Genomic DNA, 57,671 nt, shown 5'->3' with positions numbered 1-57,671 from the left:
TCATTCTGCTGGACCTGGGTTTACCAGACTATGACGGCCTTGACCTTCTGGCCGAAACCAAAGGCCTGGAGCATGACCCGGCGGTGATTGTGCTGACCGCCCGCGGTTCTCTGGAAGACCGGATCAGGGGGCTGGGCTTAGGCGCCGACGATTACCTGCCCAAGCCCTTCTCCCTGCTGGAACTGCAGGCCCGCATGCAGGCGGTAGTGCGCCGTAAATTTAAGATGAAGTCGTCTACCATGCAGTTTCACGGGTTTGAGCTGGACAGCAGCACCAGACGGGTGCACCACCACGGCAGCGAGATTCTGCTCACGAAAAAAGAATTTGACCTGCTGCACTACCTCCTCCTGCACAAGAACCGCATCCTGACCCGGCTACAGTTAACAGAGCATATCTGGGGCAACATCCTGGAAGAGGACTATGACTCCAACTACATTGATGTGCACATGAAGAACCTGCGAAAGAAGCTGTCTGTTTATGAGCCCACTGATTTTCTGGAAACCGTGCGCGGGGTAGGCTACCGGCTCACCACCTAACCACGTCACAAAAGCCTGAAGTGGGGAGATCTGCCGGAAAGGTGCGTTGGAAGAAAGAGGGCGCATTTCTCCCCATTTCTGTTTTCGGGCTGTTTTCTGAAAAACAGCCCGAAAACAGATTTTCAATTTAGATTCTATATCTTTCACGACTCCCTGCTCGCCTATTCTAATTGATCCATGCGGTTACAAGCCAAACTGACTGTTTTCAGCGCGGTCTCCAAAATCATTATCCTGCTGGTGCTCATTCTGGTGCTGCCTACTTTGGTCAACCAGGTGGCGCTGCACAACGCAGATGTACGCCTGCAGGACAAAGAGGCCCGCATGTACCAGATTATTGAGGAACAAGGCATTGACTCTTTTATCACTGAAGAAACCGGTGATGCCTACGGCTCCTACAATCTCCTGAAGGAAGAGTTTATTTCTTTGGAGGAGATCTCTTCAGGCAGGGTGCACAACACCATTGAGAACAGCCTGCGAAAGGTAGAGAATGACATTGTGGAGTACCGCGTGCTTTCCTCCACCTTTGACCTGGGCGGAAAACGGTACCTGCTGGAAATTGGCCGGTCCCTGGCCACCATTGGCGACAACAGCCAGGCCCTGCAGCACTACGCGCTCTATTTTTTGCTCGCCGTGGTCCTGCTCACAGTGTTTGTAGACCTGGCCTTCTCCAAAATCCTGCTGCAGCCCCTCACCACCATCATCAAGCGGCTGCAGCGCATTGAACACCCCACCACCTTCACGCCTAAGAAACTGAAGACTTCTACAGACGACTTCCTGTACCTGAACAACACCATCAATGACATGATGGGGCAGATTCAGGAGGCGTTCCAGAAGGAGAAGGAATTTATTGGCAATGTGAGCCATGAGCTGCTTACCCCGGTTTCCATTCTACAGACCCGCTTAGAAAACCTGCTGGCAGACCCGGACACGCCTGAGCCCTTGCTGGTGAAACTGGTAGACAACCTGCGCACCCTGCACCGGCTAAAAAGCATCATACAGGCTTTGCTTTTGATCTCCCGCATTGAGAACGAGCAGTACCTGAAAAACGAACGGGTAGACGTGCCGCAGCTGGTAAATGAGGTGGCAGAGGAAATTCAGGAGCGCGCGGAGGCGAAGGATATTTCCCTTTCGGTACAACTCACCGGCGACTTTGTGTTCATCCCCGCCAACCACTCCCTTCTGTTCACCATGCTGTTCAACGTGGTCAACAACGCCATCAAATACAACAAACCCTCTGGCAACATTACTGTTGCCGGAAATGCCGTTGCCAAAGGTTACCAGCTATGCATTTCAGATACCGGTGTTGGCATTGCCCAGGACCAACTCCCCCACATCTTCAGCCGGTTCAAACGTTTCCATGCCCCAGACGGGGAAAGCCACGGCTTGGGCCTTCCCATTGTGCAGACCATTGCCCGTTTCCATGGGGTTGCTTTAACGGTACAGTCAGAATTAGACAAGGGCACCACCTTCTGCTTTACCTTTCCCCAGCGAACCTAAGCTGTTTTGGACCTGTTTTTGGAAAAACAGCCCGAAAACAGCTTTTGAACCAGACGCTCGCAGGTCCTCCGGACGCTACGTGGTCTTTTAAGAACTGCAGATGGTTAATGGCCAATTGTTAATTGCTAATGGTTGAAACAACGTACTGGCGCGAGACTCCTGTCTTGTGCCACGGGATGGGGCGAGTCTCCAGACTCGCCGGGAGCTGCAAGGAGATCAGCCATCTGTGGAACCCACCCCTACCCCTCCCGGGAGGGAGTTGTCTGGCATGCGCGGGGCAAGTGGCGGGTGACCGTACCTCTGCCATGCGAGTCCCTCGGCTGTCCGGGATGTGCAATCCGAGGCGCCTGCAGATCAAACGTGCCGCCGCGGGGATTGCAAATCCCCGTGTACCAGCTTCCGGATTGCAAATTTGGAAGAGCGCGATGCTAGGCAGGGCTCAACTATATGTGGCACCATGTGAACGCACATCAGGAATGCGTGTCCTCCTGTGTCAACATCCCCCTTCGCCCCCTTCAAAGGGGGAGTATCTGGTATGCGTGGGAGACAAGGCGGTGCCTGGTCTCTACCATTCTCCGAAACGCCTGAACCAGACAAACTGGCAAGCAGCAATGAACAATCAACCCTTCTGCCCTTGACTGATGTGCGCAGCACGGGCTCACCTCAGGCTAGCGGATCAGCAACGGTTACGTGCAGAGGCAGACATAACAGCACAAGCTATTATAGGAGAGGAACCCAAACCAGTCCTGGGGGTGAGCGCCTCTGTTAATACGGTGCCAAAGGCGTAGTTTTAACAGCAGTGCTCACCGCCAGGACGGGGCCCCGCGGCCGTGAGCGCTTAGCTGAAACCATGAAACAGAAAAGTGAGTGAGGCATTGAAACAAACGGGAGAGCCAGGGGAACAGCAGACTACGCATTCCTGCCACCGCCAAGGGAACAGCAAACTACACCTTCCCGCCGCAGCCAATGCCTCCTTCCTCCTCCTATCAAAACTTCCTCCTAACCCAGAAAGGACAGCCTTTACGCTTACTGCCACTTTTAGTTGTAAGAAAAACAGAAAAGCTTCGACAAATTTTAACAGAGAAGCACGCCATGTGAGGCAGAGGTTATATATTCCCCTGACACACAACAAATTCGCATTTATAAAAAACTTATACTTGCCGTCATGGCCAAGCAACCAAAGGCAAGGAAGACGCATCTTTCAAGGGGAACCGCAGCAGTAGGCGCTGCCCCATGATCGTTTATACACATATGATACAGCTCCAGGACATCCACAAATACTACGCGGTGGCGCACAACAAGCTTCACGTGCTCAAGGGCATTAACCTGCAAATTCAGGAGGGTGAACTGGTGTCCATCATGGGTTCCTCGGGCTCCGGCAAGTCTACGCTGCTCAACATTCTGGGTATTCTGGACGACTATGACAAGGGCCTTTATACCTTGGCCGGAACGCCCATCCACAACTTATCTCAGGCCAAGGCCGCCTACTACCGCAACAAGTTTCTGGGCTTCGTGTTCCAGAGCTTTAACCTGCTCACCTTCAAGAACGCCATGGAAAACGTGGCCTTGCCCCTGTACTACCAGAAAGTGGGCCGCAAAGAACGCAACAAACTGGCCATGGAATACCTGGACCGCGTGGGGCTGAAGGAATGGGCCGAGCATTCGCCCAATGAAATGTCAGGGGGGCAGCGGCAGCGGGTGGCCATTGCCCGCGCCTTGATCAGCAAACCCAAACTGATCCTAGCCGATGAACCCACCGGCGCCCTGGATACCAAAACCACGGCAGAGGTCATGGAGATCTTCAAGGAAGTGAACCGCGAAGGCATGACTGTGGTGATTGTAACCCATGAAAACGACATTGCCGAGCAGACCCAGCGCCTGATCAGGCTCAAAGACGGCGTGGTGGTAGATGACGGCCAAGGCAACAAAGTAGATGATTTTCTCACACCTGTAGCCTATTCTCAAATTTAACCCGCGCCGCTATGTTTGATGTAGACAAATGGCAGGAGATCCTGGGCACCATCCGGAAGAACAAGCTCCGCACCTTCCTGACCGCCTTTGGGGTGTTCTGGGGTATATTCATGCTGGTGCTGCTGCTGGGGGCCGGGCAAGGGCTGCAAAACGGGGTGTTCAACCGGTTTGGAGACGGCGCCAAGAACAGCATTTTCTTCTCTGGCGCTAAAACAGCGGTCGCCCACCAAGGCCTCGGCCCCGGCCGACAGATTCAGTTGACCAATGAAGACCTGGCCACCATTGCCCGCGAGGTGCCGCAGGTGCAGATCATCTCCCCGCGTAACCGCCTGTGGGGCGAATACACCATCAACTACAAGACAGAGAACGGCTCTTACCAGGTCTTCGGGACTACGCCAGACTTTCTGGAGATGAACGGCGAGAACGTGAAAACTGGTCGGCTCCTGAACGAGAAAGACATCACTGACAAACGCAAGGTGGTCATCATTGGCGAGGCTGTGCGCAAGGTACTGTTCAAAGACGCCCCCGGCATTGGCGAATATGTCAATATCAGAGGCATTCACTTCAAAGTGGTGGGGGTGTTCACCGTGAAAGGCAACAACAGCGGCCGCCGCGAAGAAAGAGCATACATTCCTTTCAATACGTTGCAGGTAGCCTACAACCAGCCCAACCAGGTCCAGCTCATGGGCATGGTGGCCAAGCCTGGCGTTAAAGCCGAAGTCATTGAGGAGAAAGTAAAGACTATTCTGGCGCAGCGCCACAAGTTCTCGCCAGAAGACGCCCAAGCGCTGGATATCAACAACAATGAGAAGGAATATGATCAGTTAATGGGGCTGTTCAACGGCATCAGCCTGTTTGTGTGGGTGGTGGGCATTGGCACCTTGATTGCCGGTATTGTGGGTGTCAGCAACATCATGCTCATCATTGTAAAGGAGCGCACCCGCGAAATCGGGGTCAGAAAAGCACTGGGCGCCACCCCCTTCTCCATCATCAGCCTCATCTTACAGGAATCCATTTTGATTACTGCTCTTTCAGGCTATTTAGGTCTGCTGACCGGGGTTGGGCTGCTGGACCTCATGCGGTATGGGTTGGAGGCTTCTGGCGCAGAGCTTCCGTTTTTTTCCAATCCCGAGGTGCATTTGGGGGTGGCGGTTTCGGCCACTGTTCTATTGGTATTGGCGGGGGCCATTGCCGGGTTGTTCCCCGCCATGAAAGCCGCCCGCATCAAACCCATTGAAGCCCTCAGGGCAGACTGATGTTAATTAGGAATGGGGAATTAGGAATTAAGAATTGGGTAAGAAAGGAAGAACAACCCTGGCTAAAGCCTAGAAAAACAGCTTCTGTTTTTGGCCTGTTTTTCAGCAATACTTCGGACAGTTTAGATGAGTAGAAAAAGTGCGTTTGTAGCGTTTGAGGGCATGTACAGGTTTAGCATCCAATGTTTTTTCTCCATTTTGGGAAATACCTAACTGCCATTTAATTACTTAAACCCCATTTATAGCCTCTAAAGCCTCTTTTTGGCTTTTAAAATTGTCCGAAGTATTGTCAGAAAACAAGCCAAAAACAGAATATCGGCCATGGCCGAAAAAAAGAAATAAGTGACTCAGGACTCTGGACTCAGAACTCAAGACTAACAATACATGATTGACATTGACAAATGGTCAGAGATTTACGCCACCGTGAAGAAGCACAAGCTGCGCACGGGCCTCACGGCGTTTGGCGTGTTCTGGGGCATCTTCATGCTGGTGCTCCTGCTGGGCGCGGGCAAAGGGCTGGAAAACGGCGTGATGAAGGATTTCAACGTGGCCAAGAACGCCATCTTCGTCTGGACGCAGCGTACCAGCGTGCCGTACATGGGCATGCAGCCTGGGCGCTACATTTACCTCACCAATGAAGACACAGAGGCCATCCGGAACCAGATTCCCGAGGTGGGCATCATCTCCCCCAGCAGCCAACTGTGGGGCACCTTCACGGTGAGCCGACTAGACAAAAACTCGTCTTTCACGGTGAACGGCGAATACCCCGAACTGCCCTACGTAGAGCCGCTCACCATTGCCAGAGGCCGTTTTCTGAACAAACTAGACATTGAGGAGAAACGCAAGATCTGCATCATCGGCCCAAGGGCGCAGGAGGTGCTATTCAAGAAAGACGAAGACCCGCTGGGCAAGTACATCAACATCAAAGGCAGCCATTTTCAGGTGGTGGGCATTTTTCAGCCGGTAGGCAAAGGCGAAGACATTGTGCAGAGCGCGCAGACTATTTACATTCCGCACTCCACGCTGCAGCAAACGTTCAACCAGCAGAACCGCGTGGGGCACTACAAATTGATTCCGGCGCCGGGCGTGGCCTCTGTGGTGGTGGAAGACAAAGTGAAAGCGCTGCTGGCGCAGCGGCACCAGGTGGCGCCCACTGATCTGAAAGCCTTCGGGTCTGCCAACGTGGAGAAGGAGTTTGAAGAGGTGCAGGGGCTGTTTGCGGGCATTGCGGGTTTCAGCTGGCTCGTGAGCATTGGCACCATCATAGCCGGGGTCATTGGCGTGGGCAACATCATGCTCATTGTGGTGAAAGAGCGCACCAAAGAGATTGGCATCAGAAAAGCGTTGGGCGCCACGCCTTGGTCGGTGATCAGCCTGATTCTGCAGGAGTCTGTGGTGATCACCGCACTGGCCGGGTATCTGGGTCTGCTGGCCGGCACGGGACTCATTGCCCTGATTGATTACCTCATGGTGAAGTTTAACGCCGAAGGTGCCATGTTCTCCAACCCCGAAGTAGACCCCAAAGTAGGTTTTATGGCCGTGGCCCTGCTGGTGGTGATGGGCGCAATTGCCGGCCTCATTCCCGCCACCAAAGCTGCCCGCGTGAACCCGGTGGTGGCCCTGAAGGACGAATAGAATTAAGCCTCAGGCGCTGGCCTCCTGTAAGGAACTGACTCTGCTTCAAGTTTGAGTGCAGCGGTAACTTGGAGCATTTATAAAGCAAGTTTTCACCTTGCTAAGGTTAGCAGAGGTACCACGCCAATTACAAACTGGCCTCATGTTAAGCCACAAGTTACGCTAGCGCTAAACTTGCGGCAGAAAAGGTTCAAACAAATAGAAAAGCTGTTTTCGGCCTATTTTCAGGAAAATAGGCCGAAAACGCAAAACATAAAAAGCAAAGTCAATATCACACCCATTCTGTCATGAAAAAAGTAATTCTTGGTTTGTTCATTGTCCTGTTCCTGGCCGGCAGCGTCTGGATTGGAAACTACTTCTACAAGAAATCTACCACTGACCCGGTGGTATACCAGACTGAAAAACCATTCGTCACCAATATTGTGAAGAAAACCGTGGCCACGGGTTCTATTGTGCCGCGCAAGGAGATTCAGATCAAGCCGCAGGTGTCGGGTATTGTGGAGGAACTGTATGTGGAGGCGGGCCAGACCGTGAAGGCGGGGCAGAAGATTGCCAAAATCAGGATTGCACCCAACATGGTGAGCGTGAACCAGGCTGAGACCGCCGTTCAGACGGCCAAAATCGCTTTTGAGCAGGCCAAGCGTGAAATGGAGCGCCAGCGGCAACTGTTTGAGCAGAAAGTGATCGCAGAGCAGGAATACAACCGCTTCGTGCTGGACTATAACCTGCGCAAAGAAGACCTGACCTCTGCTGAGAACAACCGCCAGCTGGTGAAGTCAGGCACCTCTAAGCGCACCGGCGGTTCTAACGTAATTTTCTCTACCGTAGACGGTATGATTCTGGACGTGCCTGTGAAAGTGGGCGCCTCGGTGATTGAACGCAACAACTTCAATGAGGGCACCACCATCGCGGCCGTGGCCGACATGAAGAGCCTGATCTTTGAAGGCAAGATTGACGAGTCTGAGGTGGGCAAACTGCGCGAAGGCATGGACTTGAACCTCACCATTGGCGCCATTGAGAACAAAGTCTTCAAGGCCAAGCTGGAGTACATCGCCCCGAAGGGCGTGCTGGAGGAAGGTGCCGTGAAGTTTCAGGTGAAGGCGCAGGTGCTCCTGCAACCGGGAGACTTCCTGCGGGCGGGCTACAGCGCCAACGCAGACATTGTGCTGGACCAGAAAGAGAACGTGCTGGCCATCAAGGAAGGGTTACTGCAGTTCGGGAAGAAGAGCAAAGACAGCGTGTATGTGGAGGTGGAAGTTGGTCCGCAGCAGTTCCAGAAACGCATGGTGAAAACCGGCTTGTCAGACGGTATCAACATTCAGGTGGTTGACGGCCTCAAGGCCGAAGACAAAGTGAAAGTGGTAGAAGCCGCAGCGCCTGACAAGCAGTCGTAAGTAAATAAAGTCCTTAGACAGCCCGACTTTGATTCCCCACTCTGTCCTCCTGAAAGGATCTCGGGGGCGAACGGTAGTAGCTCCTTCTAATTGCTATCTTACCTTGCCACCGGGATCTTTCCAAGATGACAAAATGTATTGTTTACTTTGTCTACTTACTATACTCAAGTGGCAGTTATAAAGTGAGATATATCGTGCGCAAAGTATTACCCACCCCTCCAAGGAGGGGAATTCTGCATTAGAGGAAAATTTCCCCTCCTTGGAAAGGTAGGGGTGGGTTCAAAAGCACTGGCAAATCCTACTTGGGTTCCTTGATGGCAGATTACGCCGTTTACATCAAACAGGAAAGGCAGCCGTTGGCTGCCTTTCCTGTTTTTGGCCTGTTTTCGGCAAAACAAGCCAAAAACGCGTATCTTCCTTCGGCGCGTGCGCCTAACCAAACCAGACTATGAAGAATTTATCTGCCCTCCTTGAACTGAGGTTCAACCCAGAACTAAGCACCAACGCAGACGGCAAACACGTACGAGACGGCCTCTCCACGGTACTGCGCACCGGCGATTATCTCTGGGTAAGCTGTGATGAGCGCACCACGCTGGAGCGCCTGAAAAAAACGGGTGAGCACACCTTTGCCGAACACGTGAGTTTTGACCTGACCCAGTACCTGGACCTGCCAGACGGGAACAACTCAGAGATTGATATTGAAGGGTTAGGTATGGCAGAAGGCTATCTTTGGCTGGTGGGCTCGCATAGCCTCAAGCGCAAGAAGCCCCGCAAGGAAGACCCTGTGGCCAAGCAGATCAAGCGGCTGGCCAAGGTCACCTCAGACCCCAACCGCTACCTGATTGCCCGCATCCCGCTGGTGCACCACCCTGAAACGGGCGAGTACAGCCTCTGCCGAGAGTGCCCTGACCCGCAGGACCCCTCCAAAACGTTGCGCGCCGCCCAGCTGCTTGGCTCAGACAAAAGCAACCAGCTGATGGATGCGATTGCCCATGATCTGCACTTAGCCCACTTTTTACCTATTCCGGGCAAAGACAACGGCTTTGACATTGAGGGGCTTGCCCTGCATGAGGACCGGATTTTCCTAGGGCTACGCGGTCCGGTATTGCGGGGCTGGGCCATGGTGCTGGAGATTAGGCTGCAAGAAACGGAAGACGGCACCGCGCTGCAATTGGCCCCCCTCACCCAAGACGGACTGCTCTACAAAAAGCATTTCCTGCACATGAACGGCATGGGGGTGCGGGAACTTCGCATCAACGGGAACGACCTCTACCTACTGGCCGGGCCTACTATGGATCTGGACGGGGTGATTTCGGTTTTCAGGTGGCGGAATGCCATGACCCAGACACAGGGGGAAGAACAGCTGGTGCACCGCAAGGACCTGGAGCGCCTCTTTGACGTACCGTACGGCAGCGGTGTGACCAGCGGCCAAGACAAAGCCGAAGGGCTGGGTGTTTATGATGACCAACACATTATCATTGTCTATGACAGCCCATCGGCCATAAGAAAACCAGAAGATGATGTGGTGGTGGCAGACGTGTACAGGGTTGGGTAAGACAGGTGAAAGCTCCTCTTAGAGATACTTCTGTCTGCCATTTTTTTTACCCCAGGTTGCAACTTACCAAAGCCCTTGAACTTACCCCCACCCCTCTCAGGAGGGAGCACTGCAGTGAGGGAAAATTCCCCTTCTTAGAGGGGCAGGAGTGGGTACTTCTTTACGCTGGGTAAGTTCACGTTGCAAATCGCAACCTGTAATTATTAATTGAATATGCTACCGTAAGAAATTTAGGAATACAGTCTCAATATCTTTTCCCAGGCAGCGTTACCATAGAGATTTCCCTCTTCACGCTTACCTGTTTCGGGGCTGTTTTTTCAAAAACAGCCCCGAAACGCTTTTAACCCAATTTTCCGCGGCATGAACAAAAAAGCATTTCTCCTGCTTTGTCTCCTTCTGGCTGTGGCCGGAACCGGCTTTGCGCAGACCAAAGGCCTGGTGGTAGACAAGGCCACCAAGAAGCCGGTGCCCTATGCCAACATCTGGGTGGAGAATGAGAACCTGGGTACCACCGGCAATGAGAAAGGGGAATTTCTTTTCCCGTCTGTTCTCCCTAAGGATAAAACGCTGATCATCTCCTGTCTGGGCTATGAGCGCCGCCGGGTCAGCGTGGTGGGCAATTACCTGAGGGTGGAACTCACGCCCGCCGCCATTTCTTTGCAGGAGGTAACGGTCCGGAAAAACACCAGGCGGCAGAAGCGAATCCTGAACAGACTGGATGCCAACACTGAGTTTACCTTTGGCAGCAACGGCGTGCCCTGGATGGTGGCGCAGTATTTCCCGAATCAGCCTACCTATACCGCCACGCCTTTTCTGGATGAGATAGCCCTGGTAACCTCCAGCAACATCAAGAACGCCAGCTTTAAAATGCGCCTCCTGCAGGTCACCGAAGATGGAAAGCCGGGACAGGACCTGCTTCCGGTGCCGCTGCTGGCCGTAGCGCCCAAGGGCATCAAAACCGTGAAACTGGATCTGAGCCAGTACAACCTGCAGCTGCCGCCCAAAGGCGTCTTTGTGGCGTTTGAGTGGCTCATCATCCCCAGGAACAGGTACCAGAACACTGATCCGGAAACAGGCCTTCCGTTTGCTTCCAGCTCTGTCTCCTATGAGCCTAGCGTGCGCAGCTACAAACCGTCAGACAAGGCGCACAACGGCTGGATCTATGACAAAGGCCAGTGGCTGAGCACTAACGTGAGCGAGGCCGAGGCCATCTCCCTGGCTAAACCGCACTTCCAGCTCACGCTGAGCGATTAATTTCTGTTTTTGACCTCTTTTTCTGAAAACAAGCCCAAAACGCGTCCATGAGAAGACTTCTCCCCCTCCTGCTGTGTCTGCTCCTGCTGGGGCATTGGGTAACTGCTCAAATTAAAGGAACTGTTACGGATAAAACCACTGGAAAACCGGTTGCCTACGCCAATATCTGGGTAGAGAACGAGAACCTGGGCGTCACCTCCTCTGAAGACGGCTCCTTTTTTTTTGCTGACTCCTCTGCCGTTGGCAAAACCCTGGTAGTGTCAAGCCTTGGGTATGAGAGGGGCCGTTTTCCCATTTCCGCTTTGCAAATGAAGGTACAGTTGCAACCTTCAGCCATTGCCTTGCAAGAGGTGGTGGTAAAGAAGAGTAAGCGGCGCAATAAGCTGGTGGTAAATAGTTTCAAGAGAAGTAAAGTTTCCCACAGCTATGGCACGTACGGAGGCCCCTGGATTGTGGCAGATTTTATACCTTACCAGACAGCCTTTGAAAACACTCCTTACTTAGATGAAATTACGTTTACCTTATCTAGTGTTATTAACCAAGCAAAATATCAATTAAGGATTTTTAAGGTAGAAGGAAATGGTGAACCAGGGAAAGACCTTCTGACCACTCCTTTGATTGGCTATGCCCCAAAAGGCAGGCGTAAATTTGTTCAGCTAGATATAAGCCAATTCAATCTTAAAGTTCCTGAATTAGGGCTTTTCATCGCCTTTGAATGGCTTCTCATTGATGAGAATAAGAATGAACACATAGTAGTTTCGCAAGGAACTCATAAAAAGACTACAGCTACTTTCTTTGAACCTTCCATCAATGCCAGGCGGTTAAACGGGAATGAAAATGTCACTTGGGTGTACCGCCAGGGTAAGTGGAGTAACAAATGGCTAAATAATAAATCAGTAAAAGGTACTATGTTCCAACTCACGTTGAGTGATTAAACTTTTTTCGGTCTGTTTTCGGCCTGTTTTCAGGAAAACAGGCCGAAAACAGAAAAGGCCGCTCTTACTTAGAGCGGCCTTTTCTGTTTTGCGTGAATCTAACCTACAGTTTGCTTTCCAGCGGGCTGGCCACCGGTCTGCCTTTGGCTTTCTCCATGGCATCATATACCACCTGCATCACGTTGGTGCGGGTATTGAGTTTGCTCAGCACTGAGCTCTCGCGGGTGGGGTGCACGCGGTTAGACAGGAAGATGTACACAATCTGGTTCACCGGATCCACCCAGCTGTAGATACCGGTGAAACCCGTATGCCCGAAACTCTCTGCCGGGGCGCCTTTGGCGGCGTTCCCGTTCTCAGAACCAGGTTTTGACGGACGGTCAAACCCAAGGGCGCGGTAGTTGTTAGGGCAGAACTGGCATTTGCTGAACGTGCTCACGGTCTTGTCAGCAATGTAGCGTCTGCCGGCGTACTGGCCGTCTTGCAGGTACATTTGCATCACTTTGGCCAGATCATTGGCGTTGCCGAACAACCCGGCGTGGCCGCTCACTCCGCCCAGCATGGCCGCTCCCTCATCATGCACCGTGCCGTGCAGCAGTTGCTTTCTGAACAGGGTATCAATCTCAGTGGGCACAATGCGGCTCAGCGGGTACTGCTTGTAGGGGTTAAATGTTAACGTTGTGGCCCCAAGCGGCTTGTAGATATTCTCCTTCAAATAGGTTTCAAACTCCTGCCCTGTGATGTTCTCCACCACTTTAGGAGCCAGAATAAAAGACAGGTCACTGTACACATACCCCGGCTTCTCGTTCAACGGTGACTCTTTGATCTGCTTGTAAATTTCCTCAGAGAAGTCTTTTCTGATGTACAGGTTCTGCGCCACCTTGGTAGGGAACTTCGCCGACGAGTCAGCGCTGAACACACTGCCTTTCAACTCGCCATTTTTCTTCACTTCCTCTTTCCAGAACGGAATCCAGGACTTGAGGCGGGCCTGGTGGGTCAGGATATCGCGGTAGCGCAGGTTCTCTTTGTTGGAGCCTTTCATCATGGGCAGGTATTCGCCTAGGGTACGGTCTACATCAAACCGGCCTTCGCCGCTCAACTTCATGAGCGCCGCCAACGAGGTGGTGATTTTGGTCACCGAGGCCAGGTCATACAAATCTGTGTTTTTCACCGGCACCTGGTTCTCATAGGTATGGTAGCCAAATGCCTTGCTGTAAATGATCTTGCCGTTCTTGGCCACCAGCACCTGCGCACCGGGGGTGGCTCTGGCCCTAATGGCCTGTTGCACCAACGTGTCTATCTGGGCAAAATCCTGGGAGGTAAGCCCCACCGCCTCTGGCTGGGTATAGGCAAAGCGCAGTCCGCCATCGGTCGTGAGGCCGTCATTGATCCGGAAGAAGCTGGATACGTTCACCGGCAGCTTGCCTTTGGCCCCTACCCCTCCAAAAATAATCTGCGCCGCCACATCCTGTGTCAGTTCGTTTTCCTGATAGGTGGCCAACACGCCATGGGCTTTTTCAATGTCTTCAAACCGGTTCAGGCTGTACACGTTGCCAAAGACACTCACCAGGGTGGGTTTAGACCGGATCAGGTCTTTCATGAACAAGTTCATTTCGGCGGTAATCCCAAACGTACCGCTGCCAGACGCTTTCAACTGCAGTTTGTGCACGCCCACTATCACCACATTGTATTCTTTCAGCTGCTCTTTCAGGAGTTGTAGTTCGGCAATGGAGCTGGTAGGAGAAAGGAAGAAATTGTCTACCTTGGTGTATTTGGCCAGACTGCGCTGGAAATCAGTCTCCAGGTGTGTGCCCATGGCCAGAGCCGCCACTTTTAACGTATCCAGGGCCTTCAGCGGAAGGATGTTCCCCTTGTTGCGCAGCAGGGTTAAAGATGCTTCTGTTAACTGGCGGTTCAGGTACGTGGCGTACGGGTTGTTCAGGTCTTCAATCAGGTTCCTGGTCTCAATGGGTTTCCAGTTGTCCAGCCCCATCCATTGTTTGGCGGCCAACACTTTCCGGCAACGGGCATCTACCTCTTCCTGCGTGATTTCTTTGTTCTTAATGGCCTTTTTAACTTCTTCAATGGTGGTCTTCACGTCCATGGTATTCAAGAGCATGTCATTCCCCGCCAGCAGGGCCTTCACATCTACAATACCGGGAGCGTAGAATTTGGCTACTCCCTGCATGTTCAGGGCGTCTGTAAACACCAATCCTTTAAAGCCCATCTCCTTCTTGAGCAGGTCCATGACAATGGGCTTTGACAGCGTAGAAGCCAGGTCTTTGGTGTTGTCCAGTACGGGTATGTTCATGTGCGCCACCATTAAGCTGCCTAAGCCGTTTTTCATGAGCTCCCGGAACGGGTGCAGCTCTACTGAGTCAAGCCGAAGTTTGGAGAAATGGATCACCGGCAGGCCGTAATGTGAGTCTACATTGGTGTCACCGTGCCCGGGAAAGTGCTTGGCATTGGCCAGCACCTTGTTGTCTTGCATGCCTTTCATGTAGGCGATAGACTTACTGGTTACATTGTATTTGTCTTCGCCGAAGGAGCGGAACCCAATCACGGGGTTGTTGGCGTTGTTGTTCACGTCTACCACCGGGGCAAAGTTCACGTGAATGCCCATACGGCGGCAGTGGCGGGCAATCTCTGCGCCCATGTCATAGATCAGCTTCTCATCCTGAATGCCCCCCAGCGCCATCTGGTACGGGAACCGCACCGTGCTGTCCAGCCGCATGGCCAGCCCCCACTCGCCGTCAATTGAGATCATAAGGGGCACTTTGCTTTCGCGCTGGTAGCGGTTGGTCATGTTAGCCTGCCGCACCGGCCCTCCCTGAAAGAAGATCAACCCACCTACTTTGTAGGTGGTGATCAGCTTGCTGATGGAGTCTATGTGCGCCTGGTTCTTGTTGGAGTACACCGGTATCATGATGAGCTGGGCAATGCGCTCTTCCGGGGTGAGGGATTTGAAGACTGAGTCTACCCATTTCTGTTTGGCGTTCAGGAACGGGGGGTCTGTCTTGGGGTTAAAAGCGGCAACCGCCGTTTTCTTGGCCGCGGGTTTAGCTGCTTTCTTGGCTCTGGTCTGCCCCTGCAGGCTCAGTGCACCTACCAGGAATACGAGTAACAGGAAGAGGGAGGGTAAACGGTATTTTTTCAAAGTAATCAAGAGTTAGGAAGTATGTGAGAATGAGCTAAAGTCTTACTTTTTTTTGCAAAAAACAGGCCAAGGCAGGAACAGGCTACACCACCGCCCCCTGCAGCAGCCTTATGGTACCGGCAGTGGCGTCTATTTCAGCCTCGGCCCCCACCGGCACGGTAAATTTGTGGGTGATGTGCCCAATCATGGCCCCTGAGAAGGCAGGCACGTGTAACGGCTGTAAATGCTGCTCCAGCACCTCCTCTAACGTGAGGGAACCATAGCCGCCGTTGCCGGGGCCACAGTCAGAGCATTTGCCAAACACCACCCCTTTCACCTGGTCCAGCACCCCTGCCAGCTTTAACTGCGTGAGCATGCGGTCAACGCGGTACACGTTCTCGTTGGTATCTTCCAGAAAGAGGATCTTGTCTTTCCAGTCTGGCAAATAGGCAGACCCTATGATAGCGGTCAGGACCGTTAGGTTGCCCCCCACCAGCCTGCCTCTGGCGGTACCGGGGGTAAGGGTGGTGATGCGGTCATTGGTAACGGTGAGGTTGTCTCCCCTTTCAACAGGGTTCTGAAAAGTAGTGGCCCCGCCTTCAAAGAGTACTTGTTTAAAAGAATCTACTGTGAATTGGTTCCATGTGGCCGCCCCCACCGGACCATGAAAAGTCACCAGCCCCGTCTTGGCATAAATAGCCACTAACAACGCCGTAATGTCTGAATACCCTATCAACGCCTTGGGATTCTTCTGGATCATCTTGTAATCCAGCAGGGGGAGCAATCGGGCGCAGCCCCAGCCCCCGTGAATGGCCAGAATGCCCTGTACGCTTTTATCGGCGAACATAGCGTTCACGTCTTCGGCGCGCGCCTGGTCAGTGCCCGCGAGGTACCCGTGGCGGTCAAACACGTGGTTGCCCAGTTTCACCTTCAACCCCAGCGCCTCCAGCGACTCTTTGGTCACCAGCACCGTTTCTTTACTGAAGGCAGCCCCGGCCGGACAGATTAAGCCCACGGTATCCCCGGCTTTCAATTTAGGGGGGAGAAGCGCTTTGTGCCCTTTTTCTGGCACAGGCACTGCAGAGAAGCCAAGCAACGGAAACCCGGCAGTGGCCAGGGACAAAGTGGCGAGCAGGCGGCGGCGTGAAAGGAGGGTCATGGTTTGATGTGTAAATGCCAGGGCGAATTTGGCTGTTAAAATAATAGGTTTGCCTGGGTCATGCGGTGATTTTTTATACTTTTTAGCAATAACCGCTTCTTTTCCTTATTAAAATTAAAAACTTGCTGATTTCTTCTATTTTTGACGGTGCTCCCAATGATCACTTAACCTTTATCTAGTCATTTCCATCCAGCTCACTCACTATGCAAACCTTGTTCCTGCGCCGTCTCTGGCGGCTACTCCCCTGCCTTGTTCTCCTGTTCCTGGTGGCCTGCAGCGCGGCCAAACAACCTCCAGTCGCTACAGCCCCCACTCCTCCTTCCCCACCGCCCTATGGCCCTGAGGTGATAAAGCAGCAGGTGCTGGAGTCTGAGATGGGTAAAAACCGCTTTGTAGGCTTTGCCTTGTATGACCCGGCATTGGGTAAAATGGTAGTAGAACATAACGCCGATAAATATTTTGTGCCCGCTTCTAACACCAAGCTCTTCACCTTCTATGCCTGCCTTAAAATGCTGGGGGACTCCATTCCGGCACTCAAATACGTGGTGCGCGGTGATTCGCTTCTCTTCTGGGGCACCGGTGACCCCACCTTCACCCATATGGACCTTAAAAACCAGGTAGCCTATGACTTCCTGAAAAACCGGAAAGAGAAGCTATATTACATAGACGCCCCCATGACCAGTACTCCCTTTGCCAACAACTGGGGCTGGGACGATTACAACTACTACTACCAGCCGGAGCGCAGCCCTTTTCCTATTCACGGCAACGTGGTCAAGTTTACCCGGAAAGGGGGAGCCGCCGTTCCCTATTCTACCACCCCTTCACTGTTCAAGCCCCTGCTGAAGACAGATACCGCCCGCTACCCGCATGGAGATGCATTTGTACGGGCATGGCGCACCAATGAGTTTGTTTATTTTCCCAAACATGCACCGGCAGATTTCTCCGTGGAGGTTCCCTTCATTCCCTCGCCAGAGGTAACTGTCCGGCTTTTAACCGATACCCTCAAAAAAAAGGTGACATACCTTAAGAACAGACGCTTGCCAACTGGTACACAAACCTTCTATGGCCTGCCGTCTGATTCTGTGTACAAGCGCATGCTGCAGGTGAGTGACAACCTTTTTGCCGAGCAGCTCATGGCCCTTTGCTCCGGTACCCTGTCTGACACCATCTCTATTGAAAGAGCGATACGCCATGTGGTGAAAACATATCTGGCTGATCTGCCAGACGCCCCGGTTTGGGTAGACGGCTCAGGGCTGTCCAGCATGAACATGTTTACCCCCCGCAGCATCATTGCGCTTTTACAGAAACTCCAGCAGGAACGCCCCACAGACCGCCTGCTGCCTTTAATGGCCACCGGAGGCAGGCCCGGTACTTTCAGGAACATCTACAAAGCAGAGCCGCCCTTTGTCTTTGGCAAGTCAGGAACGCTGGCGCACGTGCACAACCAAAGCGGCTACATTATTACCAAAAGCGGCAAAATGCTCCTGTACAGTTTCATGAACAACAACTTCAGGGTTTCCTCCGGAGACATCAGAAACGAAATGGTGCGTATCATGACCGAGGTGCACGAGAAATACTAGCCCTGGTCTTTTGAGCATTCCTGTTTTTGGGCTGTTTTCTAAAAAACAGCCCAAAAACAGGAACAGTACTAAAAAGCCTCGCCACCCGTACAGGTAAGCGAGGCTTTTTTTATGACGCGTATGTCACCTATTCTACCACTACCACCCGGTGCGTGGTGGTGCCCCGGGGAGAACTTATTGTTAAAAAGTAAAGTCCGCCAGCAAGCTGCTGGGTGGTCAAAGAGCCGTCACCTCCTACCACAGGGGCAGGATAAGTTCTTCCCACGGCATCTCTGAGAAACAACTGAGTACCGGCCACAGTTTTCCCTAAGAACATTTTCTGGCCACGGGCCACGGGGTTAGGGTAGGCAACTGGCTGGCGGTCTGTCTCCAGCTCATCACCGGCAGCCAGGGCGGCAGGCGGAAACTTGGCTCTGAGGAGGGCATTTACTTCAGGGTTAACACTTGGCTTATCATAGCCCAACGCCCAGATTCCCATGCCGGCCAAGCCTTTGGAATTGATTAAATCTAATTTTAAACCCAGACTTTCTACATCATCATAATAGGTCTGAAACCATTGATTGTTCTCCTGATAAATATAATAAGGCACTGAACCCTGTGAATTCCATTTCCTAACATATCCTTTTGTTGCTAATTCTTGTTTGGCAGTAGCATAGGTAACAGATTCTGACGCCACTTTGCTGTTCTGGGTTTTAGAGGCAGCCCCTACCACATCACTCTCAGTGGCCCACCTTCTGCCGTAAAAAGGCAACGCCAGCAATACCTTGGCAGCCGGGAGTTGGGTTAAATAATTATCTACAGACCTTGTCAAGTTTTGGGACGGTCCCCAGTAATCCCAACCGCTGGGCCCTAAAGGCGCAACAGGGCCCGCCGTAGGGGAACCTGCATACCAGTAGTCATAGCCCATGATCAGGAAATCATCTACCTGCGTCATGGCCGCCACATCAAAGGCATTGGTGCTGCTGAACGACGCTGGCAGGGCAATGGAAACCCTTGATCCCGGTATCTCCGCATGAAATCTGTCTGCCAAAGTATTCATGAAACTGGTAAGGGCATTCCGCTCTGCGGCAGCCACAAATTCAAAATCAATATTTACCCCGTCGCCACCACGGGACTTAACCAAAGAAATAAGGGTGCTGATGAGGGTTTCCCTGCTGGTGGCTTTGTTGAGGAGAGCGGCATTATTGGCTTCGCCGAAGTTGGTCACCGTTAGCACGACCTTCACGCCGGCAGAATGGGCGGCCTGGATTAAGCCTGTTGTGTTCCAGTTCCTAATGGTGCTGTACTCCCCCGTACTAGGATTCACCTCATAAGAAAACCAGGCAATGGTATGCAAATTACTGAAATCATAGGTATTCCACATCTCCCCTTGCCAGTAAGGGTGCCAGCCAAATACTTTTTTGCTCAGGGGGTCGCCTGTTCGGCGCTGGTTTTGCGTTTTCTTTGCTTTGCGCAACACCTCAGGGTCACGGCCAAGAGCCAGGTCATACTCAGCATCTGTGGCAAAGTTGAGGTGCCGATACCGGTTAAGCTCCTCTTCATGCGTAGACTGGGCTTGAGCAGAAAAGGCCAGACTACAAAGGCTTGTGTAAAGAAACAGAAAGTAGATTTTTTTCATGGGCAGAAGAATAAAAAGGGGGAAACAAAAAACACTGCGGCAGACCAGGATTGTTTACCTGGCTCTGCCGCAGTGTTAAAGTAATTAAAAAAATTAATAAACCTATTGATAGAGGGCCGCTGTTCTCAAATCCAGCAAAGTTGCCTGCGGCGGTACCCGTTTAGCCCGCAGAAACCGTTTACGCTCAGGCTCATCAAAGTTAGGGGCGGCCGGGTCCATGCTACTGATGCGCACACGCCCGGCAGAGTGAATGAATTCGTTGTTGCCTATCCACATGCCCACGTGCACCACCCGCTCCGGCTTCCCGTCTTTGGCCGGGGTGCCAAAAAAGAGTAAATCGCCGGGCTTCATGTTCTGGAAGCCGTCTTTGGTATCTACCGGTTCCCCCACGTGCACCTGCTGGCTTGCATCACGGGGCAGCACCAGTCCATTCATAAAATACACCGTCTTGGTGAACCCGCTGCAGTCTACGCCTTTAAAGGAAGTACCACCCCACAGATAGGGCAGACCCAGAAGCTTTTTAGACGTCTCCACCAGGTTTTGCTCAGTGGGTTGGCGGGTAGCGGCCCATTGGGCATATTTTTCGGCTTCCCCCAATGCCACAAACGCAGTGCGGCCGTCTGGGAACTCTACTTCGTAAAAGCCTTTGCCTTGCTTCTTCAACACCATCACATCACCATACACCAGGTCAGACACCGTGGCTCCCTTCTGGTCTGGCTGCGCATAGGCAAAGCCGTAGGGGTTGGTGTACAGAAGCTTTTCGCCCTGCTGCCACTGGGCAAAGGTGGGGGCGTCCATGGTTTTGATCCCGCTGCCGTCAACCCAAGCAAGGTAGTGGTCTGGGGTTTGCACCAGGTACCAGCCCCGCTGGTACTTCCAGACTTTCAAGGGGGTTCCCAGGGTGGCCTGCGTGGCCAGCTCTGCCGGGTGCCCCGGCTCAGACCGTAGGTTGGCCACAGACAACGTCACCACCGCCTGGGTCTTGCCCTCCAACGCCGCCTCTGGCAGCACCTGAATACTGTCCTGGTAAGAGATTCCCGCCGCCTTGAGCCTTTCCAGCAGAGCCGTTTTGGCCGCGGGCATGTTGGTTTCCCCTACCAGTGCCGAGCCATTGGCACTCACCTTAAACAGCGCCACCCGCTTATCTGGGGCAAACTGCTGCCTAACGGCTTCAAGGTGCGGGGTAAAGGCCGAGGGCGCCGTAGCCGACACCCTTTGCACGGCTGCCACTTCAGGGGCTGGCTTGCTGCTGGAGCAGGCGGCCAGAAACCCCGCGAACAAAAGGAGGGGGAGAGAATTCTTTTTCATGTCTGTCAAGTCTGAAGCCGAAATATAGGCTTTTTGAGCTACAACCTGAACAGGAAAAACGGGCAACTCGTTCAGGTTTGCCAGATTAAGCGATGATACCTGTCAACCAGGCCCTGTTTTCGGCCTGTTTTTCAGAAAACAGGCCGAAAACAGGAAGAAGGATCTGTATCTTTGGCCAGTTTCTTGCGTCTCAACTTTATGCCTACCCCTACCCCCGGTGCCCCTGTCACTATCATAGACTACGTACCTGCCCATGCCCCCGCCTTCAAAGCCCTCAACCAGGCCTGGATTGAGCGGTACTTTGAAATGGAGGAACTAGACCACCAATCTTTAGGCGACCCAGACGGCTACATCATTGCCAGGGGCGGACATATTTTCATGGCCGATTACCAGGGTGAGTTGGTAGGTACCTGTGCTTTGCTCAAAGTTGACCACACCACCTACGAGCTCGCCAAAATGGCGGTCACTGACAAGGTTCAGGGCCTTAAAATTGGCCGTAGGCTGGGGGAAGCCGCCATCCGGACAGCCCGCGGCCTGGGTGCCAGAACCCTATTCCTGCTCTCAAACCGCAAGCTGGAGACGGCCTTGCACCTGTACCGCAACCTGGGTTTTCAGGAGGTGCCTGATGAGCTCAGAGAATACAAGCGCGCTGATATCAAAATGGTACTGGCCCTTTAACCACTATTCCCTCCCCCTTAGAGCCTGTTTAAATTTTGATTTTGCAAGCGGAAACGGGGAGCGAAAGGTTCTTCTATAGCGTTATTTGAGCAGCATACGCCCCGCTATGGTGCGGGAAAAAGGCGAAGCCAGGTTCTTTTGATACCCGTTTGCAGCGCAAAAGACAAATTTAAGCATGCTCTTACACCGGCTTATGAAACCAATTTTACTTCTACTCTCGCTGGCCCTTACTTTTGGGGCAGCCGCCCAGACAGTGACCGTGCTAGACAAAGGCAGCCTGCAGCCTCTGGCGGGGGTGCGGGTCACTCCCACACAAGGCGGGGCCGTCTTAATGACCAATGGCAAGGGCCAGTTCAACCTTGATCTGTTCCGGGCAACAGACAGTCTGCGGCTGGAGCGGTCAGACTACCAGCCCCGCACGCATGCGGTACGTCAGCTTCAGGCCCAGGCGTACCGCGTGCTGCTCACTGAGAAAAGCTATTCACTTGACGAAGTGGTCATCTCTGCCAGCAAGTTTGAGGAGAAACGCATAGACGTGGCCCAGCAGATAGAAGTGCTCAAAGCGCGGGAGCTGGAATTCCAGAGCAACCCCACCACCGCAGATGTGTTGCAGCAGAGCGGGCAGGTACTGGTGCAGAAAAGCCAGGCCGGCGGCGGAAGCCCTATTCTGCGGGGCTTTGAAGCGAACAAGGTGCTCATGGTCATTGACGGCGTGCGCCTGAACAATGCCATCTACCGCGGCGGCCACCTCCAGAATGTGATCACCGTAGACAATGCCGCCCTGGAGAAGGTAGAAGTTGTGTTCGGGCCGGGGTCAGTGGTGTACGGGTCAGATGCGCTGGGCGGGGTCATGCATTTCTACACCAAAAACCCAACACTGGCAGATAGCGCTGGCCCGCGGGTGAACGGCGGGGCTTTTCTAAGGTACGCCACCGCCAACCAGGAGAAAACGGCGCACGCAGACATTTCCATCGGCGGCCGCCGATGGGGGAGTTTCACCAGTCTTACCTTTTCTGATTTTGATGATCTGAGGCAGGGTGCTAACCGTGATCCTTTTTACGGCACCTGGGGTTTGCGCCCATTCTACGCACAGCGGCAAAACGGGCAGGATGTGAGGGTGCCCAATAAAAACATCAACGTGCAGCAGCAGAGCGGGTACCGGCAGTATGATGTGCTGCAGAAGATTCTGTTCCAGGCATCGCCCACCACGTCCCATTTACTGAACGTACAGTTCTCCACGTCTTCAGACATACCCCGGTATGACCGTTTAACAGAAGTAGACGGGAAAGGGAATCTCAAGCAGGCAGAATGGTACTATGGCCCACAGGAACGCTGGCTCGCAGCGTACACCTTCGCTACCCAAGGCAAAGGCTGGCTAGAGAACCTGCGAGTTACAGCTGCATATCAAAGCGTAGAGGAAAGCAGGCATAACCGCGGCTTTGGCAAGAGGTTGCGTCAGAACCGTTTTGAGCACGTAGATATTTTCACCCTCAACGCAGATGCCAGCCGTCTTTTGGGGGAGCATGAGCTACGCTATGGACTGGAGGGAAGCAATCATGAGGTTTCCTCCAATGCCCACGGCATCCATATAGATACAGGAGAACAGCAACCGTTAGATACCCGCTACCCCAGCGGCGGGTCAGACATGCGCACCGCCGCCGCCTATTTTACCCACACCTGGGAAATCAGCCCCCGCTGGATTCTTTCTGACGGGATCAGGCTGAGCCGAGTAGCGCTGAACGCAGATTTCTCCCGTGACAAGGCCTTTTTCCCCTTCCCTTTCCAGGAAGTGCAACAGAAGAACACCGCCGTGAACGGAAACCTGGGGCTCGTCTTTCAGCCGGGGCGGGAATGGCGGCTGGCCGCGGTGGCCTCCTCCGGGTTCAGGGCACCCAACGTAGATGACCTGGGCAAGGTGTTTGAGTCAGTGCCCGGCCAGCTGATTGTGCCTAACCCAGACCTGAAGCCTGAGCTCACCTACAACGCAGAACTTTCTATTGGCAAAACCGTGGCCCAAAGCGTGCGCGTGGAGGGGGTGGGCTTTTACACCTGGTACCGTGACGCCATCACCACCCAGCCGTTTCTGTTTCAGGGCCAACCTACCATAGAATACAACGGACAAACCAGTGTAGTCACGGCCAATGTGAACGCCAACAGAGCCTACATTTACGGGTTCAGCGGCTCGCTGTCTGCAGATGTCACCCAGGCCTTCCGGATTACCTCCACCCTCACCTACACCTACGGCCGTCTGCAGGCGGAGCCCGGCGAGATGCCGCTGGACCACATTCCGCCGGTATTTGGCAAGACCAGTTTTTTCCTGACCCTGCCCAAGTTTAGGTCTGAGTTCTTTGTGCAGTACAACGGCTGGAAGCGGCTGAAAGACTACAACCCAGTGGGGGAAGACAATCTGCAGTACGCTACCCCAGAAGGCGTACCGGCCTGGTACACGCTCAACCTGAGAACCGCTTACCAGCTGCACCCGCGCGTGCAGCTACAGGCCGCGCTGGAAAATATCCTGGATAGGTTTTACCGGGTGTATGCCTCTGGCGTCAGTGCCCCGGGCAGAAATCTGGTGCTCACCGTGAGAGGGAATTTCTAACCGTACTTAAAAAAATGCCGCCTGTTTTCGGCCTGTTTTTCAGACAATACTTCGGACAGTTTAGATGAGTAGAAAAAGTGCGTTTGTAGCGTTTGAGGGCATGTATAGGTTTAGCATCCAATGTTTTTTCTCCATTTTGGGAAATACCTAACTGCCATTTAATTACTTAAACCCCATTTATAGCCTCTAAAGCCTCTTTTTGCCTTTTAAAATTGTCCGAAGTATTGTCAGAAAAACAGGCGGAAAACAGGCGGGTTTCTCTTTAACCTGGAATCAGGAATTAAACCACTTCTTTGGGAGCCTGTATTGCACAAGTCCCAGCAACAGGCTCTTCCTTGCTGCTCTTTCCCTTATTTTTGAACATAGGTTCTGTAGCAGATTGTCTCCCTTTCCAAAGGTTGTCTGCATGCGCACAGGAATTGTGCCGGAGCCCAGGCTTTTTAGAAGCATTCTTCAGTTTTCCTCCTGAAATGATCTTGTTCACGAATGGCAAAACCAGTACATCACTGCCTCACTCGCTTGCCTATAAGATCTTTGGAGAATGACAGAAAGAAGATGTTGAAAGAGAGGGAGGTGCAGCATCAAAAGATATTCAGGGTGTAGCCCTCGCGGGGGTCACCTTATAGTACCAAAGCGTAAAAAGAAAAGCTTCCGTTTTTGGCCTCTTTTCCAGAAAGTAGCGCAAAAACGGAAGCTTCCCTATGTCTTGAGTCTTGTGGCGTACGGCGTATGCCTTCTGTCTGACAGACAATGCCCTACCTTACTGCACCTGTGCCTTATCTACTCGTTTAGGCGTCTTTTTGCCTTGCACAAAATCTTTCGCGCCCATGGCAATGGCCTTGATCATATTGGTCATGTGCGCCATGTCCAGGCTCTCCACCTCATCATCTACAGAGTGGTAAAGTTTGTCCTGGTCAATCTGCACGGAGGAAATGGTGTGCGCCGGCACTCCCAATTTAGCCAGGGTAGCGTTGTCTGAGCGGTAGAACAGGTTCTGGTCTGGGTACGGGTCTGGGTGGAAGCTGTAAGTGGTACCTTTCACCGCCTGCTGCAGCAACGTACCGAAGTCAGATTTTTCAAAGCCGGTAACGTAGGCGCTGTTCGGGCCAAACTTAGAGCCTTTGCCAATCATCTCAATGTTGAACATGGCCACAATCTCATCTGGGTTCAGCTGCTTAGAGAAATACTGCGACCCAAAGCCGCCTATCTCCTCGGCGGTGAAGGCCACAAAGATCAGCGTGCGCTCTGGTTTGGGTTGCTTCTTAAAGTGTTTGGCAAGGGTGATCACCGCGGTAGTCCCAGAGGCGTCATCATCAGCGCCGTTGGCAATGGAGTCACCCGCCACCGGTTTCAGAATGCCAATGTGGTCATAGTGACCGGAGAAAACCAGGTACTCCTGGGCACGCTTGCCCGGGATCATGCCCGCCACATTGGCCAGGGACAGCTCCTCTACCTCATTCTTGATTTCTACCTCAAACGAGGAGAGCGAGGTGAGCGGAGACAGCACAAAGACATGGGTAGCCCCTTTGCCTATTTCCATTACCGGGCTTGACTGCTTAAAGAAACCGGCATAGCGTTTGAACATGGCCTCATGCTTGGGGTGCACCACAATCAAAGCATCTTTCTCCCCCCGCATGGCGGCGCCAAAGGCTTTTCTGAAATCATCGTTCTCCCCAATGAACACCGGCTGGGGCGCTTTTTCCTCCCACTCAAACTTGCGGTGCCCGGTGGTGTAGAAAAACTCCTCCGGCTTCAGGTCCTTGTCATTGATCTCCACGGTGGCCTTCTCCGGCTTCAGCCTGAACATCTTGAACTCCTGCTTGAAATCAGTGTCACCGGCCAGCGGCTGGAGGCCAATCTTCTTAAATTCAGCAGAGATGAAATCAGCGGCCTTGTCTATGCCGGGCGTGAAGGTCTGGCGCCCCCGCATCTCATCTGAGGCCAGGGTTTTGATGATGCGCTCCACGTCTTGCTGCTGAATGTCTTTTTGGGCGAAGGCTCCTGACAGCGGCAGGGCTACCAGGGAGAGGGCAAGGTACTTTTTCAGGTTCATGGGGTATGGTAAAGGTAGAGGTACGCACCCGCGCTTCCGGGGGGCGGGCATAGGTAATAAGAGTCGCTCCCACCATCAAAACCTTACAGCATTTTGTGGCAGAGAGGCAACCTGCGGTAAGTTTAGCTCTTTTTGAGGAAACGGAAAACTTCAGCCATCCATCTGAGCTGTAATTTCCTGTTTTCGGCCTGTTTTTCAGAAAACAGCCTCAAAACAGAAAACGCCGGCAAGAAAACGGTTTGCTTTAGCCCGCCCCAACGTATTACTTAGTGTCATATCAATTAAGCAAACATGAAAATAGGATTTATAGGATTAGGCATCATGGGCAGCCGAATGGCCGCCAACCTGCAGAAAGCGGGGCATGAACTGGTAGTCTTCAACCGCACCCCAGACAAGGCAGAGGCGCTGGTGAAGGCGGGGGCGGTACTGGCGCCGTCACCGGAAGAGGTGGGGCGCCAGTGCCGTCTGGTGTTCACCATGCTGTCCACCCCGGAGGCGGTGCAGGAGGTGGCGCTGGGCCAGCAGGGTTTCCTGAAGGAGCTCCCCGGCCATTCGCTCTGGGTAGACTGCAGCACCGTGAACCCGTCTTTCTCCCGCCAGATGGCCAAAGCGGCGCTCAAAATGGGGCACCGCTTTCTGGACGCGCCCGTTTCCGGCTCCCTGGCCCCGGCAGAGAACGGGCAATTGGTTTTCCTGATTGGGGGCGAAGAAAATGACATTACTGAGATCAGGCCGCTGCTGGACGCCATGGGCAAAGCTGTTTTACACATTGGCGGCCACGGGCAGGGCGCCAGCATGAAGATGGTGAACAACATGCTCTTTGGGCAGATCATGGTGGCGTTTGCTGAAGCCCTGAAACTGGGCACCTACCTGGGCATGACAGAAGAAACCCTTTGCCAGACCCTGCTCAATGGCCCCGGCGGCGCCCCTTTCCTGAAAGGGAAGGAAAACAAACTCCTCTCCCGTGATTTCAGCCCTGAGTTCCCGCTGGAATGGATGCATAAAGACCTGCACCTGGCCGGTGTCACGGCCTATGAGCAGGAGATTGCGCTGCCGTTCCTGCATGCGGCAAAAGAACTGTTTGCCCAGGCCAAACAAGCGGGTTTGGCCGGTGAAGACTTCTCTGCCGTTTACCAGTTCATCAACCCCAAATAAGATTTCTGTTTTCGGCCTGTTTTTCAGAAAACAGGCCGAAAACAGAAACACGCCTGATTAGATGACATCCCGCAAGGTAAGGGTGGTTTCAAATGCTTCTGTGTCTCTTCTCACCTGCAACCTCAGGTTTCTCCCGGGTCTGCTCTGAAAGAAATGAAGCACCTCGGCCAGCGATTTGTCTGCCACTTTTATGCCGTTGATGGTAACCAGGGCGTCTCCCGCCTTTAAACCGGCAACATGGGCCGGGGAGTCTGGAATCACCTCAGAAATGGTGTAGTAATTCAACCCCGGAATGGGAGAGCTCAGCTCCATGCCGCTGAGGTTGAAATAAAAGGGCTTTTTGTACTTGAAATTGGGGGAAAGCAGCATGGTGGCGTTTCCGTAATCAAAGACCACTTTAAACCGCTGCAGCACATCTGCGCCCAGGTTCCCGTTGCGGTTGTTCATGCCTAACGCGTGCCTGATGGAAACCGTGTCTGGAAAAGAAGCCGCGGGTTTGTGCAGCCGGTACCCGCCAATGTGCAACGCCTGGATTCTGCCAATTTCCCCTAAGATATCGCCGTTGAGCCCCCGGCCCAGATACGCGGAGATAGTGGGGCTGGGCAGAATTGCCCCGTTCAGGGTTGGGGGGTACAGCATCACCGACGTACTCATACCGCTGTCAATAATCAGCTTGACGGGTTGCCTCAGCCCGCTGGGGAAAACAGCCTCTGCGTTCAGGTAGGGTTTTGCCCCTTCAATCATGAGCGGGACCTCTGTAAAGCGCTTCTTCTTGTTTTGGGGGTATTTACCGGGTTTGTAAAGTGTAAGATAGCCGTTGGCGTAATCTATCTCCACCACAAAATTTTTGAACAACGGGTAGCCAATGATGCCATTCACATTCACCCCCAGGCGGTAAGACAGGTCAAACACGTTTTCCTCCAGAATTAACAGTTCCTGGTTAGAGGCCTCCACCCCGGCTATTTTAATCTTATTCCCCACTGAGGCAAACGCCTTAAGGCCTTCCCCCTTCCCCAGCCCCCGCAGCGTGAGGTGCTCCACATTGTTCAGGGAAATGGTATCGGTTACGCCCAGTTCAAACAGCAACACCCGGTCTACCCCGGTATCTACCACAAAATAAAGGGGCTTTGAACCATTGATCTGCACCGGCACAATGATCAGGTTATGGATCAGTTTGAACGGGATGCGCACCTTGTTCCGGCCCGCCGGAAACTGCAGTTCCTCTACCGCTTTTTGCTCTGGCTGCGCCACAGCCAGACCACCCTGCAGGAGGCAGTAGAGCGTGCAGCAGAAGAGTACTCCCCTAAGAAGCCACATAGACCAGATCAGCAACAGTATAACCCGTTCAATATAAGATATTTTATACAAAGCAGGAAATCTCCCCCTGCTCCCCCAGGTTCACAAAAGGTACTTGCGAAATGGGAAAATTGCCCCCATCTTGCATTGGCCAATTCTTCCTTTTCTGCCACCCTTTCTATTCTTCATGAAGAAGCTTCTGATCCTGATCCATCTGGTTTGTGTAGGGTTCTGCCTGCCCGCTTTTGCCCAGCCCACCCTCTCCTACTACCTTCCTGCCCACCTCAGCTATGACCAGAAAATCCCCACCCCCAAACAGGTGCTGGGGTATGAGGTGGGTGAATGGCATGTGACCCATGACCAGCTGCTCAACTACCTGCGAGTGGTAGATTTTGTCTCTGACCGCCTCACTCTTACTGAATACGGCCGCACCCATGAGAACCGCCCGCTGGTACTGCTCACTATTACCTCTAAAGAGAACCACCAGAACCTGGACCAGATCAAGGCGCAGCACCAGCAGCTCACTGATCCCGCTGTCTCAGGCAAACTGAGCCTGAAAGATATGCCCGCGGTGGTCTGGATGGGCTACAGCGTACACGGGAACGAACCCAGCGGCACAAACGCATCTTTGCTGGCGGTCTACCACCTGGCGGCGGCCCAGGGCCCTGAAATAGACAACCTGCTGCGCCAAACAGTTATTCTGGTAGACCCAAGCATTAACCCAGACGGCCTGCAGCGGTTCTCTACGTGGGTGAACGCCAACCGCGGCAAAAACCTGGTCACAGACCCCAACCACCGGGAGTTCTCAGAAACCTGGCCGGGCGGGCGCACAAACCACTACTGGTTTGACCTGAACCGCGACTGGCTCCCGCTGCAGCACCCGGAGTCCAGAGGGCGCTTGGCCAAGTTCCACGAGTGGAAGCCCAACCTGCTAACCGATCACCACGAGATGGGCACCAACTCCACGTTTTTCTTCCAGCCGGGCGTACCCAGCCGGAACCACCCGCTCACGCCGCTTAGCAATTTCAAGCTCACGCAAAAGATTGGCACCTATCACGCCAGGGCCCTGGACAAGATTGGCTCGCTGTACTATACAGAACAGGATTATGATGACTTCTACTACGGGAAGGGCTCTACCTACCCAGATGTGAACGGCGCCATTGGCATCTTGTTTGAGCAGGCCAGCTCCCGCGGCCATGCGCAGGAGAGTGTAAACGGGGTGCTCACGTTCCCCTTTACCATCAGAAACCAGTTCACCACCACCCTCTCCAGTTTAGAGGCGGCTGTCAACCTGCGGGAAGAGTTGCTGGAACACCAGCGCACTTTTTACCAGCAAGCAGTCAAAGAAGCCGCCAGAGACAAGGTGAAAGGCTATATCTTCAGTGCTGAACAGGATCCCATGCGGGCGTACCACCTGGCCGAGATCATGCAGCAGCACCAGATTCGGTTACACCGGCCTAAGCAGAACATTACCCTTGGCAAAGCCACCTACACCCCAGAGAACGCCTTTATTGTACCGCTGGAACAACCGCAGTACAAGCTCATTCTGGCCATGTTTGAGAAACGCACCACCTTTCAGGACAGCCTCTTCTATGATATTTCTGCCTGGACGTTTCCGCTGGCGTTTGATTTAGCGTACGCGCCCTTGAACAACACCCAGGCGTTTGGCCCCCGGGTGGAAAAAGTGGTGAGGCCAACCGGCAAACTGGAGGGCGGCTCTCCCGCCTATGCCTATGCGTTTGAATGGACCGGCTATTACGCACCGCGGGCACTGTACAAGCTGCAGAGGCAGGGAATCCAGACGCGGGTGGCCACCAGCCCGTTCACCTCCCCGGAGGGGAAAGAGTTTGGGTACGGCACAATTCTGATTTCGGCCGCAGGGCAACCGCTTTCCCCGGAGGCGCTGCACACCCGCCTGCAGGCTGTGGCGCAGGAAGACGGCATCACCCTGCACAGCCTGGGCTCCGGCCTGAGCGGCAAGGGAATCAAATTGGGCAGCCCTAACATGCTGGGGCTTTCAACGCCTAAGGTGGCCATGGTGGTGGGCGACGGGGTTGGGTATCTGGACGCCGGCGAAATCTGGCACCTGCTGGATGACCGCTTCGGGATGCCCTTGACGCTGCTCAACCAGGACCGCTTTAACCGGGCCAGCCTGAACCGCTACACCACCCTCATTCTGCCAGACGGCTCCTTTAACGACCTCACCACCGCCTCCCGTGACAAACTGCGCGCCTGGGTGCAGGCGGGCGGCACCCTTCTTGCCACCGGCAATGCCGTGAAATGGCTAGCTGACAACAAGATAGGAGACTTCACGTTTAGAAGCGGCACCGGCAATGGAGACACCAGGGGCAGCCAGCTGGCTTACGCTGACCTCCAGAACACGCAGGGCGCGCAGGAAATAGGCGGTGCCATCTTTGAGACCCGGTTAGACCTGACCCATCCGCTGGGCTACGGCTACACCCAACCGCTGTTGAGCATCTTCAGAAACAGCAGCCTGTCACTGGAGCGGGTGGCCAATCCTTTTGCCAATCCGCTGATGTACACCGCTGAACCGTTGCAAGCGGGCTACATCAGCAAACAGAACTATGCCAGAATCAAGAATTCTGCGGCCATTGGCGTGTCAGCGGTGGGCAACGGCCGGGTGATTGGCATCATTGACAACCCCAATTTCAGGGCGTTCTGGTACGGCACCAACAAACTTTTCCTGAACAGTATCTTCTTTGGGTCTATCATTAGCGGCGCGTCTGCCAGATAAGAGCCTGTTTCTGCCGGTGCCTCCCTTAGATAGGGAGGCACCGGCTGTTTTTGAGCTGTTTTTAGAAAACCAAGGCTAAAACGCATCCGTTCTTTTCCTAACTTGCCCCGCCAGTTGGCCAAGGCCGGCACAAAAACCTGTTTCAGCACCTTATTCCTTGCACGCATGAGCGCCTCACACTATCAGCAGTTGGTGGATCTGGTTCTTACCCAAGACCACGCTTCTTTACAACCCCAGCTTTCCCCGTTGTACCAAGACCTGAACCAGGCGTTCAAAGACGCGAGGCCCGGCCGCAAAAGCCAGGAGGAGATCAGCTACCGGTTTGAGCGGCTGCGCCTGGGCATTGGGATCCTGCTCATGCAACTGCTCATGGACCTGGGCGGCGACGAAGACAGCCAGGAGGTGCGGGACCTGCTCCAGCAGGCGCTGGCAGCCGGCAACGTAGCTGAAATTGACAAAACCATTCAGCAGAAAAGCCACCTCTTTGAAGACCTTTACACAGACCTCTATGTGAACACAGAGGCAGAGGCGGTACTGGCCCTCTTTGAGGCCACCCTGCACGCATCCTCTAAAGAGGAAGCAGATGAGATTATTGTGGAGGCGTTAGATCTGGCCCAGGACCTGGAGTTTGACCAGGAGGACCCGGACACCCATGCGTAGCAACGTTACCGGTTTCTCATACGCCGCCTCCTGATGGAAATCACCCTCACCACCCCGGCCCTTCTTTTCCCGGCACTCTCCTTGTTGCTGTTGGCGTTCACCAACCGGTTTATGGCCTTGGCTTCTTTGATCAGAAACCTGAAACACCAGTACAAAACCACCCAGAACCGCCTCATTTTTGGGCAGATCCAGAACCTGCGCACCCGGCTCCTGCTGATCAGGAACATGCAGGCCTTTGGTATTGGCAGCATGTTCTCCTGCGTGCTGTGCATGTTCTCTCTGTATGAGGGCTGGCAAACCGCCGGGAAAATAATCTTTGGTCTGAGCCTTATCCTGCTCATGATTTCCATGGCGCTCTCCCTGTGGGAGATCCAAATCTCCGTCAAGGCCCTGGAGCTGGAGTTAAGTGACATTGAACAGGAAGAGAGCAAGTAAGGGCGACCCTGCGCCAGCCTTTACCCGGTGAGCGGGGCAGATCAAAAGGGGGTGCCCATTTAAAACCTGCTCTTGCCCGCCTTGCCCGGTCTGGCTCCAGGCCCACCTACCAGGAACCAATCAGCTTCACCTTTCCCTTCAATTCGTCCTATTCCTTTATATTCAAGGCGTCTTTTTAAAGGTTGAACGAAACCTTGCCTCCTCATGCCGGGCGCTGGAGTATCTTTGGGTCAACCATTGCTTTGGCAGCAGGAATTTTGTTTTTGTATACATTTGCCGCAGACTATTGTAGCTGGGTTCCACTTCCTACCTTTGTCTTTTCTTCGCATAACACGAGCATGAGTAACCAACACCCCAGACAGCTTTCCATCACTGATTTCACCTATGATTTACCAGAAGACCGCATAGCCCAGTTTCCGCTGGAGGTGCGGGACCAGTCACGCCTGCTGCTCTGCCGGCAGGGCAAGATCTCAGACGGACAGTTCAAGGACCTGGCTACCGTGTTGCCCCCGCAGGCCATGCTGGTTTTCAATGACACCAAGGTAGTACAGGCAAGGCTTCGGTTTCAGAAAGCCACCGGCGGCATGATTGAGCTGTTCTGCCTGGAGCCGCTGGAACCGGTGCGGGAGGTACAGGTGGCCATGCAGCAAACGTATTCTGTGGTCTGGAAATGCCTGGTGGGAAACAACAAACGCTGGAAAGACAGCCGCCTGGAAATGCCGCTGGGGCCTTACCCGCAGGACGGAACGCTTTGGGCAGAGCGCCTGGCCCCGGCAGAGGAAGGGTATGCCATTCATTTCACCTGGAGCCCCGGCGAACTCACCTTTGCGGAGATTCTGGAGAAGGCTGGTTTGCTGCCCCTGCCCCCGTACATGAACCGTGATGCAGAAGTCAGTGACCAGGACCGTTACCAGACGGTGTACGCCGCAGAAAAAGGGGCGGTGGCGGCCCCTACCGCCGGTTTGCACTTCACCCCTGAGCTCCTGGAGCGTATTCAGCAGCAAGGGCACCAGCAGGCCTTTGTTACGCTGCACGTGGGCGCCGGCACGTTCAAACCCGTCAAGGCAGACCTCATGCAGTACCATTACATGCACGGCGAGCAGCTGAACGTAAGCCGCCAGATGATTGAAAAGCTCCTGCACCACCTGGGCAAACCCATCATTCCTGTAGGCACCACCTCTATGCGCACCCTGGAAAGCCTTTACTGGCTGGGTGCCGGCATTTCATTGGGCCTGCTCCCGCCCGAGGATGAGGAGGAGTTGGTTCTGCCCCAGTGGTTCCCGTATGACGTACGCACCACGCTGTCTGTGCAGGAAGCCCTGGAGGCCTTGCTGCATTACCTGGATGAAAACCAGCTGCCGTACCTGCAGGCCACCACGCGCATTTTGATTGCCCCCGGCTACAGCTTTAAACTCTGCACTGGCCTGATCACCAATTTTCACCAGCCCCAAAGCACGCTGCTGCTGCTGGTAGCCGCCCTCATTGGCCCCACCTGGCAAAAAGTCTACAAACACGCCCTGGCCAACGGCTACCGCTTTCTGAGCTACGGTGACAGTTCACTCCTGCTTCCCTGATTTCTGTTTTGGGGCTGTTTTTCAGAAAACAGCCCCAAAACAGAAATCAGCTTTCCTCAGGGTCTGGCCGCTCAGGTGCTATATCTCTCCCGCCCTTCCAGACAAAAGGTATGGCCCTCCCTTTCGGCTCTGCCGAAAACGCTTTCCCAGCCAACCCATGCAGCTGCTAACCAATATGGCACCCTCTCTCTGTGTCACCGCTGCAATTCCTGAAAAACCCGGCGCAGGCAACTGAACAGCAAGGTGGCTCACTTCTACCATTCCTGCAGAGGCCAGATGGCCGCGGGGGCAGCAACGGTATTGCCCGGTGAACCAGTAGCGGCAACCTTCTCCCTTGGCAAGAGAGCCTCTTCCTGTTTTTGGCCTGTTTTGGGGAAAACAGGCCAAAAACAGCACTGAGGGCAAAGGCCAAGGCACAAAGGCGCAGGAACGAGGGCAGAAGTTGGCTATCACGGCTTTTCCGCCTCTGATTTTACCGGAAAAAATGTAAACTGCACCTTGCATCCTCAACAGCCCTTGACCGCCATGCGTTACCCCTCCTCCTATTCCGGAATGCTCACCCAAAGCCCTTCACTGCCGGCAGTGCCCGTAGAGGTTACCCCAGAGCCAGAAGGTCTCAAACTGGAGTTTGAGGCGAACCGGCAGCCCGCCCTCTTTTGGCCTGCCCCCCAGCTTCACCCGCACGCCTACCGGAAGGCAGACCTTACCGTGCTGAGATTTGGGCAGGAGCCGGTACTGGCCCTGGAGGTGGTTTCCCCCATCTTTGCCGAACACATCCGGCAGGCGTACCCGGCAGCGGTGTTCCACAGAAACGCGTTGCCTGCCGCCAAACCGAACCGCTCTGCTCTTTACCTGCTCCTGCTGCTGCTCATTGGCGGGCTGCTGGCCTGCTATTTCTTTGTATTACCCGCCCTCGCTGATTGGGCGGTGCGCCAGCTTCCGCCGGAGGCGGAGGTAAAGCTGGGGCAGCAACTGTATGCCCAGACCGTTGACCCCAATGACGTTGACACGGCCCGGACCAAAGAGGTGAACCGCTTTCTGCAGGAGCTGAGGGTGGTGACCCAGTATCCGCTTCAGGTCACGGTGGTCAACCAGGAGACGGTCAATGCCTTCGCGCTGCCGGGCGGGCAACTGGTGGTTTATACGGGGCTGCTCAACCGGCTGAAGTCGCCTGAGGAACTGGCCGCCCTTTTGGGGCATGAGTTCGCCCACAGCCAGCACCGCCACACCCTGCGCGCCCTCGCCCGAAGCCTCTCCACCTATCTCCTGGTCTCCCTCCTGTTCAATGACATAAGCGGACTGGCCGCCCTGCTGCTGGAGAATGCTGATCAACTGGACTCCCTGCAGTACAGCCGCTCCCTGGAAGAAGAGGCAGATGAACAGGGCTTCCTGCTGCTCAAAGCCAACCGGCTGGCGCCACAGGGCATGCAGCGCCTGTTCCAGCGGCTCCAGGAGGCGGTTCCCGCTGGGGCAGAGCCGCCGGCCCTGCTAAGTACCCACCCGCTCACGGCAGACCGCCTGGCCCATTTGCAGGAGCTGATGAAACGGCACCCTTATCAGCCTACCCCTGCCCCCGCCCCCGCCCTACAGCAGATCTGGGCCAGGCTGGACACGGCCACCCAATAGGTGGAGTTGTTTCTTTTTGCTAATATTACAATCCTAAATCAGGAGAATTAATTGAAGTGCACCTATGAAAAAAATGATGTCTATGAAGTTGATGTGGGCAGTTGCCTGCGCCTTTTTGCTGATTGGATCTGCGGCCAGCGCCCAGATTAAAATGCCGGCTGCCAGCCCCACCGCCACGGTGAAGCAACCTGTTGGGTTGACAGATGTTACCTTAGAGTACTCCAGACCCAGCACCAAAGGCCGCAAAATCTTTGGGGACCTGGTGCCTTACGGCAGGCTTTGGAGAACCGGCGCCAACGCCTCTACCAAACTTACCTTCTCTGATGAGGTGACCCTGGAAGGAAACAAGGTACCCGCCGGTCAGTACGCCCTGTATACCGTGCCAGGGGAGAACGAGTGGACCATTGTGATTCACAAAAACACCAAGCACTGGGGTGACGGCGGAGCCGCGTATAAGCAGGAAGAAGACCTAGTCCGGTTCAAAGTACCTGCCCAAAAGCTGGCAGATAAAGCAGAAACCTTCACCATTGGCTTCTCTGACCTCACCAACAACAGCGGGGTGATGAACATTATGTGGGAAAACACGCTGGTGCCGGTAAAAATCACCACAGATGTTGACACCAAGGTAATGGCCCAGATCCAGGAGAAAGTGATCAACGGCACCAACGTGACGCCCGCCCTCTATGCCTCAGCGGCCAACTACTACGCAGACAACGGCAAAGACCTGAAGCAGGCCATTACCTGGTTCAAACTGGCCAATGAGAAAGACCCTAAGTTCTGGAACCTGCACTACCAGGCCAAAGCCCAAGCTAGAGCCAAAGACTACAAAGGCGCCACTGCCACCGCCCAAAAATCACTGGAGCTGGCCAAAAAAGAAAACAACGCAGATTATGTAGCCCTGAACGAGAAACTCCTTGCAGAGATCAAAGGCAAGAAATAGCGTTTCTGGCCTGTTTTTCATAAAACAGCCCTAAAACAGAACTGATACTTCTTACACCCACGTCACCTTCTCTTTTAACGGCACGGTTCTCTTTCCATCAGGCCAGGGGCTGTCTGTATAACCCAGGTACAAGATTCCCAGCACCACATCTTCCTCTCTGAGCCCAAGCAGTTCTTTCATGGCCGGGCGGTAGGCCATACCCCCTGAGCCCCAATAGCTGGCAATACCCAGGGCGGCGGCTCCCAGCAGCAGGTTCTGAATAGCGCAGGAGGTGGCGGCTACCTCTTCCAGCGCGGGGATTTTAGGCAAATCGCCCCGCCGCATGTAGGCCACCAGCACGTGCGAGGCCTTGTCGCCCATGTGCCGCAGCTTCTCATAGTTGAACTCCAGGTACTTCTCCGGGTCTGTGTTGGCTTTGTAGAGTTCGGCGTGCGCCGAACAAAAATCCTGCACCTTTGCGTGGGCGTACACCAGAAAGCGCCATGGCTCAGTGTAGCCGTGCGTAGGGGCCCAGTCAGCCAGGGCAAGCAGTTCCTGAACCTGCCCGTTGGGAATGTACTGCCCGTTCATCTGGGCGGGTTTGATCGTTCTTCGGCCGGTGATGACCTGTTGTATGGCTTGATAAGAAGGGTTGCTCATGGTAAACATCATAAAATAAAAACATTACTCTGTGGCGGCCTTTCTAAGCAACGGCTGCAGCAGATACGCCAGCACCACCACCAGCACACACCCAATGAGGTTATACCAGAGATACGCAATGGGGGTGGCATAGTACAGCAGAAAGATAATGCCCTGGGTCAGCACCGCCGCCCAGAAAACCGGGTTGCCTGTTAAACGCTTGAAATAAAACGCCGCCACAAAAACACCCAGAATGGTGCCGTAAAACAAGGAGCCCAGAATGTTCACCGCCTGAATCAGGTTTTCCAGCTGCGAGGCGAACAGGGCGAAAAAGATGGAGACCGTGCCCCAGCCAATGGTGAACCAGCGTGATGCATTGACATAGTGTTGGTCAGACCCGGTTTTGTTCAGGGACCGTTTGTACACATCAACCACCGTGGTAGATGCCAACGAACTAAATGCCGAGGCCGTGCTTCCCATGGCGGCACACAGCACCACCGCCAGCAGCAGGCCCACCAGTCCCCGCGGCAGCTGCTGCGTTACAAACGTGAGGAAGACATAGTCAGTATCTTTCAGGTCAACGCCGTTGTTGTGCGCCTTCACCAGCGCCTGCGCCTCTGCCCTGATGGACTTCCGGGCCGTTTCGGCCAGCTGGGCGCGCCGGGCCGCTTCTGCCACCCCTGGTGCATCCTGGCTCTGGTGGGCTTTGACCAAGGCAAGGGCCGCCTCGCGCTTCTCGGTAAACGCCTCCTGCGCCGTCGCCTCATATTTCTGCCACGTTGGGGCAGCATCAGAGTTCCTTACCTTATCAGCCTGCTGCTGGTTAAAGTACAGGGGCGGCTGGTGGAACTGGTAAAAGACAAACACCAGCACCCCCACCAGCAGGATCAGGAACTGCATAGGCACCTTGACCAGACCGTTCATGAGCAAACCCAGACGGCTCTGCGCTATGGTCTCGCCCCCCAGATACCGCCCCACCTGACTTTGGTCAGTCCCGAAGTAGGACAACGAAAGGAAGAAGCCGCCAATGAGCCCGGACCACACGTTATAACGGTCATTGGGGTTGAATTTCAGGTCTACCAGGTTCAGCTTGCCCATTTTACCGGCCACCACCAAGGCCTCTGAAAACCCCACCCCTTCCGGCAACAGCCGCACCACCACCACTGCCGCCACCAGCATGCCGCCCAGCATCACGGTCATCTGCAGGCGCTGGGTCTGGCTCACCGCCTTGGTGCCGCCCACCACCGTGTAGAAGATCACCACCACGCCAATGAAGAGAATGGTGGCCGTTAAATTCCAGCCCAGAATGGCCGAAAGGATGATAGCCGGGGCATAAATGGTAATCCCGGTAGAAAGCCCCCGCTGCAACAGAAACAGAAAGGCCGCCAGGGAGCGGGTCTTCAGGTCAAACCGGCTCTCCAAGTACTCATAGGCGGTGTAGACCTTGAGGCGGTAATAAATGGGAATGGCCGTGATTGACAACACCACCATGGCCAGCGGCAACCCGAAGTAGAACTGGATAAACCGCATGCCGTCATCAAACGCCTGCCCTGGGGTAGAGAGAAAAGTAATAGCGCTGGCCTGGGTAGCCATGATGGAAAGCCCCATCATCCACCAGCGCTCGGTGTTGTCGGCTTTCAGGAAGCCCTGCATGTTGCGGGTGTGGCGGGTTTTCCAGACGCCGTAGATCACAATAAACGCGATGGTGCCCACCAGCACGCCCCAGTCCAGCTTGCTCATCTGTAGGCCTCCGTGATCAGGTAAAAGAGCACGATCAACCCCGCCAGCACGCCCAGCACCAGCCAGTACATGCCTGTCCAGGTTTTAAAGAACGGCGGCGGGTCAATGTCTCCTTTTTTCATAGTTGGTGGTGAAAATCTACTGATTTATAAACGGAATATAAGGTAGCCCCAAAAAGAGATTTTCACCTCTTTCACCTTCTCCCCCTTTTGTTATCCTGAAAGGATCTTGTGGGCAAACGGTAGTACCTTTTGATAAGTACTTCTCCGGCTCCATTACTACCTCCATCGGTATGAAGAGGTTGGCATAGCTGAGTTTTCTGCGTAGCTCCATTTCTACTATTTGCCCACAAGATCCTTTCAGGATGACAAAACGGAGGTTGGAAGTCACATATCTACATTACAAATATACTCTCAACGAACACGCTATACCTTCCAGTGCGTTTTTGACCTGTTTTCTCAAAAACAGCCCCAAAACGCTATTTCCCCAAAGACAGCAGGTTCACAAACAGACGGTACGCCCCAGGCACGCCCGCGGGCAGTTCCCGGAAGAACGATAGCCCAGAATATACGAAATGCCCTTTGCCGTATTTGGCCACCATCAGACTTCCTTCCTTGGCAGTTTCGCCTGGGTCATTCATAGACAAAATGGCCTCATATTCTGGCGCCCATTGATTAGGGAAATACAGCCCACGCTCCTGCACCCAGCCCGTGAAATCTTTCTGGGTGATCTTGTTGGGCGAATTTAGCACCGCATGGTCAGGCTTCAGGAAACGGACCTCAGCATCTTCTACCGTCACCCGGTCATTGGAGAGTTTCAGGGGGTACGGCCCCAGCTCAGAGGTCACCAGTCCGTTGCTCACGTTGTACTGCACCACCAAAGTTCCGCCGTTGCGCACGTACTCCAGCAGCTGCGGCTGCTGGAACTTAAGGCGCTCCAGCGTATTGTACGCCCGAACGCCCGTCACCACCGCGTCATATTTCTGCAGGTTGGCGGCAGAAAGGTCATCTACCTGCAGCTGGTCTACGGTATAGCCAATCTGCTGTAAGCTGGCCGGAATCTCGTCTCCCGCGCCCATCAAATAGCCAATGCGCTGGCCTTTGCGCTTGATCTCCAGCTTAACGGCTTTGGCCTCAGATTCAGGAAATAACGTCTGCGTGGGGATGTGGGCATATTCAATGGTCTTCAGGCCCTGAGTGAAATTTCTACCCAAGGTGGAGACAGCGGCGCTGATGGTGCTCTCCGTTTCCTGCGTGCCAGGGTACACCTGAAACGTGAAGGTTTGCTCCGCGCCTTTCTGGTTCAGTTTGAAATCAGCTGAGGCGGGTGCCGCGCGCCAGCCTTGCGGTAACCGCAGCGTGACCTGCCCCTCCAGACTGTTCTGCCCCGCGCGCACGCGCACCGTAACTGGTTTGGGCTGGGCATCTGGGAAGACGTAGACTTTCTCGGTGAGGTTAACAAATACGGGCGGCGTCACCACAAACGGTCGGTACTGCTCACCCTCCACCGGGTCTGTGCGCTTATACACCACAGGGAGCGTAAATGACAAAGGCTGCCCCTGCACCGTTACCTGCACCCGCACCTGGGCCGCCGCAGGGTTTTCAGGCAAACCGATCAGCTCTGGCTCGTCTACCCTGAACATGCCCGTGGTGCCTGGCAGTCGCAACCAGTAGGGCTGGGAATACATCGCCGAAGGCGAATTAGGAACAGACGCCCGTAGCATCAACGGCTTACCGTTCTCCAGCTTCTGCTGCACCGCCGTATCGCGCTTGGCGAAGAGGTACTCCACCTGCGTAAGCGTTACGGGTACGGCAGAACGGTTGGTGGCCTCCAGCTGGATGTTCACTTCCTCTCCCGGCGTGGCCGAATAATCCCGCGCGGTGGCCTCCAGATACAGCCCCAGACAGGCTTTGATGACCTGGTCCAGTTCCTCCTGCTTCACCTGTTTCCAGTAGGAATGAGGGAGTTTGGCCAAGGCCAATGTTGCCTTCAGCAAGGTGGGCACACTAGCCGAGGGGTTGGCAGGATTGTAGTTTCTGATGGCCTCTGAGATGATTTTGCCCACCGTTTCGCCGCCTTTGAGGCGGTTCCACGTGGTGGTAACGCCTTCTACCAAGTCAGATTGGGCGCGGTCGCCTTTCAGGTGCTCAAAATATTCCAGGGCCTCGCCGCGGCTTCCGCTGCTGCCAAACCCCTGGCTTTTGTGCATGCTTCGGCTTTCAGCCGAAATTTCATTGTAAGATTTCCCCAGCAAGGGGTTGTACAGGCCGGTTTCCAGCGTGAGCTTGTTAGAAGTGTCAAATTTCTGCCCCTGCCCGTAGAAGAAAGACGAGGTGTTCCAGACCAGGCGCCTGGCCTGCCACACCTCTACGGTCTTCAACTGCTCCGGAAAGCGTTTGGGGTCTGCGGCGGCCTCAAAGGCCTCCTGGGCAATGATGGCCGAGGCCGTATGGTGCCCGTGGGTTCCGCCGGGAACGGGCGAAAAGCGGGTGATGATCACATCTGGCCTGAACTTTCTGATGGTCCAGACGGCGTCTGCCAGCACCTGCTCCCGGTTCCAGATGGTAAACGTCTCTGCGGGGTTCTTTGAAAACCCGAAGTCATTGGCACGGCTGAAGAACTGCTCGCCGCCGTCTATCTGGCGCGCCTGCAGCAGTTCCTGCGTTCTGATCAGGCCCAGTTCCTCCCGTATCTCAGGCCCAATGAGGTTCTGGCCGCCATCGCCGCGGGTGAGCGACAGGTAGCCGGTGCGCAGTTTGCGTTCATTGGCCAAAAACGCAATGAGGCGCGTATTCTCATCATCTGGGTGGGCGGCAAAGTACAGCACCGAGCCCAGCACGTTCAGTTTCTCCAGCGCCTGCCTGATATCTGCGGCATTTGGTTTGCGGGGTCCCTGCCCAAACGAGGGAGCCGCCAGTAAAACAAAAGAAAGAAGCCACGCCCAGGTGGCGGTTCGTGTTAAAGCCATGAAAGTCAATGATGTTCACTTGATGCTGCCAATCCCGCCAGTCCGGTCTGTTCCAAAGGTAAAGCTAGCTAATTTTCGGTCTGTTTGTGCACCGCCCTTTCCTGCGGGCAACCAATTTCTGCTTCTGAAAACCAGGTAAAATAAACCCAGGCGCCACCCACCCGGCGGGGCAAGGGGTTCAACTATAACTTTTTAGCGGGTTTGCCAGTTTACAGAGAACTATTGACCACCTAACTAGAACCACAACTATGAAAAAGCTATTGATATGGGCGCTGGCGGCTGGCATTGCCGGCTTGTCTGCCTGCAACTCGGGTTCCGGCACCCCGCCTACCGTAGGCGCTGATCAGAATGCTGAACAGCTGGACGGGAATCAGACCGGGATTGTGAACCCTGACCCCAATGACACCACCGGGGCCACTGCCACAGAGAAAACCCAGACCGGGGTGGGCAACTCCAGCACCAGAGGCGAACAGAATAACTCAAAGTCTACCACCACCCAAAACCAGGTGCTGCGCGACAGCATGTAACCCACCCAACTAAGAAGTTCCCGTTTCTGGCCTGTTTTTCTGAAAACAGGCCAGAAACGGGAACTTCTTAGTTATCATAATAAATCAGATAAACAGAAACCAGGGAGCCCGGGCTTATCCTTTTGACTTGGCTTTCTGCTTTTCTTTAAACTCCTGCCCAGACCGCAGCGTGTGGAACTCGCCAATGAGGGTTCTGATTTTGATTTCATCCAGGGTGGTCAGGTTGGCCTCAACGGCTTCTTTGCGTTTGGCCAGGTTCTGCAGGATATACTCCGCGTAGTCCCAGTCCCGCGGAATCCAGCTCTGGCGCTTGGCGCGCACGTTTTGCATGAACGTAATATAAGCTTCACGCATCTGGGCCGGTTTGATTGACTGTATGTTGCTGAAATTGCCCAGCAGTTCCTTTTCGCGCAGGCGCACCTCCTCTGCCTGCAGCGGGATCTCATCATAGAACGGCTTTGACTCCAGCTCCTGGAATTTGGCTTTCAGCTCCAGGTACTCGCGTTTTGAATTTTCTGAGAGCTGCTGAAACCCGCTTTCAATTTTATCTGCGTGGCGGGCAAAGTCGCTTTTCACGCTGGGCCATTCGGCGCGGGTGGTGGTGGCCACTTTGTCTGACTGCAGGCGCACCCATTCCCGGAGCCGTTTCAGGTCCTGCTCCACCTCAGATTCAGTTTTCGTCTCCTGCGCCCAGCCAACTGTTTGCAGGCCAGCCATCAGCGCAAGCGACAGGCCTAAAATTCTCAACTTTTTCATAGCGTATACTTCGTTGCCTTACCAAATGTAAGTATTTCTGCGGGGCAGGTACAACCTGCCGAAGTAGAATTAGCAAAAACAACGCCAATCTGGGTAAGGCGAAAGCCTGTGGGGAAAGCCTGTTTTAGGGCTGTTTTCCCAAAAACAGCCCTAAAACAGAAAGCCCTGCCCCGGGTATCTTTCCGGCGCAGGGCTTTCCCTCAGAACTCGCGGCACTTAGTTCTGCTCCAGAATCTGGAACAGCTCGTCTAGCTTAGGGGTCAAGATGATCTCGGTACGGCGGTTTTTCTGGCGGGCCTCAGCGGTGGTGGCAGGGTCAACCGGCACGTATTTGGAGCGGCCAGACGGTGTCACGCGCTGCGGGGCCACCCCGGCATCAGTGAGAATGCGGGTGATCTCAGTGGCGCGCAGTACGCTCAGGTCCCAGTTGTCTTGCATACCGGCGGTTCCTCTGGCTACGGGCACATCATCTGTGTGCCCCTCTACCAGCACGTTCACGTCTGGCTGGTTCTGGAGCACGTTGGCCAGTTTCTTGAGCGCCTCCTGCCCCTGGGCGTCTACCTTGGTACTGCCAGATTTGAACAGCAGCTGGTTAGACAGAGACACATACACTTTGCCGTTGCGCACGTCAACGGTGAGGTCAGAGGCTTTGAAACCCAGCAGCGCGTTGCTCACAATCTGCCGAAGGTTGTTCACCGCCTTGTCTTTCTGGTCCAGAATACGCTGCATCTCCTGCAGACGCGCCTCACGGGCCTGCAGGTCTGCGCTCAGTTTGTCTACCTGCTGGCTTTTGGTGTTGAGGTTGGTACGAAGCGAGGCTTCGGTAGAGGCTTTGTCTTTCTCCAGCTCGGCCTTCTCCTGGTTCAGGCGCTCCTTGTCCTGCTGCAGACGGGCGCGCTCGCTTTCCAGTTCGGCTTTCTGGCGGTTCAGCTCATCCTGCAGCACCACCAGGGACCGGTTTTCGGCCAGGGCCGCTTCATATTTCTTGGTGGAAACACAGGAGCCCAGCAGGCCCATAGCCAGCACCGCCGACAGAACAGGGGTAATCAGATTTTTTTTCATAGTGGTATAAATTGGTTTCTCAGTACTTCACGCACAGAAGAAGCTGGTTCTCCTACGCAAGCAAACGCTCTGGGGTTAAAACACTGATTTTTTAATCAACGAACCAACTTTTTTTTTATTTCGCTGGCCATCTGGCCGCAGGATACCACCGCTGGCCAGAACTTTTTTCACCGCCACCCCTGCTTTACGCAGAAACAACCCCGGCTCTTTGCGCAGGAACTGCTGAAGAATTACCCAAAAAAACTATCTTTGAATCGAGGAGAAACGCGCGGCGGGTGGTGGGCCGGGTTCTACCGGCTTTTATTGCCTGCACTGTTCTCCTGTTTTACACCCCTTTTTCCCAAAACAGCATGAAAACCAAGATTACCGTGAACAACAACGGCTCCCTGAAAGTGGAAGGCGATTTAACTGTAGTAGATGCCCAGGGCAATGAGTACAACCTGCAGGGCCGTGAGGTGGTGTCTTTCTGCCGCTGCGGCCTCTCCAAAAACAAACCGTTCTGTGACGGGTCGCACAAGGGCCACTTTGAGCACAACGCCGTGGCGTTTGACCTGCCGCCCAGAAAAGTCTAACGCGCAGTTCTGAGCCTTACGTGCTGGGCCCCGGGTTGCCTGATTAGCAAAAGCAAGTGCTGAGGGTAAGACTTTCCCGGTTGCCCACCAGGTTCATTCAGAATGAAAAGTAAAAAGTTTGCCTTCTGCTAACTCATTCTTAGAGCCTGTTTAGTGTTTTCTGACCATAGGCGCAAGTGTCTGCTTTTTTGTAGTCTTTTGAAGTTGTTTGCTTCTGTTTCTGGCCTGTTTTCGCAAAAGAAGAGCCAAAACAGCGACACAAGCGGGTGCTGGCGCCAGTACAGAAGCTGTCTAAAGCTCATTTTTGGAAATGCTAAACAGGCTCATAATTCTCCATTCCTAATTCCCAATTAAACAACTATGGCTGAAACTTCTACGGGTTTTAAGCGCGAAATCAAACTCTTTGACGCGGTCATGCTGGTGGCGGGCTCCATGATTGGCTCCGGTATTTTTATTGTGAGCGCCGACATTGGCCGCTCAGTGGGCAGTACCGGGTACCTGCTGTTGGTGTGGGCCCTGACCGGCCTCATGACCCTGGCCGGCGCGCTGAGCTACGGGGAGTTGACCAGCCTCATGCCCAAGGCAGGGGGCCAGTACGTGTACCTGCGCGAATCTTACGGCAAACTGGTGGCCTTTCTCTACGGCTGGACCCTTTTCCTGGTGATTCAGAGCGGGACCATTGCGGCGGTGGCGGTGGCCTTTGCCCGTTTTACTGGTGTGCTGGTACCGTGGTTCTCTGAAGACAACGTGCTGCTGGACCTGGGTTTTCTGCAGTTTACGTCTGTGCAGTTGCTGGCCATTGCCTCTATTGTGCTGCTCACGCTCATCAACCAGCAGGGCGTGAAGAACGGCACCATCATCCAGAACATCTTTGGGAGCACCAAGATCATTGCGTTGTTTGCCCTGCTAGGCTTTGGTCTGCTGCTGGGCACCAGCCCCGAGATCATTGACCTGAATTTCTCCAACATGTGGGATGCCCAGTCGGTGGTGCTGGATAAGCAGACCAATGAGGTGGTACGGGCTCCGTTGGCGGGTTGGGCATTGATGGTGGGCATTGGCACGGCCATGATTGGTTCCCTGTTCTCCTCAGATGCCTGGAACAACATTGGCTTCTCCGGTGATGAGATTGTCAACCCCAAGCGTACCATTGTGCTCAGCATGGCCATTGGCACCGGCGTGGTGACGCTGCTCTACATCCTGATCAACGTGGTGTACCTGACCATTCTGCCATTGAACGGCGATCCAGCCGGGGCAGACGCGTTTAGCCGCGGCATTCAGTTTGCCAGCAATGACCGCATTGGCACGGCCGTGGCCGAAGTCATAGGCGGCGCCCCCGCCACCATTGCCATTGCCATCCTGATCATGATCTCCACCTTTGGCTGCAACAACGGGGTGATTCTCTCCGCGCCGCGGGTGTACTATGCCATGGCCAAAGACGGCCTCTTCTTCCCCAGCATGGCCAGGCTGAACAAGAACGCGGTACCCGGTGCCGCCCTGGCCATTCAGTGCGTGTGGGCCAGTATGCTGTGTCTCTCCGGCCGTTACTCAGACCTGCTGGATTACGTGATTTTTGCGGTGCTTCTGTTCTACATTCTCACCATTGCGGGCATCTTCATACTGCGCCGTACCATGCCAGATGCGCCAAGACCGTACAAAGCCATTGGCTACCCGGTGCTGCCTGCGCTGTATATTCTCATGGCATCGTTCATTTGCATCATTCTCCTGATATACAAACCCAACTACTCCTGGCCGGGTCTGATCCTGGTTGGGGTGGGAATTCCGGTTTACTATTTCTTCGGAAAAAGATTTAGGAAGATAGAGGAGTAGCCGCCCCTTTACTTTTAAGCCTGCGTTTTTGGCCTGTTTTCTGAAAAACTGGCCAAAAACGCAGGCTTATGTTCTTTTAGGCTTTCCCCAAACCTGGCCCCCGTAGTTGGGGAGGAAAGAGGTGAGGTGGCAATAGCGGCAAAAGCAGAACGTTTGTCTTACACAAGGTTTTTTTACGCAACATTCCTTGTACCTTGCAGGTGTTTTTAAGTACTCTTATGAAAAAGCTTTTCACTCTTATCATTGTCGCATTTTTAGGAAGTCTGGGGGCGCAGGCGCAGACCAGCTTCGGGATTAAAGGAGGCTTGAACGTTGCCAACGAAGGGGGTGACGCCAAAGGCACAGACCCCATTACGGGGGTGCATGTTGGGGGCTTCGCCTCTACGTCCATTTCTTCCAGATTCGGCTTTCAGCCGGAGTTGCTGTACTCTTTACAGGGCTACAAACAAGGCAAGTACACCGTACACTACCATTACCTGAATGTGCCGCTCATTTTCAAGGTGGGGATCTCTGGCGGCCTGCACGCCCAGCTGGGTCCGCAGTTTGGCATTCTGCTGGCGGCAAGCCGTAAAGAAGGAAAGCATTCTGATGACATTGAGGAAGACCGCAACAAGTATGACGGAGCCATTGCGCTGGGTCTGGGCTATGACCTGTCCAGGCTGCAGTTCTCTGTCAGGTATAACATAGGGGTGTCTGATACCCGTGACAGCAATGAGAAAGGGGTGGCTTACACCAACAACGTACTGCAACTCTCAGTTGGGTTCAGGCTGTAACATGTGCTGAAGACAAAGGAAAGCTCTGGAGAACCCAGGGCTTTTTTTATTGGGGGAGGCATAACAGCTTTAGAGCTTGTTTACATTTTGATTGTGCAGGCAAAAACGGGGAGCACAAGGTTCTGGCAAAGCGATTTTTGAGCAGCATACGCCCCGCTATGGTGCGAGAAAATGGCAAAGACAGGTTCTTTTGATACTCGTTTGCAGCGCAAAAGACAAATTTTAAACAAGCTCTAAATTCTGCCCAAGAACTGTCAGCCAGCCAGGCCCTTTCCTGTTTCTGGCCTGTTTTCAGAAAAACAGCCCAAAAACAGCCAGCTCAGGATTCGCTCCCCAACCATGTGCCCCTGTGCAGACAAGCAAGAAGGTTTACCTGGCCTGGGGTTTACGTGCCCTCTCACAAGCTTTGGGCGGGGCGGCCTTCTCAGCGGGCTCTTTGTAAAGTAAAAGCCCACACACCGGCACTGCCCACGCCAAGGCGGCCGTACGGGTAAAAGGCGGTTCCTGTGTCTGGGAGCCGGCAGGGTCCTGGGCGGGGCGGTTGGGCAACAGGCTATGGTAGAGCAACTGCATACTATAGGCACTGTTCACCTCCTCCCCATTCCAGCGAGGGGGTTTAGAGAAATGGGCAGGCGTTGCAGGGCGGGCCTCCTCAGAAAGGAGGGTTGCTTTTCCTAACAGAAGAATGCCCAGGAATAAGCCAAGTAGCAGGGTAGATTGCAGCAATGATTCTTCTTCTTTCATCACGCTTACAGGTTTAAGTACTTACTGCTCAACCAAGAACAGAGGCCAAGGTAGAAAACCTAACGGGCATTAGCAAGCGCAGCGGCGTTAATTTTCTGCACCGTAAATTTAAGAGAAGCCCGTACTTTTGCAGAAAGCAAAACGCCCTTTTTTCCTATGGCACACGTACCGCCTCCGGTTACCGGTATTACCATCTCAGAAACCCAGGACACCGCTACCCTTCACCGTCTGGCCCATGCCACCTGGCACCCCACGTACCAGCAGATTCTCTCTCCTGCGCAGATAGACTACATGCTGGAGCAGCTCTATACGCAAGAATCATTGCGCCACCAGATGCAAGAAGGCCAGACGTTCCTGCTGCTCTGCCACCAGGGTACGCCTGCCGCCTTTGCCGCTTTTTCCCTTTATCACCCGGCTGAGCAGGTGTATAAACTGAATAAGATCTATATTCACCCAGAGTATCAGGGGAAAGGGTATGGCCGGCTGCTGCTCAACCACGTCATGGCGCGTGCCAGGGCATTAGGGGGGAAACACCTGGAATTGAATGTACACCGCCACAACCCCGCCCAGCATTTCTATGCCAAGCACGGGTTTGAAATCACCCAGACCGTAGACATCCCGTTTGGGCCCTTCACCCTCCATGATTACATCATGCGCCGCCCGTTGTAGCGTACCAGGGCACGCCTGCCTCCTTTTCCTGAACCTGACCTTTTTGCCAGAACACGAGTTTTTTCCCGTTTTTTACAATGATGCGCAAAACCTTTCTCCTTGTCTGCCTGCTGCTGGGTGTTTCTGCCGCTGGCTTCGGCTGGGGTTTCTTTGGCCACAAAGTGATTCAGCAACTGGCTATCTATGGGCTGCCCAAAGGCATGCAGCCTTTCTACCACCGGCACATGGCCTACCTGGTAGACAAATCTGTACGGCCAGATGAGCGCCGCAACACAGACCCCGCAGAGGCTCCCCGCCATTACATTGACGTTGACGTGTACGGGGAGAAGGCCGTGTATGAAATGCCTGAAAGCTGGGGCCCCGCCGTTGCTAAATACAGTGCAGACACCCTGCGCAAGTATGGGGTGGTGCCGTGGCAGGTGATGGTCATGAAAGAAAGGCTCACGCGCGTCTTCCGGGAGAAGAACGCAGACAGTATCCTGTTTTATTCAGCAGACCTGGCGCATTATGTACAGGATGCCCACGTGCCCCTGCACACCACCGTGAACCATGACGGCCAGCTGACGGGGCAGACGGGCCTGCACAGCCTGTGGGAGTCAAAGCTGCCTGAGCGGCACCTGGCCACCTACCGCCTGCAGCACGGCAAAGCCCGGTACCTCCAAAACCCGGAGCATGAGATCTGGGAGGTGGTACGGGCATCTCACCGGCTGGTACCTGAGCTGCTGGCGCAGGAGAAGCTGGTGAGCCAGGACTTTACTGATCAGACCAAATACATTCTCACTGAGCGCAACGGCCACACCAGGAGAAGCTACACAGACGCGTTTGCCACGGCTTATCAGAAAGCGCTGGGCACCACAGTAGAAGACCGCATGCGGGCCGCCGCCGCCCAAACCGCCTCCTTCTGGTACACCTGCTGGGTAGACGGCGGAAAACCAGACCTGGCCGCCTTGCTTTCAACGCCCCGCACCAAGGCAGAGCACAAGCAACTGAAACGGGAGAGAAACGCCTGGAAAAAAGGGCGGCTGCAGGAGAAGGACCTGCTCCTCACCAGGAGCCGGTGAGTTTAATACAGGCAAGGCGCCTGCGTTTTATGCCTGTTTTCTGAAAAACAGGCATAAAACGCATTTTCTGTGGGCCGCCTGCCGTTGCCTTTTACTGGCAGAGTGAAATGTGGGCGTAATCCCGTACTTTTGCCATCCGCATTAATTACACATCAAGTCAGAGCGCATGCACATTGCAATAGTTGGGAATATTGGGGCCGGCAAAACCACGCTGGCCACCAAATTGGCACAGCACTTTAAATGGGAGGTATTTTTAGAGGCGGTTGATGACAACCCGTACCTGAAGGATTTTTACGAGGACATGCCCCGGTGGGCGTTTCACCTGCAGGTGTTCTTTCTGAACAGCCGTTTTAACCAGGTGCTGCAGATCAATGAGCGCACCAACGGGGTGGTACAGGACCGCACCATTTATGAAGATGCGTATATTTTCGCCAAAAACCTGCACCAGTCAGGCATGATGAGTGAGCGGGACTTTCAGAATTATTTCAACCTGTTCCAGTCTATGACCAAAATGGTCAAGCCCCCAGACCTGCTGGTGTACCTGAAAGCCGACCTGCCCAAGCTCATTGACCAGATTCAGAAACGCGGGCGTGATTATGAGGATAATATTTCGCTGGCCTACCTTAAAAACCTGAACGAGCAATATGACCAATGGATCAGCGGCTACAAGAACGGCAAGCTGCTGGTCATTGATGTGAACCACATGGATTTTGTGCAGAACCCGGAGGACCTGGGCCACATCATAGAGCGGATCAACATTGAGCTGTTCGGGTTATTTGAGCCCAGCCTGTTCTAACCTGCCTTCGGCGCAAGCCGCCTAAAACCGGCTCCTGGTAACCTTACCTGACTGTGATTGCGTATGCCCTATAAAAACATAGGTGCTATGCGATCACAGTTTTCATGTTTATACCCGTTCCTGTTTTGTGCCACCCTTCTCCTGACCGCCGCCTGTGACCGCCCATCTGACCAAACGGCTGTCACCCAGACGGAAAACAAGGTGGAGGAGGAGCTGGCAGATTTCAGAAACTGGGTAGCAGCTAAAACCGCAAAAGCAGACAGCACCGCAGATGACAAGTGGCCGGAGGTGAAAGAGGAATTCAAGCAGCGCAGCGCCCGCCTTGATGCCCGCCTGGACAGCCTGTCAGCTACATCAAAAGAAGAATACAAGGAACTCAGACGCAAGTTTAACAACTGGGAGGCCAGCAGCCAGCAGCGCGCAGAGATGCCCCTGCACGGCGAGACCTTACGGCGCTTCAAGACTGAACTCTTAGGCTCGCCCACCGCCCTGGACTCTATCTGGGCACCAGACCGGGTACATGACACCTATGCTACGTTCTTGCAGAATGTGAGGAAAAACCGCTCTGGCTGGACCGCCGCAGACTGGGACTATGTAGATGAGATCTACCAGCAGATGAGTCACAAGAAAGATGCCGTGGAAAGAAATATCTCCCCCGGCGACAAGCTCAAAATCAAGGCGCTTCAGGCAGAATACCTCACCCTGGAGACAGGCCATGACGCAAAAGGTTTGTTTAAAGCTGTTAAGTAGACTGGTCTAAGTGCGGCTAATGACAGGTGTCCAGCCACTCCTGAGCCGCGTCTGGCTCTTTGAACAGCTTCACCCGGCACTCTGGGGTAAACCTGCGCTCCAGGTCCAGCGCCGCCCCTAGATCATGCAGGTCACGGGTGAGAACCATGGCAAAACATTTAAGGCCACTGGCCACCGCCCTGGGGAGCCATTCAAACTCCAGCCAGTCATTGGCCTCTTCCCAGTCACCGGTCACCTCGCTTTTATCATTCAAGATTTTGGGGCAGTTTCGCCCTTTCTGCAGCTCAATATATTTCAAAGCTGTCTGAATCACATCTTCTGAATTGATGTGCCCACACCACTTTATATAAAACATATCACGCTGGCTCACATGGTCCAGTGAAATACTGGAGTGAGCATTTTTCAGTTCCCAATGCTCCTCCATATGACATATTGATTACATGATTAAAGTTATATAAAATTTAAATAATTCAACTGCAGATCATTACAGAAAGTTACAGGCTCTTACCACCGCCAGAGCCTACCTTCTTATTCAGCCGCATCTGTGGAAATCCAGCCCACCACACCGGCGGCTTCTTTCACCAGCAGAAAATCACCTGCCATGGCCAGCACCCGCACAGAAGAATCTGCCGGTAAGGTTCGCTTTGCCGCAGCAGTGGCTTCTGACGCATCTAGCAGAGGGGCTTGCCTCTTCAGCTTAAGGGTGCGCAACGGTTTCTCAAGTGACTCCACCAGACTGGCTGCCATGTACCCTTGCCTACCGTCTGGCAGCAGGACCCGGTACCAGGAGGAGGAGCCCGCCAGCACCTGCAGCGGCGTATGGCGGGCCAAAGTGGCAAGCGCCGCTGCCGTGCCAGAAGGTGCCGCCCGCAACGTGGAGGTAGACTTTGCCACCCTGGTCCAGGCGTTGAACCGGCGGGTGTCTACCTCCAACGCTGCTGGCTTCTCACGGTCTTTGTGAACGTACGGGTAAGGATCTACCGCCCCCTGCCCAAACTGGTAAATACCGAAGTGCAAATGGGGAGCCGTGGTTTTGGCATTGCCCGTGTTGCCCAGCAGCCCCAGGGTATCTCCCACTTGCACCTGATCCCCCACGTTCACCAGCTGGCTGTCAAGGTGGGCATAGTAGAGGCTTTGCCTGCGCTTGGTATCAGAGAGCCAGACCACTTTGCCACCCAGCGGCGTGGTGTTCACCCGGGTCACAAACCCCTGCACCGAGGCTACCACGGGCGTATTCCTGGGCGCAAAAATATCTATTCCCTCATGCCTCCGGCTGCCGCCGTCCCGGTCTTGCCCCCAGAAGCTCTGCACCGCGCGGCTGTCTTTGCCCTGTACCGGAAACGCCAGCACCGGAGCTGTTTCAATGGTCACGGTGTACTCCCCGCTGCGCAGGAGCTCTGGCTGCACCCGCAGGATATGTGGCTGCTCCTCCTCAATCTCGTACTCCAGCTGACTGGAGACCGTGTCTGCGTTGGCCACATGTTTAGGAGCTCCCAGATTGTCTGGATCTGTCTCAAAAAGGTCTACAAACACCTGCGGCGTTTCCTTGCCCTGCGTCTGCACTTTCACGGCCACCTTCTGCCCACGCTTCACCGTAAACTGATAACCTGCGGCCATGGGTTTCTCAGCGGGGAAATAACCCGTCTCCTTAAAGGGGAGGGAGATTTTCACCGGCGCCTGCAACGCTTTCTCCCCCGCCGCTACCCATTGCTGCCCCAGCGCCGTCTGGTCCAGTTTGGCGTCTTTAAGTCCTGACTGGTATTTCTCATAGGGCGTTTGTTTCTTAAATACCCCCCGCAGCGTATTCTGGGGGCTACACCCCGTAAGGATCAGGAAACACACCAGTATAATTGGAAATGCGCGGGTGGAAAACCGGCGCAGAATTGATTGGCTCATACCTCATTAAAATGAAAAAGAATAACCCAGCAACCAGAAAAAAAATTCCGGCGGCTGGGTTATCTATACGAGGCAAATCTCTAAAGTTCTGTTTTGAGCCGGAGATGCAGAAGCGAGGCTCAGTTTCTGTTTTCGGGCTGTATTCTGAAAAACAGCCCGAAAACAGAAACATTAATCTTCCAGGCGGTGGTGTGGGTGCCGGTAGCTTTGGGCTTCAGGTTCCTGAATGACCTCATAGGTATCCAGCATCAGGTGCAGGTTCCCTGAATTGGTGCCTTTGATGTACACCCCTTCTGGTGACCGGTAGATGGCGTAATTGTGCAACCCAAACGGGTACAGGTTGTTGCTGCGCAACTCTTTGGCCAGTGTCAGGTCAAATTCCTGTCCCTGGCTGGTTGTGATGAGGTAACGGGTATGTTCAGCCATTGTGTAATTGTCTAAAGGATTGAGGTAGCAGGCCAGGGCCCCAGAAACAGGCCCTGCCTTCGTGCTAAAGGTACATTTCCCACGCCTGGTCCGCAAGCCTGTCGCCCCCTTTTGCGCCAACTTCTGCCGCTCCAGACCTGGAGAAGGCCCCGCCTCCTCTAGGCAGACAGACAGAAGTTGCTTACGTTGTTTATCCTTTCTTTCTAAACATGGGCTTTGCCCAACAGCCAGACGGCCAAGAGCTTCATTGTGCTGTTGCCTGCAACCTTTGGGGCCGGCTGGGGGTCATGAGAGAAACAAGCAGCACCTGGTATGAAAAAATATTCCCTCATGGTTTGCCTTTTAGGCGCATTGGCCGCCTGTGAAGAAGAGGAAGAAGTGGCCAGAGAAACCACTATGCGCATTAACCATTACACCCAGAACTGCCAGGGCGTGGCGGCCCAGCAGTGTTTTCTGGTGCAGGAGGGTGACCAGGTAGGCTCACCTGACTGGCGTCTGTTCTATGATACCATAGAGGGTTTTGACTATGAAGAAGGCTTTGTGTACACGCTTCAAGTGAGAATTGAGAAAGTGGAGAACCCACCCGCAGATGCCTCCGGCAGAAGATACCGTCTCTTAAAGGTTATTTCAAAAGAGAAAGTCTGAATAAGCACCCGGCAGCACAGCTCCCTCTCGTCTTTTTGCTCCTTATAGGGTCAGGCTGTTTCTGTTTTCGGCCTGTTTTTCAGAAAACAGGCCGAAAACAGAAACAGCCTCCGTTCCCCTAATCTTATATTTTTTATTCCGCAGTGCAGAAAGGGCTGTTTTCAATTAGAGTATGTTTAACTTTTCCTTTTGCGCTGCATACGGGTATCAAAAGAACCTGACTTTGCCATTTTCTCGCACCATAGCACTGCTATGCTGCTCAAAAATCGCTTCGCCAGAACCTTGTGCTCCCCGTTTTCGCCTGCAAAACCAAAATGTAAACAAGCTCTTACTGCTTTTTACCCGGCGTTGGCAACGGTGCCCGCTTCCATCACGGTGATTTTGTCTCCCACAGAGACGGTTCCGGTAGAGAGGCCAATCAGGTTCATCCCGAAGATGACTTTGCTGCCTTTCTTCTGGTAGCCAGACAGGGTTTTGAGCGGCTCCTGCCCTGCCTCAGCGGTGTCCTGGTTAATGGTGGTGACGTTGCACCGGCCGCAGGGCTTTGCGCCGTAAAACAGGATATTGCCAATCTTGACGGTTCGCCAGGTTTCCTCATCATACGGCTGCCCGCCGGTGAATACAAAGTTGGGTCTGAACCGGTTCATGGGCACGGGCTCGTCCAGGCGGCTGTTCAGGTCGTTCAGGGATTCCTGCCCAATCATCAGGAACGGGTAGCCGTCAGAGAAACTCACCTTCTCCTTATGCTTGGCGTAATTGGGATCAATGAGCCGGATAGAGTTGTCTGGCATGTAGACCAGGCGGCAGTCTATTCCCAGGGCTTCAGAGAACCAGGCGTTGGCCTCTGGGCTTACAATATAGGCAAAGCAGATATCCTCCCAGACGGTCACCAGCAGGGAGCGGGTACTGGTGGTTTCAAACGGCACCAGCAGGGGCGGCATGTCTTTGCCGGTATGCGTAACCACTAACCCCTCTGAGGCCATGGCCACCCTGAGCAACGCCATCTGCGCCAGCTTGCGCTGGGTCAAGAATATGCCGCTCTCGTCAATCAGCATCCACCGCCGGTCATACTGCAGGCCCCGTTCCTCTACTTGCGCCGACGTTAACGATATTCCCCCTAGTGATTTGATTGGATAGATATTAATTTCGCTAAGTATCAGATTTGGCATATGGGTTTGCTGATGAACGTGTTTTGTTCCGGTTGTGCTACCAAAGGTAGGAATGATTCTTAAAACGCGAAGTCTCCCCTGAAGGATTTGCACTTTGGCAACAATTTGCGGGGAGAGGCCCAACAAAAAGCGGCAGATGATTTTTTTTCTCCCGGGAATTGGCGGCAATGGTAAAAAACGTAATTTTAGGAGATTGAAAAAAGAGGAGCGCACGGCATGGGGTTACGTTTTCAAAGTCACCAGGAAGAGATTTCATTCACGGTCAGTACCAACCGGCCACTCACGCTGTTTGAATTCAACCACCGCCTGCGGGAGGAGATAGAAAACGCCCTGCCGCACCGGTACTGGATCACCGCTGAGATTTCTGAAGCCCGTGTGCACCACGGCAGCGGCCACTGCTACCTCACCCTCACGGACAAGGAAGCCGGCTCCAGGAGCACCCTCATAGCCCAGGCCAGGGGCACCATCTGGAAACGCCAATACCAGGAGATAGCCCGCTATTTTGAGGAACAGACCGGCCACCCCCTTAAAAACGGGCTCAAGATACTGTTCAACGCCAGCCCGCGCTTTCATGAGCTGTACGGCTTCAGCCTGGACATCTATGACATTGACCCCACCTACACCATTGGAGATCTGGCCCGGCAGCGGCAGGAAACCATTACGCGCCTGCAGAAGGAGGAGGTCTTTGACCTGAACCGGAAACAGGTGCTCCCAGAGGTACCGCAGCGGCTTGCTGTCATCTCTTCGCCCACCGCCGCCGGGTATCAGGATTTTGTGAGCCAGCTGGAGAAGAACCCTTTCGGGTATGCCTTCCGTTTGGCCTTGTTTGAAGCCAGTGTACAGGGCACAGAGGCGGTTCCCTCTATCAAAGCCGCGCTCCACCGCGTGAGCCTGCAACAGCAAGCGTTTGATGCCGTGGTCATCATCAGGGGCGGGGGCTCCCAGACAGATCTCCTGTGCTTTGACCAGTATGAATTAGCGGCCACGGTTGCCCAGATGCCACTGCCCGTGCTCACCGGCATTGGCCATGAGCGCGATGAGTCTGTCACCGATCTGGTAGCCCACACGCCGTTAAAAACGCCCACCGCCGTGGCGGCCTTTCTGATTGACCGCCTCAATGCCTTTGAGGCACGCCTGGAAGAGCAGTTTCTGCAGGTGAAGGACATTGCCACCGCCCTGGCCGTTGCCCAGGAACGCCGCATTGCCCAGTTAATGGGGCAGATCCAGCAGCGCACCAGCCGTTTTTTGCAGGCTCGGCAGTACCAGCTGGAGTGCCAAACCCGTACCCTCTCTGATAAACCGCAGAAATATCTCACTGAGGAGCAACGGCATGTTATGTGCGAGGAGCTCAGGCTCACGCACAGTGTGCAGAAGCTTCTCAGCGCCAAAGAAGGCAAACAGCAGCAGTACACCCAACACCTGGAGAACCACAGCCAAAAGAAGCTGGACGCAGGCAAACGTTCACTTACCCACCTGGAGCATTGCGTGCAACTGGCGGCTGAACAGAAACTGCAGAAGGCCCAGATCAATTTCCAGAAGAACCAGCAGCGGCTGATCTACGGGGCCAAAGACCATGTGCAGGTGAAGGGGCACCAGCTCCAGCTGCTGGAAATGGACATCAGATCCCATGACCCTGAGATCATGCTCATGCGCGGCTACACCCTCACCTATGTGAACGGCAAGCTGCTCAAGTCACTTGACCAGTTGAAAGTGGGGGCTGAGCTGCAGACCAGGCTGTTGGCCGGCTCAGTGACCAGTACCGTAAAAAAGTTGAAAGAACCAGACCTTTTTGATTAATTTAGAATTAGGAATTAAGAATGTACTCAATACTACTTTCTATCAAATCAATTCCTAATTCTTAATTCCCAATTTTAAATTACTGCCATGAGCAACCTTAGCTATAAACAAGCCACCCAGGAACTAGAGGCCATCTTGAAGGCCATTGAGAACGATGATGTTGACGTAGATGAACTGACGCAGAAAGTGCAGCGGTCTTCAGAACTGATCAAACTCTGCAAGCAGAAACTCCGCACCGCTGAAGACGCCATCAACCAGGTGTTCAAAGACATT

Annotated in this window: 47 protein-coding genes (2 of these 47 running past the window's edge); 30 read left to right on the top strand and 17 right to left on the bottom strand. The window is 54.1% G+C overall.

Going from position 1 to position 57,671, the window contains the following annotated elements; translation table 11 throughout:
• From FHS90_RS02260 to FHS90_RS02220, 9 genes are all read left to right on the top strand, one after another.
• A protein-coding gene (locus tag FHS90_RS02260) for a response regulator transcription factor (protein WP_182511443.1) crosses the window boundary here: on the top strand, positions 1 to 536 show its 3' portion. The gene continues 139 nt to the left of window position 1, outside the view; 536 of the gene's 675 nt are visible here — the last part of the coding sequence; its start codon lies beyond the left edge, outside the window; the stop codon is at positions 534 to 536.
• 177 nt (positions 537 to 713) lie between these two features.
• The gene (locus FHS90_RS02255; protein ID WP_182511441.1) at positions 714 to 2,033 is read left to right on the top strand and encodes a sensor histidine kinase; all 1,320 of its coding nucleotides are present in this window, start codon (positions 714 to 716) and stop codon (positions 2,031 to 2,033) included.
• Between the two features lie 1,251 nt (positions 2,034 to 3,284).
• Positions 3,285 to 4,004, top strand: coding sequence for an ABC transporter ATP-binding protein (locus FHS90_RS02250; RefSeq protein ID WP_182511439.1), 720 nt, complete (start codon positions 3,285 to 3,287; stop codon positions 4,002 to 4,004).
• Positions 4,005 to 4,015: 11 nt separating this feature from the next.
• Positions 4,016 to 5,260, top strand: a complete 1,245-nt coding sequence (locus FHS90_RS02245) for an ABC transporter permease (protein ID WP_182511437.1) — start codon at positions 4,016 to 4,018, stop codon at positions 5,258 to 5,260.
• Between the two features lie 384 nt (positions 5,261 to 5,644).
• On the top strand, positions 5,645 to 6,895 hold the full coding sequence (locus FHS90_RS02240; protein ID WP_182511435.1) for an ABC transporter permease: 1,251 nt from the start codon (positions 5,645 to 5,647) through the stop codon (positions 6,893 to 6,895).
• A gap of 287 nt (positions 6,896 to 7,182) precedes the next feature.
• Positions 7,183 to 8,289 carry an efflux RND transporter periplasmic adaptor subunit gene (locus FHS90_RS02235; RefSeq protein ID WP_182511433.1) on the top strand — a complete coding sequence of 369 codons (1,107 nt, stop codon included), beginning with the start codon at positions 7,183 to 7,185 and terminating at the stop codon, positions 8,287 to 8,289.
• 448 nt (positions 8,290 to 8,737) lie between these two features.
• Complete coding sequence (locus FHS90_RS02230) at positions 8,738 to 9,844, top strand: DUF3616 domain-containing protein (protein ID WP_182511431.1); 1,107 nt, start codon at positions 8,738 to 8,740, stop codon at positions 9,842 to 9,844.
• A gap of 360 nt (positions 9,845 to 10,204) precedes the next feature.
• A complete protein-coding gene (locus FHS90_RS02225) occupies positions 10,205 to 11,098 on the top strand; it encodes a carboxypeptidase-like regulatory domain-containing protein (protein ID WP_066834538.1) in 894 nt (297 codons plus the stop codon).
• A 47-nt stretch (positions 11,099 to 11,145) separates the two neighbouring features.
• Positions 11,146 to 12,033 carry a carboxypeptidase-like regulatory domain-containing protein gene (locus FHS90_RS02220; RefSeq protein WP_182511429.1) on the top strand — a complete coding sequence of 296 codons (888 nt, stop codon included), beginning with the start codon at positions 11,146 to 11,148 and terminating at the stop codon, positions 12,031 to 12,033.
• A gap of 103 nt (positions 12,034 to 12,136) precedes the next feature.
• On the opposite strand, the gene FHS90_RS02215 is transcribed toward FHS90_RS02220, so the two are convergent.
• Together FHS90_RS02215 and FHS90_RS02210 are read right to left on the bottom strand one after the other, a co-directional pair.
• Positions 12,137 to 15,187 carry a serine hydrolase domain-containing protein gene (locus FHS90_RS02215; RefSeq protein ID WP_281367858.1) on the bottom strand — a complete coding sequence of 1,017 codons (3,051 nt, stop codon included), beginning with the start codon at positions 15,185 to 15,187 and terminating at the stop codon, positions 12,137 to 12,139.
• Positions 15,188 to 15,269: 82 nt separating this feature from the next.
• Positions 15,270 to 16,325 carry a S66 peptidase family protein gene (locus FHS90_RS02210; protein ID WP_182511427.1) on the bottom strand — a complete coding sequence of 352 codons (1,056 nt, stop codon included), beginning with the start codon at positions 16,323 to 16,325 and terminating at the stop codon, positions 15,270 to 15,272.
• Between the two features lie 203 nt (positions 16,326 to 16,528).
• Between FHS90_RS02210 and FHS90_RS02205 the strand changes: the two genes are divergently transcribed.
• Positions 16,529 to 17,905, top strand: a complete 1,377-nt coding sequence (locus FHS90_RS02205) for a D-alanyl-D-alanine carboxypeptidase (protein ID WP_182511425.1) — start codon at positions 16,529 to 16,531, stop codon at positions 17,903 to 17,905.
• Between the two features lie 127 nt (positions 17,906 to 18,032).
• Here the strand turns inward: FHS90_RS02205 and FHS90_RS02200 are convergent, their stop codons facing one another.
• Together FHS90_RS02200 and FHS90_RS02195 are read right to left on the bottom strand one after the other, a co-directional pair.
• Entirely contained in the window at positions 18,033 to 19,523 is a 1,491-nt protein-coding gene (locus tag FHS90_RS02200; protein WP_182511423.1) for a glycosyl hydrolase family 18 protein, read from the bottom strand.
• Positions 19,524 to 19,625: 102 nt separating this feature from the next.
• Positions 19,626 to 20,831 (bottom strand): C40 family peptidase, encoded by a 1,206-nt coding sequence (locus FHS90_RS02195; RefSeq protein WP_182511421.1) that lies wholly within the window; start codon positions 20,829 to 20,831, stop codon positions 19,626 to 19,628.
• A gap of 198 nt (positions 20,832 to 21,029) precedes the next feature.
• On the opposite strand from FHS90_RS02195, the gene FHS90_RS02190 reads away from it, so the two are divergent.
• Together FHS90_RS02190 and FHS90_RS02185 are read left to right on the top strand one after the other, a co-directional pair.
• Positions 21,030 to 21,509 (top strand): GNAT family N-acetyltransferase, encoded by a 480-nt coding sequence (locus FHS90_RS02190; RefSeq protein WP_182511419.1) that lies wholly within the window; start codon positions 21,030 to 21,032, stop codon positions 21,507 to 21,509.
• A gap of 193 nt (positions 21,510 to 21,702) precedes the next feature.
• Complete coding sequence (locus FHS90_RS02185; RefSeq protein WP_182511417.1) at positions 21,703 to 24,108, top strand: TonB-dependent receptor; 2,406 nt, start codon at positions 21,703 to 21,705, stop codon at positions 24,106 to 24,108.
• 760 nt (positions 24,109 to 24,868) lie between these two features.
• Here the strand turns inward: FHS90_RS02185 and FHS90_RS02180 are convergent.
• Positions 24,869 to 26,161, bottom strand: coding sequence for a M20/M25/M40 family metallo-hydrolase (locus FHS90_RS02180; protein WP_182511415.1), 1,293 nt, complete (start codon positions 26,159 to 26,161; stop codon positions 24,869 to 24,871).
• Positions 26,162 to 26,452: 291 nt separating this feature from the next.
• Between FHS90_RS02180 and FHS90_RS02175 the strand changes: the two genes are divergently transcribed.
• On the top strand, positions 26,453 to 27,316 hold the full coding sequence (locus FHS90_RS02175; protein ID WP_182511413.1) for an NAD(P)-dependent oxidoreductase: 864 nt from the start codon (positions 26,453 to 26,455) through the stop codon (positions 27,314 to 27,316).
• Positions 27,317 to 27,373: 57 nt separating this feature from the next.
• Here the strand turns inward: FHS90_RS02175 and FHS90_RS02170 are convergent, their stop codons facing one another.
• A complete protein-coding gene (locus tag FHS90_RS02170; protein ID WP_066839005.1) occupies positions 27,374 to 28,633 on the bottom strand; it encodes an aspartyl protease family protein in 1,260 nt (419 codons plus the stop codon).
• Between the two features lie 166 nt (positions 28,634 to 28,799).
• On the opposite strand from FHS90_RS02170, the gene FHS90_RS02165 reads away from it, so the two are divergent.
• From FHS90_RS02165 to FHS90_RS02140, 6 genes are all read left to right on the top strand, one after another.
• Positions 28,800 to 31,367, top strand: a complete 2,568-nt coding sequence (locus FHS90_RS02165; RefSeq protein WP_182511411.1) for a M14 family metallopeptidase — start codon at positions 28,800 to 28,802, stop codon at positions 31,365 to 31,367.
• A gap of 165 nt (positions 31,368 to 31,532) precedes the next feature.
• Positions 31,533 to 32,027 carry a hypothetical protein gene (locus tag FHS90_RS02160; protein WP_153042849.1) on the top strand — a complete coding sequence of 165 codons (495 nt, stop codon included), beginning with the start codon at positions 31,533 to 31,535 and terminating at the stop codon, positions 32,025 to 32,027.
• Between the two features lie 33 nt (positions 32,028 to 32,060).
• A complete protein-coding gene (locus FHS90_RS02155) occupies positions 32,061 to 32,462 on the top strand; it encodes a DUF2721 domain-containing protein (protein WP_066838981.1) in 402 nt (133 codons plus the stop codon).
• A gap of 338 nt (positions 32,463 to 32,800) precedes the next feature.
• The gene (locus tag FHS90_RS02150; RefSeq protein WP_182511409.1) at positions 32,801 to 34,036 is read left to right on the top strand and encodes an S-adenosylmethionine:tRNA ribosyltransferase-isomerase; all 1,236 of its coding nucleotides are present in this window, start codon (positions 32,801 to 32,803) and stop codon (positions 34,034 to 34,036) included.
• A gap of 525 nt (positions 34,037 to 34,561) precedes the next feature.
• Positions 34,562 to 35,662: a M48 family metallopeptidase gene (locus FHS90_RS02145; protein ID WP_182511407.1), complete on the top strand. Its 1,101-nt coding sequence runs from the start codon at positions 34,562 to 34,564 to the stop codon at positions 35,660 to 35,662.
• Positions 35,663 to 35,726: 64 nt separating this feature from the next.
• The gene (locus FHS90_RS02140; protein WP_182511406.1) at positions 35,727 to 36,602 is read left to right on the top strand and encodes a DUF2911 domain-containing protein; all 876 of its coding nucleotides are present in this window, start codon (positions 35,727 to 35,729) and stop codon (positions 36,600 to 36,602) included.
• A gap of 51 nt (positions 36,603 to 36,653) precedes the next feature.
• Here FHS90_RS02140 and FHS90_RS02135 read toward each other — a convergent pair whose 3' ends face one another.
• The 4 genes from FHS90_RS02135 to FHS90_RS02125 form a co-directional block, all read right to left on the bottom strand.
• Positions 36,654 to 37,241 (bottom strand): nitroreductase family protein, encoded by a 588-nt coding sequence (locus FHS90_RS02135; protein ID WP_182511404.1) that lies wholly within the window; start codon positions 37,239 to 37,241, stop codon positions 36,654 to 36,656.
• 24 nt (positions 37,242 to 37,265) lie between these two features.
• A complete protein-coding gene (locus FHS90_RS02130) occupies positions 37,266 to 38,960 on the bottom strand; it encodes a sodium:solute symporter family transporter (RefSeq protein ID WP_182511402.1) in 1,695 nt (564 codons plus the stop codon).
• A complete protein-coding gene (locus FHS90_RS22560) occupies positions 38,957 to 39,082 on the bottom strand; it encodes a hypothetical protein (protein WP_277620028.1) in 126 nt (41 codons plus the stop codon). Before FHS90_RS22560 ends, FHS90_RS02130 begins: the two co-directional genes overlap by 4 nt.
• Before the next feature lie 356 nt (positions 39,083 to 39,438).
• Positions 39,439 to 41,928, bottom strand: coding sequence for a PIG-L family deacetylase (locus FHS90_RS02125; protein WP_182511400.1), 2,490 nt, complete (start codon positions 41,926 to 41,928; stop codon positions 39,439 to 39,441).
• 248 nt (positions 41,929 to 42,176) lie between these two features.
• Between FHS90_RS02125 and FHS90_RS02120 the strand changes: the two genes are divergently transcribed.
• Positions 42,177 to 42,455: a hypothetical protein gene (locus FHS90_RS02120; RefSeq protein WP_182511398.1), complete on the top strand. Its 279-nt coding sequence runs from the start codon at positions 42,177 to 42,179 to the stop codon at positions 42,453 to 42,455.
• A gap of 114 nt (positions 42,456 to 42,569) precedes the next feature.
• Here the strand turns inward: FHS90_RS02120 and FHS90_RS02115 are convergent, their stop codons facing one another.
• Complete coding sequence (locus FHS90_RS02115; RefSeq protein ID WP_182511396.1) at positions 42,570 to 43,211, bottom strand: hypothetical protein; 642 nt, start codon at positions 43,209 to 43,211, stop codon at positions 42,570 to 42,572.
• Positions 43,212 to 43,427: 216 nt separating this feature from the next.
• The gene (locus tag FHS90_RS02110; protein ID WP_066837329.1) at positions 43,428 to 44,273 is read right to left on the bottom strand and encodes an OmpA/MotB family protein; all 846 of its coding nucleotides are present in this window, start codon (positions 44,271 to 44,273) and stop codon (positions 43,428 to 43,430) included.
• Positions 44,274 to 44,623: 350 nt separating this feature from the next.
• Here FHS90_RS02110 and FHS90_RS02105 point away from each other — a divergent pair, with 350 nt between their 5' ends.
• The 3 genes from FHS90_RS02105 (at position 44,624) to FHS90_RS02095 (ending at position 47,445) form a co-directional block, all read left to right on the top strand.
• Positions 44,624 to 44,845: a CDGSH iron-sulfur domain-containing protein gene (locus FHS90_RS02105; RefSeq protein ID WP_066837400.1), complete on the top strand. Its 222-nt coding sequence runs from the start codon at positions 44,624 to 44,626 to the stop codon at positions 44,843 to 44,845.
• Positions 44,846 to 45,205: 360 nt separating this feature from the next.
• Entirely contained in the window at positions 45,206 to 46,672 is a 1,467-nt protein-coding gene (locus FHS90_RS02100) for an APC family permease (RefSeq protein ID WP_066837331.1), read from the top strand.
• 218 nt (positions 46,673 to 46,890) lie between these two features.
• Positions 46,891 to 47,445 carry a porin family protein gene (locus FHS90_RS02095; protein WP_153042808.1) on the top strand — a complete coding sequence of 185 codons (555 nt, stop codon included), beginning with the start codon at positions 46,891 to 46,893 and terminating at the stop codon, positions 47,443 to 47,445.
• A 369-nt stretch (positions 47,446 to 47,814) separates the two neighbouring features.
• On the opposite strand, the gene FHS90_RS02090 is transcribed toward FHS90_RS02095, so the two are convergent.
• A complete protein-coding gene (locus tag FHS90_RS02090) occupies positions 47,815 to 48,192 on the bottom strand; it encodes a hypothetical protein (RefSeq protein ID WP_182511394.1) in 378 nt (125 codons plus the stop codon).
• Positions 48,193 to 48,345: 153 nt separating this feature from the next.
• Between FHS90_RS02090 and FHS90_RS02085 the strand changes: the two genes are divergently transcribed.
• The 4 genes from FHS90_RS02085 to FHS90_RS02070 all read left to right on the top strand — a co-directional run bounded on the left by FHS90_RS02085 (position 48,346) and on the right by FHS90_RS02070 (position 51,465).
• On the top strand, positions 48,346 to 48,858 hold the full coding sequence (locus FHS90_RS02085; protein WP_182511392.1) for a GNAT family N-acetyltransferase: 513 nt from the start codon (positions 48,346 to 48,348) through the stop codon (positions 48,856 to 48,858).
• Between the two features lie 77 nt (positions 48,859 to 48,935).
• Positions 48,936 to 49,919, top strand: coding sequence for a zinc dependent phospholipase C family protein (locus FHS90_RS02080; RefSeq protein WP_182511390.1), 984 nt, complete (start codon positions 48,936 to 48,938; stop codon positions 49,917 to 49,919).
• A 166-nt stretch (positions 49,920 to 50,085) separates the two neighbouring features.
• On the top strand, positions 50,086 to 50,715 hold the full coding sequence (locus tag FHS90_RS02075) for a deoxynucleoside kinase (RefSeq protein ID WP_066837338.1): 630 nt from the start codon (positions 50,086 to 50,088) through the stop codon (positions 50,713 to 50,715).
• A gap of 87 nt (positions 50,716 to 50,802) precedes the next feature.
• Positions 50,803 to 51,465, top strand: coding sequence for a DUF6565 domain-containing protein (locus FHS90_RS02070; RefSeq protein ID WP_066837341.1), 663 nt, complete (start codon positions 50,803 to 50,805; stop codon positions 51,463 to 51,465).
• Positions 51,466 to 51,481: 16 nt separating this feature from the next.
• On the opposite strand, the gene FHS90_RS02065 is transcribed toward FHS90_RS02070, so the two are convergent.
• The 3 genes from FHS90_RS02065 to FHS90_RS02055 form a co-directional block, all read right to left on the bottom strand.
• The gene (locus tag FHS90_RS02065) at positions 51,482 to 51,889 is read right to left on the bottom strand and encodes a hypothetical protein (RefSeq protein ID WP_066837344.1); all 408 of its coding nucleotides are present in this window, start codon (positions 51,887 to 51,889) and stop codon (positions 51,482 to 51,484) included.
• A 104-nt stretch (positions 51,890 to 51,993) separates the two neighbouring features.
• Positions 51,994 to 53,361, bottom strand: a complete 1,368-nt coding sequence (locus tag FHS90_RS02060; protein WP_182511388.1) for a M23 family metallopeptidase — start codon at positions 53,359 to 53,361, stop codon at positions 51,994 to 51,996.
• 171 nt (positions 53,362 to 53,532) lie between these two features.
• On the bottom strand, positions 53,533 to 53,787 hold the full coding sequence (locus FHS90_RS02055; RefSeq protein WP_066837357.1) for a hypothetical protein: 255 nt from the start codon (positions 53,785 to 53,787) through the stop codon (positions 53,533 to 53,535).
• A gap of 312 nt (positions 53,788 to 54,099) precedes the next feature.
• Between FHS90_RS02055 and FHS90_RS02050 the strand changes: the two genes are divergently transcribed.
• Positions 54,100 to 54,432 (top strand): DUF4377 domain-containing protein, encoded by a 333-nt coding sequence (locus FHS90_RS02050; protein ID WP_182511386.1) that lies wholly within the window; start codon positions 54,100 to 54,102, stop codon positions 54,430 to 54,432.
• Between the two features lie 338 nt (positions 54,433 to 54,770).
• On the opposite strand, the gene FHS90_RS02045 is transcribed toward FHS90_RS02050, so the two are convergent.
• Entirely contained in the window at positions 54,771 to 55,601 is an 831-nt protein-coding gene (locus FHS90_RS02045) for an MOSC domain-containing protein (RefSeq protein WP_182511385.1), read from the bottom strand.
• Between the two features lie 216 nt (positions 55,602 to 55,817).
• Here FHS90_RS02045 and xseA point away from each other — a divergent pair, with 216 nt between their 5' ends.
• Positions 55,818 to 57,398 carry an exodeoxyribonuclease VII large subunit gene (gene xseA, locus FHS90_RS02040; protein WP_182511383.1) on the top strand — a complete coding sequence of 527 codons (1,581 nt, stop codon included), beginning with the start codon at positions 55,818 to 55,820 and terminating at the stop codon, positions 57,396 to 57,398.
• An 87-nt stretch (positions 57,399 to 57,485) separates the two neighbouring features.
• On the top strand, positions 57,486 to 57,671 hold the 5' portion of the coding sequence (xseB, locus tag FHS90_RS02035; RefSeq protein WP_066837366.1) for an exodeoxyribonuclease VII small subunit. It continues 27 nt past the right edge of the window; the window shows 186 of its 213 coding nt (coding positions 1-186); the start codon lies at positions 57,486 to 57,488; its stop codon lies off the right edge, out of view.

The sequence above is a fragment of the Rufibacter ruber genome (genome assembly GCF_014138425.1).
Taxonomy (GTDB): Bacteria; Bacteroidota; Bacteroidia; order Cytophagales; family Hymenobacteraceae; genus Nibribacter; species Nibribacter ruber_C.
The sequence above is the reverse complement of the archived record's forward strand: the minus strand, read 5'-3'. Positions and strand labels throughout refer to the sequence as shown.

What these genes read in the sequence shown, in the direction of transcription:
- FHS90_RS02255 (WP_182511441.1), top strand. Translation starts at nt 714, where the DNA reads ATGCGGTTACAAGCCAAACTGACTGTTTTCAGCGCGGTCTCCAAAATC.
- FHS90_RS02250 (WP_182511439.1), top strand. Translation starts at nt 3,285, where the DNA reads ATGATACAGCTCCAGGACATCCACAAATACTACGCGGTGGCGCACAAC.
- FHS90_RS02245 (WP_182511437.1), top strand. Translation starts at nt 4,016, where the DNA reads ATGTTTGATGTAGACAAATGGCAGGAGATCCTGGGCACCATCCGGAAG.
- FHS90_RS02240 (WP_182511435.1), top strand. Translation starts at nt 5,645, where the DNA reads ATGATTGACATTGACAAATGGTCAGAGATTTACGCCACCGTGAAGAAG.
- FHS90_RS02235 (WP_182511433.1), top strand. Translation starts at nt 7,183, where the DNA reads ATGAAAAAAGTAATTCTTGGTTTGTTCATTGTCCTGTTCCTGGCCGGC.
- FHS90_RS02230 (WP_182511431.1), top strand. Translation starts at nt 8,738, where the DNA reads ATGAAGAATTTATCTGCCCTCCTTGAACTGAGGTTCAACCCAGAACTA.
- FHS90_RS02225 (WP_066834538.1), top strand. Translation starts at nt 10,205, where the DNA reads ATGAACAAAAAAGCATTTCTCCTGCTTTGTCTCCTTCTGGCTGTGGCC.
- FHS90_RS02220 (WP_182511429.1), top strand. Translation starts at nt 11,146, where the DNA reads ATGAGAAGACTTCTCCCCCTCCTGCTGTGTCTGCTCCTGCTGGGGCAT.
- FHS90_RS02210 (WP_182511427.1), bottom strand. Translation starts at nt 16,325, where the DNA reads ATGACCCTCCTTTCACGCCGCCGCCTGCTCGCCACTTTGTCCCTGGCC.
- FHS90_RS02205 (WP_182511425.1), top strand. Translation starts at nt 16,529, where the DNA reads ATGCAAACCTTGTTCCTGCGCCGTCTCTGGCGGCTACTCCCCTGCCTT.
- FHS90_RS02200 (WP_182511423.1), bottom strand. Translation starts at nt 19,523, where the DNA reads ATGAAAAAAATCTACTTTCTGTTTCTTTACACAAGCCTTTGTAGTCTG.
- FHS90_RS02195 (WP_182511421.1), bottom strand. Translation starts at nt 20,831, where the DNA reads ATGAAAAAGAATTCTCTCCCCCTCCTTTTGTTCGCGGGGTTTCTGGCC.
- FHS90_RS02190 (WP_182511419.1), top strand. Translation starts at nt 21,030, where the DNA reads ATGCCTACCCCTACCCCCGGTGCCCCTGTCACTATCATAGACTACGTA.
- FHS90_RS02185 (WP_182511417.1), top strand. Translation starts at nt 21,703, where the DNA reads ATGAAACCAATTTTACTTCTACTCTCGCTGGCCCTTACTTTTGGGGCA.
- FHS90_RS02180 (WP_182511415.1), bottom strand. Translation starts at nt 26,161, where the DNA reads ATGAACCTGAAAAAGTACCTTGCCCTCTCCCTGGTAGCCCTGCCGCTG.
- FHS90_RS02175 (WP_182511413.1), top strand. Translation starts at nt 26,453, where the DNA reads ATGAAAATAGGATTTATAGGATTAGGCATCATGGGCAGCCGAATGGCC.
- FHS90_RS02170 (WP_066839005.1), bottom strand. Translation starts at nt 28,633, where the DNA reads ATGTGGCTTCTTAGGGGAGTACTCTTCTGCTGCACGCTCTACTGCCTC.
- FHS90_RS02165 (WP_182511411.1), top strand. Translation starts at nt 28,800, where the DNA reads ATGAAGAAGCTTCTGATCCTGATCCATCTGGTTTGTGTAGGGTTCTGC.
- FHS90_RS02160 (WP_153042849.1), top strand. Translation starts at nt 31,533, where the DNA reads ATGAGCGCCTCACACTATCAGCAGTTGGTGGATCTGGTTCTTACCCAA.
- FHS90_RS02155 (WP_066838981.1), top strand. Translation starts at nt 32,061, where the DNA reads ATGGAAATCACCCTCACCACCCCGGCCCTTCTTTTCCCGGCACTCTCC.
- FHS90_RS02150 (WP_182511409.1), top strand. Translation starts at nt 32,801, where the DNA reads ATGAGTAACCAACACCCCAGACAGCTTTCCATCACTGATTTCACCTAT.
- FHS90_RS02145 (WP_182511407.1), top strand. Translation starts at nt 34,562, where the DNA reads ATGCGTTACCCCTCCTCCTATTCCGGAATGCTCACCCAAAGCCCTTCA.
- FHS90_RS02140 (WP_182511406.1), top strand. Translation starts at nt 35,727, where the DNA reads ATGAAAAAAATGATGTCTATGAAGTTGATGTGGGCAGTTGCCTGCGCC.
- FHS90_RS02135 (WP_182511404.1), bottom strand. Translation starts at nt 37,241, where the DNA reads ATGAGCAACCCTTCTTATCAAGCCATACAACAGGTCATCACCGGCCGA.
- FHS90_RS02130 (WP_182511402.1), bottom strand. Translation starts at nt 38,960, where the DNA reads ATGAGCAAGCTGGACTGGGGCGTGCTGGTGGGCACCATCGCGTTTATT.
- FHS90_RS22560 (WP_277620028.1), bottom strand. Translation starts at nt 39,082, where the DNA reads ATGAAAAAAGGAGACATTGACCCGCCGCCGTTCTTTAAAACCTGGACA.
- FHS90_RS02125 (WP_182511400.1), bottom strand. Translation starts at nt 41,928, where the DNA reads ATGGCTTTAACACGAACCGCCACCTGGGCGTGGCTTCTTTCTTTTGTT.
- FHS90_RS02120 (WP_182511398.1), top strand. Translation starts at nt 42,177, where the DNA reads ATGAAAAAGCTATTGATATGGGCGCTGGCGGCTGGCATTGCCGGCTTG.
- FHS90_RS02115 (WP_182511396.1), bottom strand. Translation starts at nt 43,211, where the DNA reads ATGAAAAAGTTGAGAATTTTAGGCCTGTCGCTTGCGCTGATGGCTGGC.
- FHS90_RS02110 (WP_066837329.1), bottom strand. Translation starts at nt 44,273, where the DNA reads ATGAAAAAAAATCTGATTACCCCTGTTCTGTCGGCGGTGCTGGCTATG.
- FHS90_RS02105 (WP_066837400.1), top strand. Translation starts at nt 44,624, where the DNA reads ATGAAAACCAAGATTACCGTGAACAACAACGGCTCCCTGAAAGTGGAA.
- FHS90_RS02100 (WP_066837331.1), top strand. Translation starts at nt 45,206, where the DNA reads ATGGCTGAAACTTCTACGGGTTTTAAGCGCGAAATCAAACTCTTTGAC.
- FHS90_RS02095 (WP_153042808.1), top strand. Translation starts at nt 46,891, where the DNA reads ATGAAAAAGCTTTTCACTCTTATCATTGTCGCATTTTTAGGAAGTCTG.
- FHS90_RS02085 (WP_182511392.1), top strand. Translation starts at nt 48,346, where the DNA reads ATGGCACACGTACCGCCTCCGGTTACCGGTATTACCATCTCAGAAACC.
- FHS90_RS02080 (WP_182511390.1), top strand. Translation starts at nt 48,936, where the DNA reads ATGATGCGCAAAACCTTTCTCCTTGTCTGCCTGCTGCTGGGTGTTTCT.
- FHS90_RS02075 (WP_066837338.1), top strand. Translation starts at nt 50,086, where the DNA reads ATGCACATTGCAATAGTTGGGAATATTGGGGCCGGCAAAACCACGCTG.
- FHS90_RS02070 (WP_066837341.1), top strand. Translation starts at nt 50,803, where the DNA reads ATGCGATCACAGTTTTCATGTTTATACCCGTTCCTGTTTTGTGCCACC.
- FHS90_RS02065 (WP_066837344.1), bottom strand. Translation starts at nt 51,889, where the DNA reads ATGGAGGAGCATTGGGAACTGAAAAATGCTCACTCCAGTATTTCACTG.
- FHS90_RS02060 (WP_182511388.1), bottom strand. Translation starts at nt 53,361, where the DNA reads ATGAGCCAATCAATTCTGCGCCGGTTTTCCACCCGCGCATTTCCAATT.
- FHS90_RS02055 (WP_066837357.1), bottom strand. Translation starts at nt 53,787, where the DNA reads ATGGCTGAACATACCCGTTACCTCATCACAACCAGCCAGGGACAGGAA.
- FHS90_RS02050 (WP_182511386.1), top strand. Translation starts at nt 54,100, where the DNA reads ATGAAAAAATATTCCCTCATGGTTTGCCTTTTAGGCGCATTGGCCGCC.
- FHS90_RS02045 (WP_182511385.1), bottom strand. Translation starts at nt 55,601, where the DNA reads ATGCCAAATCTGATACTTAGCGAAATTAATATCTATCCAATCAAATCA.
- xseA (WP_182511383.1), top strand. Translation starts at nt 55,818, where the DNA reads ATGGGGTTACGTTTTCAAAGTCACCAGGAAGAGATTTCATTCACGGTC.